Source organism: Hyphomonas sp. (genome assembly GCF_041689225.1).
GTDB lineage: Bacteria > Pseudomonadota > Alphaproteobacteria > Caulobacterales > Hyphomonadaceae > Hyphomonas.
The window spans coordinates 1-55681 of the sequence record NZ_JBDNGN010000107.1; the positions used below are offsets into that span (position 1 = coordinate 1).

The window sequence follows — 55681 nt, forward strand, 5'->3', positions numbered from 1 at the left end:
CCAACATGGGCCGCAACAGCCCGGCGAAAATCAAGCGAATACGAAACTGCCATCGACAAATCCTCCTGCCGAACAGGAGAATCAGAGTTCGAAGCAAAAGGGAATCCCTCACGATTCCTTTTGTCGCGGATGTGCTTTAGATCGCGCCGACTAGGCTGCGGCTTTTGCCTTTACGTCGGCGGGTGGGAAGCGGTCGTAGAAGCCTTCGCCCTTGGCGGCCATGTCGCGCAGCAGTTTACCCGGACGGAAGCGGTCACCGTATTTGTCGGCCAAGCGGTCGGCCTCTTCGACGAACGGTTTGATGCCCCAGATCAGGTCCACGTAGCTGGCGCAGCCGCCAGTATAGGGCGCAAAGCCCCAAGCGAGGATCGAGCCAATATCGGCGTCGCGCGCATCGGTGATGACGCCCTCCTCGAAACAGCGGGCCACTTCGATGGCCTGACGCACGAGGAAACGGCTGGTCAGCTCTTTCTTCAGGGCTGGCGGGCACTCGTCGACCTTGACGTCGATCTGGCTGCTCAGCTCAGGCCACAGGCGCTCTGGCTTGCCTTTCTCGTTATAGTCGTAGAAGCCCTTGCCAGCCTTGCGACCGACCCGGCCCTGGTCTTCGACCAGCCAGGCCATCATCTGGCCGCGCGGATCGTTGCCATATTCGATACCGGACGCCTGTGCCATCTGGCGACCTACCTTGAGCGCCGTGTCGAGACCAACGGAGTCGGACACTTCGAGCGGGCCCATCGGCATGCCGGACTGACGCCCGACATTCTCGATGATCGCCGGCTTGATGCCTTCGCCGAGCATTTCGAGGCCTTCCTGCGTATAGGTGCCGAAGCAGCGCGACGTGTAGAAGCCGCGGCTGTCATTCACGACGATCGGCGTCTTGCGGATCTTGAGGACATAATCGATCGTCTTGGCGAGGGTCTCTTCGCTGGTCTCCTTGCCGGAGATGATCTCGACCAGACCCATCCGCTCGACCGGCGAGAAGAAGTGGATGCCGATGAAGTTGGCAGGGCGAACCGAGGCCTCAGCCAGGCCGGTGATTGGCAGGGTCGATGTGTTGGATCCCATGACAGCCGTATCGGAGAGCTGGGCTTCAGCCATCTTGGTGATCTTGGCCTTGAGTTCCGGATTCTCGAACACGGCCTCGACGACGAGGTCTGCGCCCTTGAAGTCGTCATAGTTGGCGGTCGGCTTGATCAGGGCGAGGAGCGCTTCGCCCTTCTCCTTGGTCATGTTGCCGCGCGACACGTTCTTCTCGACGAGCTTTCGGGAATAGTCCTTCCCCTTCTCGGCATTCTCGACCGAGACATCGACGAGGATGGTCTCGATACCGGCGCGTGCCTGTTCATAGGCGATGCCGGCGCCCATCAGGCCAGCGCCGATGACGGCGACCTTGCCCAGCTCATACTTCGGGACGCCTGCCGGACGATTGGCACCCTTGGACAGGGCCTGCGTCGACAGGAACAGCGAGCGGATCATCGCCTTGGCTTCCGGGCGCTGCTGCGTGTTGATGAAGTAGCGCGTCTCGATGCGGAGGCCCGCATCAATCGGCACCATGATGCCCTCATAGATGCAGGACAGGATATTCAGCTGGGCTGGGTAATTGCCGTTGGTCTTGGCGTGCAGCATGGCGTTCGCCATGGTCATGACCTGGCCGGCGCCGGGGCTGCGGTGCGGTACGCCGCCCGGAACCTTGAAGCCTTTGACGTCCCACGGGGCCTTGGCGGTCGGGTTAGCCTTGACCCATGCCGTGGCCTTGGCCTCGGTTTCGGATGATGGCGCGAGTTCGTTGACGACGCCCATGGCGAGGGCTTTCTCGGCATTGAAGCTTTCACCCTGGAGGATCAGCGGCAGGGCTGCCTGCACGCCGATCAGGCGTGGCAGGCGCTGCGTGCCGCCAGCGCCGGGCAGGAGCCCGATCTTAGCTTCCGGCAGGCCGAACTGGAGCTTGGGATTGTCATTGGCCGCAACGCGGTAATGACCGGCAAGCGCCACTTCAAGGCCGCCGCCAAGGGCGAGGCCGTTGAGGGCTACAGCGACGGGCTTGCCGCAGGTTTCGAGCTGGCGAAGCGTCTTGTTCAGCGAGAAGCCCGCATCGAACTGCTCCTTCTTGAGCTCCGCTTCGGTCTTTTTCGCCTTGTCGCCTGCGCCGCCGGCGCGGCTGCCCATTTCGCCAAGGTCTGCCCCGGCGCAAAAGCCGCTGGCTTTGCCGGACGAGAGTACGAGGCCCTTGATCTTGTCGTTGGTGGCCACTTCCTTGGTGATCGCGATGATATCAGCGACGGCCTTGCCGGTCAGCGTGTTCATGCTGCGGCCGGGCACGTCGAACACGGCATGGGCAATGCCGTCCGCGTCGATGTCGAATGAGAATGTGTCGAGTTTCATAATCGATTTCCTTGCGGGGCTATTTGCCCTCGTCAGTATTGTTTTTGTCTGAGGTTTTAGAAGCCAGAGCACCGAGGGCCACGCCGATGGCAAGCCCGACGGGAATCCAGAGGCCAATATTTCGTGTCACCAGTCCAATGATAGATCCGGCTGCGAGACCAATAGCCATTCCAGTTGATTGGGCGACACGTCGGCTCATCGCTAGACCCTCTCGATGATCGTCGCGGTGCCCATGCCGGCGCCGACGCAGAGCGTGATCAGGGCGGTTTCCTTGCCGGTCCGCTCAAGCTCGTCGATCATTGTGCCCATCAGCATGCCGCCAGTGGCACCCAGCGGGTGGCCCATGGCGATGGCGCCGCCGTTCACGTTCATCTTTTCGTGCGGGATATTCAGGTTGTGCATCATCAGCAGAACGACCGAGGCGAAAGCTTCGTTCAGTTCGTAGAGGTCGATGTCTTCCGGGTTCATGCCGGCTTTTTTCAGCACCTTACGCGACACATCGGTCGGACCGGTCAGCATGATGCCCGGCTCGGATCCGATGGAGGCCATGGCACGGATGCGGGCGCGGGGCTTCATGCCGAAGCGTTCGCCCATTTCCTTCGATCCGAACAGGACGGCAGACGCGCCATCCACGATGCCCGATGAGTTGCCGGCGTGGTGGACATGGTTGATCTTTTCGAGTTCGGGATAACGCTGCTTGATGACGTCATCAAAGCCCATGGCGCCCATGCCGAGGAAGGATGGCTGGAGGGCTGCCAGCGACTGCATGTCGGCTTCGGGACGCATGTGTTCGTCATGGTCGAGGCGGATACCGCCCATCTGGTCTTTCACCGGAACGATGGACTTGGCGAAGCGGCCTTCTTTCCAGGCCTTGGCGGCGCGCTTCTGGCTTTCGACGGCAAAGGCATCAACGTCATCGCGCGAGAAGCCCCACTTGGTGGCGATCGTGTCAGCGCCGACGCCCTGCGGCGAGAAGTAGGACTTGATGGCGATCTGCGGGTCTGTCGACCAGGCACCGCCGGCAGCGCCCATGGGCACGCGGCTCATCGATTCGACGCCGCCGCCAATGGCCATGTCGGCCTCGCCAGTCATGACTTTCGACGCGGCCATGTTGCAGGCTTCGAGGCCCGAGGCGCAGAAACGGTCAACCTGCACACCGGCGGTGGTGTCGGCATAGTCAGCGTTGAGCACTGCGATGCGGGCAATGTCGCCGCCCTGCTCGCCAACCGGCGAGACGCAGCCGAAGACGACATCGTCAACGCAGGCCGTATCGATATTGTTCCGGTCACGGATGGCCTGCAGAACCTGCGTGCCAAGGCTCAGCGCGGTGATTTCGTGCAGGGAGCCGGACGACTTCCCCTTGCCGCGAGGCGTGCGGACGGCGTCATAGAGATATGCTTCATTCATGGGAGAGGCTCCTTTAAAACTGTTGATCAGGTCGCCGGTGAGTTCACCGGGTTCAGGGTGAGGCTCGCGGTGGAACGGGCAGCTTCCTTGCCGCGGGAATCGTAGAGTTCGGCCTCGGCGAAAACCATCGCGCGGCCGATATTGCGCAGGCGGGCCACCACTTCGATGGCGCCCTTGCGGACAGGGCGCAGGAAATGGGTGTGCAGGTCCACCGTGGAGGGCAGCTTCGTCTTGCCCGCCCTCATCCCGGCGAGCATGCCAATCGTATCATCCATCATGGCGACGAGATAGCCGCCCTGGATGACGCCTGCGGGATTGCAGAATTCCGGGCGGCCATCAAAGCGCACCCGCGCCTCCCATTTTTTTAGGTCGAGCGAGAGCAGCTCGAAGCCGAGCGACGTCGAGGACGGGCTCGGTTTGGCGAAAACTTCCGTGATGCGCTTGCTGTCCGGCATGAGTGACTAGAGCGTCCTCGCGATGAGCATTTTCATGACCTCGTTGGCGCCGCCATAGATGCGCTGGACGCGAGCGTCGGCATACATCTGGGCGATGGGATATTCGTCCATATAGCCGAAGCCGCCATGCAGCTGGAGGCATTCGTCAATGATCTTGCACTGGAGATCGGAGATCCAGTATTTCGACATGGAAGCTGTTGCGGCATCGAGTTCGCCCTTCAGCAGCAATTCCGTACAGTGATCTGCAAACACTTTTGCGACAGTCGCTTCGGTCTTCGCTTCGGCGAGCTTGAACTGGGTGTTCTGGAAATCGAAGATCGTCTTGCCGAAGGCGTTGCGGCCTTTGACATATTCAACCGTCTCGTGGATCGCGCGTTCGATCATGCCGACGCCCTGCAGGCCGATAACGTGGCGCTCCTGCGGCAGTTTCTGCATCAGCTGGATGAAGCCCTTGCCGGCTTCCCCGCCGAGCAGGGCCGAGGCCGGCACTTTCACGTCGTTGAAGAAAAGTTCTGACGTATCGGCGGCGTGCTGGCCGACCTTTTCAAGATTGCGGCCGCGCTCGAAGCCTTCGACTTCCTCGGTTTCGACGCAGAGGATCGAGATGCCCTTGGCGCCCTGAGTCGGATCGGTCTTGGCGCAGACGAGGACCAGGTTGGCCGTCTGGCCGTTGGAGATGAAGGTCTTCGAACCATTGATGACATAGCCATCGCCATCCTTGATGGCGGTCGTCTTGATGTTCTGAAGGTCGGAGCCGGCGCCCGGCTCGGTCATCGCGATGGCGGTGACGAGTTCGCCCGACGCCATGCGCGGCAGCCAGCGGCGCTTCTGCTCTTCAGTGCCGAACGCGGTGATATAGGGCGCGATGATGGCGTTGTGCAGAGTGATGCCGAACCCGTCGACGCCTTTCCACTGCTGTTGCTCGATGATGATGGCCTCGTGGCGGAAATCGCCCCCTGCCCCGCCATATTCTTCCGGCACGGACGCGCAGAGCAGGCCCATTTCGCCGGCCTTGGTCCAGATTTCGCGCGGTACCACGCCAGCCTTGCGCCATGCCGGAACATGCGGCGCACATTCCTTTTCGAAGAACTGGCCCACGGCGTCGGAGAAAATATCCATCTCCTCATCACTGCGCCAAGCGGATTTCGGCACGTTCAGTGGGCTCTCGAGCATGGGCATGTCTTCCTGTATTACCTTGCGGAAACTTCCGCTTACGTTCACGTCAACATGTAGGTTATGCAGGCCCGTTTGCACAGACGTCACGCCACGTCAGGCCGCAGGCACAGGGCTCGCCATGGATCAGAACTGGTCTGCCGACAGGGCCATCATGGATTTCGCGCCGGTTTTTACCTTTGCGAGATGGGCGGCTGCGTCGGGCAGCATGCGGTCGAGGAAGTATTGGCCGGTCAGCAGCTTTTCGCCATAGAACGGGTCGCCCTCGGCTTTTTTCTCGATCGCGACCTTGGCCATGCGCGCCCACATGAAACAGAGCGCCGTCAGGCCAAACAGGTGCAGGTAATCGTGGCTGGACGCGCCGGCATTGTTGAAGTCGGACATACCGTTCTGCATCAGCCAGTTGGTGCCTTCCTGGAGCTGACCCTTCACGATTGTCAGGCCTTCGACGAACGGCTGCAGTTCGGCGTCATCACCGGCCGTGCCGAGGAAGTCATCCAGTTCGGCAAAGAAGCTGAACACAGCCCGGCCGCCATTGCTGGCAAGCTTGCGGCCGACTAGGTCGAGGGCCTGGATGCCGTTGGTGCCTTCGTAGATCATGGTGATACGGCTATCGCGTACGAACTGTTCCATGCCCCATTCGCGGGTGAAACCCGATCCGCCATGCACCTGAAGGCCGAGATTGGCGCTCTCGCAGCCCTTGTGCGTCAGATAGGCTTTCACCACCGGGGTCAGCAGCGCCATATAGTCGCCGGCGCGCTCGCGCACCTTCTCATCGTTCGATTTGTGCTGCAGGTCGCCCTGGAAGGCGGTCCAGTAGGCAAAGGCACGGGCGCCCTCGATGAAGGCTTTCTGGTCGAGCAGCATGCGGCGCACGTCCGGATGGACGATGATCGGGTCGGCGACCTTTTCCGGCGCCTTGGCGCCGTTGAGCGAACGGCCCTGGACGCGGTCCTTGGCGTAGTCGACAGCATTCTGGTAGGCCACTTCGGCCTGGGCGAGGCCCTGCAGACCGACGCCGAGGCGGGCTTCGTTCATCATCACGAACATGGTGCGCATGCCCTTGTGTTCTTCGCCGACAAGCCAGCCGGTCGCGCCGTCATAGTTCATGACGCAGGTCGCGTTGCCGTGGATGCCCATCTTCTCTTCAAGACCGCCGCACGAGCAGGCATTGCGCTCGCCCAGCGAGCCGTCTTCCTTGACGATATATTTCGGCACGACGAAGAGCGAGATGCCCTTGATACCTTCGGGCGCGCCCTCGATCCGGGCAAGCACAAGGTGAATGATGTTTTCTGTGAGGTCCTGCTCGCCGCCCGAGATCCAGATTTTCTGGCCGGTAATCTTGTAGCTGCCATCGGCCTGGGGCGCGGCCTTGGTCTTGATCAGACCGAGGTCGGTGCCGCATTGCGGCTCGGTCAGGTTCATGGTGCCGGCCCATTCGGCGCTGGCCATTTTCGGGCCGTACATCTGGCGCTGCGCGTCAGAGCCGCCGGCCATCAGGGCCTCATAGGCGCCCGAAGTGAGGCCGGGATACATGCCGAAGGCCATGTTCGACGAGGAAATCATCTCGCCCCAGGCGAGGTTCACAACGTGCGGCAGGCCCTGCCCCCCCATGGCCGGATCCTTCGAGAGGAGCGGCCAGCCATTCTCGACCAGCGCCGTGTAGGCGGCCGGGAACCCGTCAGGCGTCTTGACGCTGGCATCATCATTGCGCTTGCAGCCCTGCACGTCGCCGACACGGTTGAGCGGGAACAGGACTTCCTTGGCGAACTTGCCGCCTTCTTCCAGGATCGCGTCGATCAGGTCAGGGGTCGCCTCCTCGAAACCGGGCAGGTTCGAATAGTTCTGCAATTGCAGAACTTCATGCAGGATGAATTGCATATCGCGGACCGGAGCGTCGTAACGGGGCATGGGGCGGAATCCTTGTAAAAAAATGGCAACTGACTCCGTTCTAGACGCATGTTCTAGAAAGGTCGTTCCAGTTGCCAGAAACCCTTGAAAAGAGGTGGATCAGACTTCGTCGAGCTGGCGCCGGGCAACTGCCTCATAGGCCGCAACCTGTCGCTTGCCTTCTTCGTTCGGACCGACCTTCTGGATCAGTTCCTCGAGCCAGAGGATGCCCTTGCGCAGTTCCGTCAGCGCCGTGTCGATGTCTTCGCGCTGGACTTCCAGCTCTTTGACCTGCTTGCGGAACTTGTCGAGCATCATGTATTTCTGGGCGCGTTCGCCGTCATCCAGAACATAGAGGTCGAGGATTTCACGAATATCGGCCAGCGGCAGGCCGAGACGCTTGAGGCGGACGATTATCGTCAGGCGTGCACGATCCCGGTTCGAATAGACACGGGTCATGCCATCGCGCGCAGGATGCAGCATGTCCTTGTCTTCATAGAAGCGAAGGGCACGGGGGGTCACACCGTATTCCCGGGCAAGCTCGGAAATCGTGAAGGTGCGGCTATCGGCGGCGGATATGTGTGATGTCTTGTGATGCATCAAGACAGCTTAGACCAAGGGTTCCGCGAACGTCAACGTCAACTTTCCGCGAACGTTCGCGGAAACATTCCCTATGGTAAATGCAATAACCATACCTGTTACCAAATGATGCGAAAATATTTACCTTTAACCTCGCTTTAAGACCCTGGCTGTCATCACCGTTAGAAAATGTGAACGAATCTGCCCGTAGCGTTAACTTCGCGGGCTGAGCGAGGAGAATCCGGGATGAACCAGACAGGGCCCTGGAGTGTCAAAGGCATTGACCAGCGCGCGCGCGATGCAGCGCGCGAAGCGGCGAGCGCCGAAGGTCTGACGCTCGGCGAATATCTCAACCGCCTGCTGATGACGGATGAGGAATCCCAGCTCAACGAAATCTCGTCGCTGTTCCGCAATCCGCGACCGCGGCCGGATGCGACCACCAACACGCTGGACCGCCTGACCCGCCGCATCGAGGCGGCGGAAGCCCGCTCCACGCTGGCGATTTCGGGCATGGACCACACGGTTCTCGGCCTCGTCGCCAAGCTCGAGCACGCCGAGCAGAGCAGCGATTCCGTTGTCGGCCATGTCGAAAGCCTGATGGACGAGATCCGCGACACCTATGAGGCGCTCCAGTCCAAAGTTCGCAGGCTTGAAGAAGATGACTCCAACAAGCAGAACCTCGAAGCGCTGAAGTCGCTCGAACAGGCGCTCGGTAAGCTGGCTGACCACGTCAATGATGAAGGCGAACTCGCCCAGCAGGAGGCGCACGCCATCAAGGGCCGGGTCGAGGCTGGCTTTGCCGACCTGACCGACCGCGTCGAAGGCGTCGAAACCCGGGTCGAATCAAAACTGTCAGACGCCGCTGCGCGGGTCGAACAGGCCGTCGACCAAGCCGAAAAGCGTTCAGAGATCGCCGCGCGCGATTTGACGACCCGCCTGTCCACCCTTCAAAGCGACGTCCAGGAACGCCTCGCCACCGCCGGTCAGACCGATGAGCGCCTGACTGCGGTCGAGTCCGACGTATCGGGCGCGCTGGATTCCATGGAAAGCACGCTGCTGCGTATCCAGGAACGCCTGAACCGCGCCGAAACCACGACCGACGCCGCGCTGCAAAGCCTGGAGGCGACGTTCAACCACCTCGACAACCGTGTCGAAGCGCTGGCGGGATCCGTTGATCCGGAACTTGCTGAAAAGCTGCGCTCGGAATTCGAGGCCCGTTTCGACGACCTGACAAAGTCCCTGCGTGAAACCGTTGACCAGACCCGGCTCGAACTCGCCGACGAGATCGCGCGCACCGCCAATGTCCAGGATAGTGAAGCCGTCTCCGGCCTCACGACCGGGCTTTCGGATGTGCAGAAACGCCTCGCGGCCACCGAGGAGCGCCAGTCGCGCTCCATCGAAACCGTATCCAACCAGGTCAGCCAGATGTCGACCAGCTTCGAGCAGCGCATCCGCGATGTCGAAGCCCGCGATGACGCCGCTGCAGGCGAGGCCGTGCGCGGCGAAATCGAACGCCTCGGCGAAACCGTCAGCGCCCGCATTGACTCGCTCGCCGACCAAATTGACCATCGCGTCAGCGACAGCGAAACGCGAAGCGCCCAAGCCATTGAACAGATCGGCGAACAGGTCGCATCGGCCGCTTCGCGACTTCAACAGCGCCAAGACAGTGCCATCAAGACTATGGCGACCCAGTTGGAAGAGGACCGCAAGCGCACGGATGTACGCCTGTCGGATGCCCTGTCCAATGTCTCCGAGCGGCTTGAGCATATGCAGACCCAGTCGTCGGCGTCCCTGTCGCCCGTGCAGCGCGCCATCGTGTCCCTGGCCACCCGGCTTGAAAGCCTCGAGGAATTCACCTCCCCGCCCTATGCCGACCCGGACGGTGCCGATGCGATGCCAGACGCACCTGATTTTTCCGACGATCCGCTGGTCGAACAGGCAATCCAGGCGCCCGCCCACGATGACAGCGCGCCCTTCGAACCCGGCCTGCCTGAAATCGAAGACGACAATGACGATGACATGTTCGTTGAAACGGCGGCATCTGATTTTCAGGATGACGACGCTGTCTTTGCGGACTCGTTGATTGATCCGGACGACGACGACGCCTTCTTTGAAGCCGGGATTGCAGGTTGGGACGCAGCTGTCGAGAGTCGCAGTACGCCTTACAAGTCCGATTTTGAGGACGCTCCCAGCGCGCCGAAGGAAGCTGGTATCGGTGAGCACACGGACGAGGATTTTTCTGCTGCTTCAGCCGAGCGCGGTCCGGAATCCTTCTTCGGTCCGCTCTCTGAACTGGAGGGCATCGATGGCGAGCATGACAGCCATACCGAAGCGCGCGCATCCGACATTTTCGATATGGATGATTCCGACGATGAGGATTTTCTCGCGCTGATTTCGCAGAAACCCGATCCGGACGACGAACCCTACCCGTTCGATGAAGACGATCCCGAGCCGATTGCGATTCGGGCGGATGACACGAATGATTATATCGCTCGCGCTCGCCGGGCCGCGATCGTCGCCGCCGGCCCGCCGGATGCGCAACCACAGCGCCGCAACCGGCGCAAAAATGACAAACCGAACTTCAATGGGGTCCGGGCGACGTCCGGCTCCGGCAAGCTGCCGCTCTATGCTGCTGCTTCGGCTGTCGTGATTACCGGGGCCGCCGTAGGTGGCTATCTCTATATTCGCGGCAAGCAGGAAGCCCCTGTCGTCGTCGCCTCGGTCGATACCTATGTCGATCCCGGCGCTGCGACGATCGCAAAATCGCCGCCTGTCGCCACCGAAGCAGGCATTGATGTTCTCCCTGCAACCACCAAGGCTGCCGGTGACGCATCTGCGGCGTCGCAGGCCGACACTGGACTGTTCGATGCCGCGCCGACGATGGAGACAGTGCCGGCGCCTGTCGCGCTCGCCAGCCAGCCAGCGGTGACTGCAGCAGCGGTTGCCTCGAATTTCCCGGCCATCTCGCCCTTCGTGACGGTGGAAAGCGCTGCCGCTGCCGGAAACCATATCGCCCAGTACCAGCTGGCCCAGGAGCGCATCGCCGCTGGCGACTTTGCTGTCGGCGCAGCGCTGATGCGCAAGTCTGCCGCCAAGGGCCTGCCGATCGCCCAGTACGGCCTCGCCAAGCTGCACGAGAAGGGGAATGGCGTTCCCAAGGATCTGGCGCTGGCCCGGGAGTGGACAGAAAAAGCCGCCAATGGCGGCAATGTCAGAGCCATGCATGACCTTGCCGTCTTCATGGCCGAGGGCGATGGCGGACCGCAGAGCTATGCCGGCGCCGTCGAACGGTTCCGCAAGGCCGCCGAGTTCGGCATTGTCGACAGCCAGTACAATCTCGGCGTGCTCTACGAGCAGGGCCTGGGCATCAGCCCGAACCTGACCGAAGCCATGTTCTGGTTCGAAATTGCCGGCAAGAATGGCGATGCGGGCGCGCCGGCCAAGATCGCCGACCTTTCAGGTCGCATATCAGCCGAAGCTGCCGAACAGGCCCGCGCGCGGTCGGTCTTCTGGGAAGCTTCTCGCGACAATGCCATCAGCAATGGACGCTTTGGGGCCCAGCCCTGGAACACCGGCAATCCGCTTCAGGTGCAAGGTGTTCAGGTTGCCCTCTCGGCGCTCGGCTACAATGTCGGCACACCGGACGGCGTGATCGGCGACGGCACGGCCAAGGCCATCCGCGACTATGAGAAAGCCAATGGTCTTCCGGTGACCGGAACGATCACGGCAGACCTGATCGAGAGCCTGAACGCACTGGCTGGCGCGCCGACCAACGGATAGTTTTCACGCGGCGTTTTCAGCGCGTGGACACATGACACCGTTCTAGATATGTTCCACGGGAATCGTGGCAGGATATCGAGATGACACCTATCGTTACCATCGGAACCGCCGGCTTCGACGCCGTGCATATCGTGCTGCTGCTGGGCGTGCTGGGGCTTGGCTTTGCCGCCTACGTTCTGTGGGGACGAGCAGACCTCGCCCGCCGGGAGCAGACGCGGACAGCCGAGGATCTCTCGGATACGAAACAGGCGCTGCGCACGAAAGAAGAGGTCGCCCGACAGGCAGAAATCGCGCTGGCTGAAATCCGGGCCCGCAGCGAAGAGGATGAGCGCAAATTCGCCGATCTCGCCCAAGGTGTGCTGCGGACGGCCAATGCCCAATTTCTGCAACTCGCGAACGAGACGTTCGAGAAGCACAAGGAAGGCGCCAAAGGCCAGCTGCAGGAACTGATGAAGCCGATTGGCGAGAATTTCGACGCCTTCAAAAAGCGTGTCGACGACCTCGAAAAAGTCCGGACCGAGGATAAATCCCTGCTGTCCGAACAGGTGAAGGCAATTGGCGAGAGCCTGCACCGCAACACCGCAGAGACCGGAAAACTGGTGAACGCGCTGACTGCGCCGAAAGGCGGCGGCCGCTGGGGCGAGATGACATTGCGCAATGTCATGGAACAAGCAGGCCTGTCGGCCCATTGCGACTTCAACGAGCAGGTCCATGACGCAACCGAGGAAGGCCGCCAGCGCCCGGATGCGATCATCCGCCTGCCCGGCGACCGGCAGATCGTCATCGATTCCAAAGTATCCCTCGCCTCCTACATGGCCGCAACGAATACCGAAGACCCGGTCGAGCGGCTGGCGCACCTGAAGGCGCACGCGCAAAGCGTGCAGCGCCATGTCACCACGCTGGCGTCGAAGGACTACCAGTCAAACCTCGGCAACCGGTTCGATTATATCGCCATGTTCATACCCGGGGAGAACTTTTTCGCGGCGGCACTGGAACAGGCACCGGACCTGATCGAAAAGGCCATGTCCCGGCAAGTGATCGTGACCACGCCCACGACGCTGATCGCACTGGCCCGGACGGTCGCTCATTTGTGGCGCCAGCACGAGCAGAACGCGAATGCGATGGAGGCGGCGGAATTGGGCGCCGAACTCTACACCCGCATGAGCAAATTGCTGGAACATATGGAAAAGCTGGGCAAGTCGCTGAATGGCTCGGTGGATCATTTCAATTCCATGATGGGATCAGTGGACAAGCGCGTCCTGCCGACGCTGCGCAAGTTCGAGGAATTGTCGATCGCACCGCCCAACAAGGCACCCGCTGAGCCCAAACTGATCGAAAACCGCGCCACGGCGACGGACCGGACGGGCGAACTGGATCTCGATGCCAAGAAGCCCCGGCTGGCTGCCAAATGAGCCGCACCAGTTGACCAAACGTCCTTCTGTTCATATCTCCCCCTTATGGCCATACGCGAAATCCTGACTGTACCCGATCCACGCCTCAAGGAGGTGTCGAAGCCTGTTGAAGGCGGCGTCACCGACGAGATTCGCGCGCTGATGGATGACATGCTGGAAACCATGTATGACGCGCCGGGCATTGGCTTGGCCGCAATCCAGGTCGGCGTACCGCTTCGCGTCATCGTCATGGACCTCGCCCCCGAGAATGAAGAGCGCCAGCCGCGCTATTTCGTGAACCCGGAAATCGTCGAAACGGTCGATCAGACACAGCCTTATGAAGAGGGTTGCCTGTCGGTGCCCGACATTTTCGACGAGGTTGAACGCCCGGTACGCTGCCTGATCCGTTACCTGGATTATGATGGTAACCCGGTCGAGGAATGGGCCGAAGAGCTCTACGCGGTCTGTATCCAGCACGAGATGGACCATCTCGAGGGTACGCTGTTCATCGACTATCTCTCGCGCCTTAAGCGGATGCGGGCCATCGACAAGGTCAAGAAAGCCAAGATTCGCAAGATCCGCGAAGACGTCGCCTGATCCTGCCGCGCCAATCTTCCCTTTATTGCCAGCGTCCCGCGCGCTAGACCCGCGATCCATGACCAAACCCCTTCGCCTTGCCTTCATGGGCAGCCCCCAGATTGCCGTTGATGTGCTCGCTGCGCTGGTCGCTGCGGGGCACGAGATCGCCTGCGTCTATTCCCAGCCGCCGCGCCCCTCGGGCCGGGGCAAGAAGCTAACACCAACGCCTGTGCAGGCTTGGGCAGAAGCGCACGGGCTTGACGTGCGCACGCCGAAAAGCCTGAAGAAAGCGCCGGAGCAGGAGGCCTTTGCGGCGCTCGGCCTCGATGCCGCCGTGGTGGTCGCCTATGGGCTGATCCTGCCGCAGGCCATTCTGGATGCGCCGCGCCTAGGCTGTCTCAACATGCATGCCTCGATCCTGCCGCGCTGGCGGGGCGCTGCGCCGATCCAGCGGGCGATCATGGCGGGCGACCACGAGACAGGCATTGACGCGATGCTGATGGACGCCGGGCTCGACACCGGGCCGGTGCTGATCTCGGCCTGGACGCCGATCACACCCGCCACGACCTTTGGCACCCTTCACGACCGGCTGGCGGAACTCGCCGCCGACCTTGCGCCCCGCGCGCTGGCCGGGCTGGCAGATGGTTCGCTGACGTCGAAGCCGCAGCCGGAAACCGGCGATACCTACGCCCACAAACTGACAGCCGCCGACCAGCCCATCGACTGGTCAAAACCCGCCGCCGAAATCGACTGCCAGATACGCGGCCTCTCCCCTGCTCCAGGCGCGACCTGCGTCTGGACACCGGATGATGGCGGCGAGCCCATACGCCTGAAACTGCTGATGAGTGAGGCGACCGGCGCGTCCGGCGGCGCAGCGCCCGGCACGGTGCTGGACGACCGGCTGCTGGTGGCGTGCGGCGATTGCGGCGCGGTACGCATCAGCCAGCTGCAGCGGCCCGGCAAGGGCCCGATGACGGCGACGGTCTTCCTCAATGGCACGCCCATTGCGCCCGGCACAATTCTGGCCTGACCGGGGTTTGATTGACAGCCCGACAGGGCGCCCTGATAGTTTCCCTTAGGGACAAGGGGGCACTTAAATGTCATCGACTGAAACCAGCGCGGCTGGACGCCCGCAATTTTTCTATCGCTCAGCCATCGTCATGGGGGTGATTGTCGTCCTCAGCTTTCCGCTGACCTATTACATGCCTGCGCTGACCGGCTCGCGGCATTTTCATTTGCTGCACCACCTCCACGGCCTGGCCTACTTTGCCTGGATCGGACTCTATGTCTGGCAGACCCGGCTGGCTGCAACCGGGCAGATTGCGCGGCACAGGGAGATCGGCCTTGCGGGATTTGCGCTGACCGGCGCGCTGGTCCCGCTCGGCTTCTGGATGGCGCAGCGCGCCGCCGAGATACGCGCCGCAAAGGATTTCCCGCACCCGTATGAAATCACATGGTTCAATGTGACTGACATCGGCCTGTTCACGGGCCTGATGATCGCGTCGATCCTGCTCGTCACGAATGGTACCGGCGCCTGACATTCACAGCGGCCCTCTGCCTTGTGGCACCGGCGGCGACGCGGTGGACGCTGAAGATGCCGGGGCTCGATCCTCTCTTGCTCGATATTGCCGTCTATCTTGTCATGGACCCGTTCCTCATCGCGCTCCTTTTGTTTGACCGCCGGACGCTCGGAAAATTCCATCCGGCGACGCTCACCTGCGTTGCCATTCTCATTCCGGTCCAGATCGCGAGTGCCTTCATTGCGCGGTCTGACTGGCGGAACACGCTAGCGCCTTCCCCGATCGGCCCTCCATGACCGAAACATGGACTCGCAATCTGAGGCTGGACGACATGGATGCCGTGGCGGCGCTCAACCGGGCGAGCTTTGGCCGGTCGGCGGAGGCCAAGATTACGCGGCGCCTGCACAAGGATGGCGACAGCCTGCTGTCGCTGGTCGCCCACCAGCATGAGGAGATCGTCGGCCATATAGAGTTTTTCCGCATCCTGATCGACGGGCAGCCGGAGGCCATGGGGCTTGGCCCGATGTGCGTGAAGCCGGATGTCCAGCGGCGCGGGATCGGAGCCGGACTGGTGCGCATGGGGCTAGTCATACTGGGCGGCCGGGAGGAGCGGATCGTCTTCGTGCTGGGCCATGAGCCCTATTATCCGAAGTTCGGCTTTTCGGCTGAAACGGCCGCGCCGTTCAAGGCGGCCTGGAGCGGGCCGGCCTTCATGGCGCAGGTGATCAATCCCGGCGCGCCTGAGGCAGGCGAATTGACGTATCCTCCTGCCTTCGGCTAGGGCGCTAGCCATGGCCCGTTACAAACTCCTCATCGAATATCATGGCGGGCCGTTCCAGGGCTGGATGCGGCTGCCGGGTAAGCCGACGGTCCAAGGCGCCATCGAGGCAGCCGCAGCCAAGCTGGATGGCGGTCCGGTGGAGGTGTATGGCGCCGGGCGCACAGATAGCGGCGTGCATGCGATGGGACAGGTCGCGCATCTCGACTTTGCCGTGGACCGGCCGGGCAAGGTGGCCGATGCGCTGAACTTCCACTTGCGCCCGCTGCCGATCGCGATCCTGAAGGCCGAGAAAGTGGACGAGGATTTCCACGCCCGCTTCAGCGCCAAGGCGCGCCACTATCGCTTTGTCATCATCAACCGCCGCGCCGACCTGACGGTGGAAAAGGGCCTCGCATGGCGCATTGCGCCAAAGCTCGATGCCCGCAAGATGCATGACGCCGCGCAGGTTTTGCTGGGCACGCATGATTTCACCACGTTCCGCGACATGGAATGCCAGGCGCGCAGCCCGGTCAAGACGCTGGATAGGTTCGATATCGCCCGCTATGGCGACCGGATCGAATGCACGCTGTCGGCCCAGAGCTTCCTGCACCGGCAGGTGCGCTCGATGGTCGGTTCACTGGTCGAAGTCGGGCGCGGCAAGCGCGATGCACGCTGGCTGGGCGAGATACTCGCGGCGACCGACCGCACGGCCTGCGGGCCAGTGTCGCCGCCGGACGGCCTGTTCCTCGAGAAAGTGGACTTTGACTGAGCCTGCACGTGCGGCGCCTGTGAGGGCGCTTGAGGGGTGAGGTATGGGTGTGCTGGGGGTGTGGTCCGGGTCAGGTATGTGGCGGGGGCAGCCCAGTGATGCATCCGTGCTCCCGGCGCATGCCGGGACCTTGGGAGGCCCATCCGGACAGGATGGCCTGAGGCCCCGGCTTTCGCCGGGGACACGGGTCGTCGGCCAGCGCCTTCGCCAACCTGTCTGAGACAGGCGCACGCACGAAGCGGTCCTCCGCCCCCGGCGCATCGGACATGCAGCGGATATAAACATTGCCCCAGCGGTCGACGGCGACAAGCAGGCCGCGCCCGGTCGCCTTCATCCAGCGATTCAGGTTCTGCAATTGCCACCAGAGCCATGGCCAGAGGAGGACATGGACGTGCGCATAGAGGTGGGCGCATGGGGGGCAGTATAGGGGGGAGGATAAGTCTACGGGGCGCGGGTGGAATGTGCTGCGCTCACTGGCAGACCGTCGCGCCGGACTGCCGGAAAGGCCGGCCCGCCTCGCAAAATTCCTTTGTTGGCAGAAACCGATAGTGTAAAACGGGCATGCCTTCCTGAAAGCAACAAATCTTGAAAAAATGGTTGTCGGAGCTCTGTCTTTATTGGCGACCTCATGCGCCTCTGTCGCGGTCGAGCCGACGACGGGCCATGCCTCATCCGATCGGGACCTTGGCGCCACGCCATCGCTTCCAATCTCGTCCTACATACCCGTTACCGCCTCCGAGAAACGTCTCGCCGAGAAGACGCGACAGTTCATAGCGGATTTTGAGGCCTGGAATGCTGCCGCCGTCGAGACGACAGGAACCAATCCATCAATGGACATCATCGACCGCGACTGGGCGGAGCTGTTGCGGCGTCACTGTGTCCCGGGTCGGACCGCCTACGGCGCAGTGATCAGCAGCGAACCCCTGCTCAGCAACGACCACGAAGTCATTCTGGACATTCAACTGGGCACCGATACCGGACAAGTCACGACAGCCCACACCAACACAATCGGCTATGTCCGTTCTTACAAATATACCTTTCGGGCGACTGGGGACGCCTGGTTACTCGATGACGTGGCTTTTCGCGACGACGATGGACCCCACCTCTCGCTACTCTGGATGCCGGAAAAATGACGTATCGAAAGCACGCCTTCAATCGCATCATCGGGTTTGGAGCACTGTTCGGCCTGACCCTTGGACTGTTGGTCGGTTGTGCTTTGATTGAGGGCGAACGCTAAGAGGTTCGGGAAGATGGCGTGTACTGGATTTCCTATTCCGGCTCGTCGGCACATCCGAGCTTTGAAAAACTGGAACGCAAGACAGCAGCGGACCAGCCCACTTTCGAAGCGCTGGCTTTTACGCGCTGGGGCAAAGACAATCAACGCGGGTATTTCGAAGGTGCCGCGGTATTGGGGTCCGACCCCGCGTCCTTTTCTGCCATCAGCGGTATTCTGGCGACTGATGATATACGCGCATGGTACGGAACTGAGCCGATTGACGGCGCAGATGGTGCCACCTTCAGGCTGATCGGCCCTCAACTCGCAGTCGACAAATCGGCGGCCTATTCCAGCGGATCGCGGTTTGTCCCATGTGATGTTGCGACCTTCCAGCCCGTTGACAGCGAAGACGGTAATTTCAGCGCGGATAGAAAATGCGTCTACTTCGCGGTGTTCAGGCTGCCCTTGCAGGACAGGGAAAGTTTCGAGCTCATCGGCGCCGGGTATTCCAAAGATCGTTTCGCCGTTTATTGGCACCAGGACCAGGTCATCGGTGCTGATATGGCAACCTTTCAACTAGCGCCCGGAACGCGACTGGGGCGCGATAAATCCGGGTACTGGTTAGGGACCGAGATGAAAGCCTGCTTGAAGTGATGACCGCGCGCCGTTCAGGCGGGCTTGAGGGCGAGGTAGATGGTTTGGGTATAGGTGTTGTCCTGAAGCGGGTTGTGGAAAGTCACCGGCTCGGCCCAGGCTTCGCCGAACACATCTGACAGGCGCTGCACGAAGTCGCTGTCGGGCAGGACATCGGACCAGAGCCCCATGATGCCGCCCGGTTTCAGGTGCTTGCCGAGCCTGCGCAGGCCAGCTTCGCTGTAGAAATGCCCGCTGCGGGCATCCAGCAGCCAGTCGGGCGTGTGATCGATATCGATCAGGATGGCGTGGAACTGGCGCCCCGGATGGGCCGCGTCGAAGCCGGTTTCGGACTGGGCCAGCGCAAAGAAATCATCGCGCACGACCTGGCAGCGGTTATCGGCGCTCAGCGGCGGATCGAGGGGCACCAGCCCGGCTGCGTGCCAGTCGGCGACGGCGTCCAGCATCTCGACGACGCGCAGCGAGGCAACGCGGTCATATTCGAGCACCGCACCGGCCGTGTAGCCGAGACCGAGGCCGCCGACGACGACATCCCATTTCTCGGCTGAGCCGGGGTTGAGACTGGCGAGCTTGTCGAGGCCGAGGCGGGCCAGCGCGATTTCGGACACGGTGAAAATGTTCGACATCAGGTGCTCGTCGCCGAGGATGATCTCGAAGACGTCGACCTTCAGTGCCGGATGGAAGCGCCGCCGCAGGCTGATCGGGCCAATCGGCGTCTCGCGATAGTCGAGTTCTTCAAACAGGCGGCTCATCGGGGACGTCCTTACAACGGAACCCACCCCTACAAGAGACCGGCCGCCGGGCATAGGCGGGTGTTGATGCGGGTGGTGCTATGCCTGCTTGGGATCCGGAAGAGGCGTTGGACGGAATAGGAAACGGGACTTAGTGTTACAATCACCCTATAGGCATGTTGAGATAGCCCATGAGGAAGCAGTACCACTTTAGACCAAGCCCAAATGGTTTCTATGCTTGGGATGTTGATCGTTTGGTCAAATTGTCTTCATTGCTTTTGCCGACGTCCATAAATTTTGAGCAGATTTCCGAATTGGACGAACCTTATTGGTTTTCAAGCGACGAAACGCCTTCGTGCCGAAGGATCGCTGAGCATTTCAAGCTGATGTTGGATGCTGATCTTCAGTATCCCATCATCTTCTGCGCGCTGGGCAGACTGATGGATGGAATGCTCAGGATTGCCAAAGCACTCGCTTTGGGAAAGAAGACAATCTTAAGCGTCCGTTTTCAAGAAACCACGGAAGCGGATTTTGTGGATGTTCAACCTGATGACCTGCCTTATTAAGCTCTTGCGTATTTCCTGACGCCGAGAGCGGACGCAGGACGAGAGCGCGACACGGACGCCAAGAATTGACATGCATCCACCGTCTGCGGACTAAGCGTTATCGGCGCTGACCATCCAGCAGGCCGACTTCATGGCGATGCGGCCGTCGGGTTTTTTGTGATCCTGCATCAGGGTGATCAGGGCGGCTTCGACTTGTGCCTCATCTATGCCCTGAGCAGCGAGGAGGCGCGAGAGCGGGCCGAGCTGCATCATGAATTTGGCGGTGGTCTCGACATCGTCGCCCGGCAGAATGATCGCGGTTTCCACCGGATCAATTGACACATTGGCCCAGCCAGCGTCTGACAGGATGCGGGCGACCCGGTCCTTGTCATGGAAAGCGAACGGGCCGGGGGCGGTGGGATCAGCGGGGGCTGGCGCTTCCTTAAGGAAAGCCATGGCCGCCTGAAGGGGCGCGAGGGCCCAATCATTGAGGCTGAGGGCCTGCCAGCAGATGAAAGCCAGCCTGCCATCCGGTTTGACCGACTGGCGGATATTGGCGAAAGCGGGGGCCGGGTCTTCGAAGAACATGACGCCGAAGCGCGAGATGACGATGCCGACGGGATCCGGCGCGGTGAACACGCTGGCATCGGCCAGTTCGAACCGGGCGGGCGCATTGGCCTCTGCCGCACGGGCGCGGGCGAGTGCGATGAGCGGGGCGGAGACATCGACGCCGAGCGCGCCGTGCGCCGCGCCAACCTTGGCAGCCGCGCGCAGGTTGAGCGCCCCTGCCCCGCAACCGATATCCATCACGGCTTCGCCCGACTTCAGGTCGGCCGCCGCGATGACCTTGTCGGCGAAAGGCGCCAGCATCGCGTCGAGCCGGTTTGACTGGTCGACCCATTTCTGGCCAGCGGGGCCGTTCCAGTATTCGATCTGGTCTGCATTGTTCATGGGCGGCGTTCCTTTCCGAGTGCCAGGCGCAGCCTAGACCAGCGCCTCGTGCAGCAGGCTGAGCGCTTCGACGGCAAAATGGCACATATTGGCTTCGCGGTCAGCGAGGCCCGTTTCCAGCGTGCGGGAGATTTCCTGCGGGCCATCGGCGCCCTGCCCTGCCAGCGCGACGCATGTATGCCCGGCAGCGTCGCCATAGCCATTGCCGCCGGGGCCCGAAGCGCCGGTTTCGCACAGACCCCAGTCGGCATCGAGCTTGCCCCGGATCGTGCGGGCCAGAAGGCAGGCATAGGGCTCGGTCGAGGAACGCATGCCATCGGGCATGTCGGCGCGGCCCAGGTCCATCAGGCCGCGAAAGGCCTGGGGCGTGTAGATGACGCCGCCGCCGCGATAATAGACCGAGGCACCGGGCACGGCGAGAAGCGCCGCAGAGATGAGCCCCCCGGAAGAGGATTCGCTAATCGCGACGGTTTCACGGCGCGCCTTGAGCAAGGCGCCAATCTCGGAGGCCAGGGGAAGGAGTGTTTGCATGGCGCACATCAAGCAGGTGGCGTGGCTGTATGCAACAAGATTGGTCTATTCGGGCGGGATGATGCCCTGCCGAAGGTGGAAACCCCGTCGGCGGCGGGTTAACCGGACAGTGACGGCTGGTGGGGCATTCAGGCGGCAGGGACATTCGAAGCGGCATGTTGCCCGGGAACAGGACTGAACACGTGAATAAAACCTTGGTAATAGCTGCGGCCTGCGTCGCGCTGATGAGTTGCAGCGACGCCAGCAGGGACGGTGTCACGTTCAATTGCGAGGCAAACGAACAGGCGCGTCCCGAGTTCAGCCGGACCGTCGGCTTCCACTTTGCCCAGGGCTACCTCTTCGTCCAGAATGATGTCGGCGGCGCCGACAATGTCTGCGCGCAGGCCGGAACGACCGCATGCGACGTCAAGATGACCGATGCCGCGCTGACCCTTCGGCAGGACATCGCGGCCCCCTATTGCGGCTGGAGGTCTTCGGTCAAAAGCACGCTCGATATTGATCGCCGCTCGGGCCATTTCCTGTTCATGCAGGAAGGATGCGAGCCCGGCGAAAACCGGGTCATGACAGGCCAGTGCACGTTCGACTCAGGTGAGTGACCGCGCCTGTGCCGCTGGCACGGCACGCGAGGGCCCACCGCTCGTTCAATGCAACCGTGTTGACTCGTTTCCATATTTCCATATTGCTGGAATTATGGAAACCAAAGCCGCGCTTTCACAACTCTCCGCCCTGGCCCAGGAAAACCGCCTGGCCGTGTTCCGCCTTCTGGTGAAAGCGGGCCATGATGGCCTGCCGGCCGGCGATATTGCGTCCGCCCTGGATGTGCCGCCGAATACGCTATCGGCGCAGCTGAACATCCTGTCCCAGTCCGGTCTGGTGACAGGGCAGCGTCAGGGCCGGTCGATCATCTATTCTGCCAATTTCGATGCGGTCAGTGGCCTGATCGTCTTCCTGATGGAGGATTGCTGCGAGGGCCGGACAGATGTGTGTGCGCCCGTACTGGCGCTGGCCCGCTCGGGTGGCTGCTAGCGGCATGGGTGCGTTTGAGCGCTACCTGTCGGTCTGGGTCGCCGCCGCCATCGTAGCTGGCATCGGGCTGAGCTTTCTCGTTCCCGGCCTGTTCGAGACACTGGCGGGACTGGAATATGCCAATGTGAACTTCCCGGTCGCTATCCTGATCTGGGCGATGGTCTGGCCGATGATGATTGGCGTGGACTTTACCAGCCTGGCCCGCGTCGGCGAGAAGCCGAAGGGGCTGATCATCACACTGGTGGTCAACTGGCTGATCAAGCCGTTCACGATGGCTGCGCTGGGCGTTCTTTTTTTCAAGCACGTGTTCGCCGGCTTCATTCCGGCGGCGGATGCCGAGGGCTATATTGCCGGGCTGATCCTGCTGGGCGCTGCGCCGTGTACGGCGATGGTGTTTGTCTGGTCGCAGCTGACCAAGGGCGACCCGAATTATACGCTGGCGCAGGTCAGCGTGAATGACGCGATCATGGTGTTCGCCTTTGCGCCGCTGGTCGCTTTCCTGCTGGGCGTGACCGACATTACCGTGCCGTGGGAGACGCTGATCCTGTCGGTTGCGCTTTATGTCGTGATCCCGCTGATCGCGGGCATGGCGACGCGCCGGATGCTGATGGCGCGCGGAGGCGACGCGACGGTGGCCGGGTTCATGGAGCGGATCAAACCGGCCTCCGTGGTCGGGTTGCTGGCGACGGTGGTCTTGCTGTTCGGGTTCCAGGGGACGGTGATCATTGACCGGCCCCTGATCATTGCGCTGATTGCCGTGCCGATCCTGATCCAGTCCTATGCCATTTTCGCGATTGCCTATGGCGCGGCCTGGGCCTGGAAAGTGCCGCACAATGTGGCAGCGCCCTGCGCCATGATCGGGACGTCGAACTTTTTCGAACTGGCGGTTGCCGTGGCGATCAGCCTGTTCGGCCTGAACTCCGGCGCGGCGCTGGCGACGGTTGTCGGCGTACTGGTGGAAGTGCCGGTGATGCTGTCGCTCGTGGCCTTTGCCAACCGCACGCGAAACGCCTTCCCGGAGACCTGAGCCATGATGGTCATCCATCACAATCCTGACTGCAGCACCTCGCGCAACGTGCTGGCGATGATCGAAGCCAGCGGCGGCGCACATGTCGTGATCGAATACCTGGAGACGGGCTGGACGCGGGCCCAACTGCTCGGCCTGTTTGCCGCTGCGAGCCTGACGCCGCGCACGGCCCTGCGAGAGACAAAGTCACCGGCGGCGGAACTCGGCCTGCTGGAGCCTGGCGTGGGTGACGAGACGATCCTCAGCGCGATGCTGGAGACGCCTGTGCTCGTGAACCGCCCCATCGTCTGTTCGCCCAAGGGCGTGCGCCTGTGCCGCCCCAGCGAGGCCGTTCTCGACCTGCTGGAGACGCTGCCACCGGGGCCGCTCCACAAGGAAGACGGCGAACTGCTGATTGACGCCGAAGGTCGGCGCATCGGCTGACCTAGTCCAGTACGGCCTTGACCAGCGGGCCATAGGGCGAGCTGCCGAGCATGGCCAGTTGCTGCTGGGCGGAGATGGCGTTGATGGCTTCCTGCGGACGGGCCACCGGGTGCACCGCGCGCCGCAAGGGGCGCTTGCCGGCCGGCATGGCGATGATTTCGGCGATGTTGCGCGGTATGTCCATCGGATCGGTTTCGCCACCACCGCCGCCATTATCGACGCCCATGGAAGCCGTCATCTGCGGATAGGCGGCGAGCAATTCTTCCGGCAGCCGGGCCTTCAGCGCCGCCGACAGGGCGACCTGATTTTCCCAGATCTCGGTCGGATAGCCACCGGGTTCGATGATCGTCACTTCGATGCCCTGCGTCACGGTCTCATAGGCCAGCTGCTCGCTGAGCGCTTCGAGGGCGAACTTGGTCGGCGAATAGTGCGCGTAGCCCGGGACGATGACGCGGCCAAGCTGGGACGCGATGTTGAAGACCTGACCGCTGCCAGCCGCGCGCATGGCCGGCAGGACCGCGCGGATCATGCGCTGGGGCCCGAAGACATTGGTGTTGAAGATAAGCTGCGTGGCTTCCATGTCCTGGACTTCGATCGGCCCGGCAAAGGCGATGCCCGCATTGTTGATCAGGACATCGACCGCGCCACCCGCAGCGCTGAGCGCCTCGGCGACGCCGGCCTCGACCTGCTCATCGGACGTGACGTCGATTTCTATCACGGTGATATCGAGATTGTCGCTGGCCGCGAGGGCCGTCAATTCATCCGCCTCCGGACGCGGAAGGTTGCGCATCGTCGCGAATACTTTGGCGCCAAGGCGGGCATAATGTTCTGCGCCGAGACGGCCGAAGCCTGACGAGCACCCTGTAATCAGGATCGACTTGCCGGCAAGGTCCGGCGCGGTGGCATCGGCTTCGGCCTGAGCCTGCGTTGCGCCTGCCGCGAACGCGGTCGCGGCCAGGCCGGCGCCCATCATCAGGTGACGTCGGTTGAGTTCCAGTGTGTTCGGCATAAGAGGCTCCAATGTTTGTCGCAGGGTAGCATCACGCGACGCTCTGGTCACGTTTGGCCCTGTCCGGAAAGTGAGTGATCAGTCGTCAAAGCCGACAAATGTCGCAGCTTCATCGACGGATTTGCGGGTCGAGACGACGGCATTGGCGGGGAAGCTTTCATCCGGCCAGCCCATGGCGACGCAGGTCTGTATGACCTGATCATCCGCGATGCCGGCATGCTCGCGCACGACCGGCGATTGCATGATGCCCTGCGAGTTGACGACGCAGCCGAGGCCCTTGGACCAGGCCGCATTGACGAGGCAATTGACCACGCCGCCGCAATCGAACGGCGCGACATCGCTGCCCTGGATCGACTTGTCATAGGTGATGACGATGGAGACCGGCGCGTCGAACTGGCGGAAGCCGCGCATCACCCAGTCCATCCGCGCTTCCTTGTCGTGGCGCTCGATGCCCATGGCCTCGAACAACTGGATGGCAATGCCGATCTGGCGTTCACGATGGGCGCCGGCATAGTCGGGGCCGAGGCGGAATTCGCGCGAGTGCGGAATGCCCGCGAGGTTGCGTTCGACATTGCCTTCGCGGATCTTGTCGAGCACGTCGCCGGCGACAACGTAGAAGTTCCAGGGCTGGGTGTTCAGCGACGTCGGCGCGCGCATGGCCATTTCCAGCACTTCGCGGATCAGCGCCTTGGGCACCGGTTTTTTCTGGTAGCCGCGAATGCTGCGCCGGCCCATGACCACGTCCTTGAATTCCACCGGTAAACCTCCTCAAAATGTTTCGTTGCGCGCCTTTAAACATGTTCACGCGATATACTGAACTGGTTGTGTGCGGGCCCGGCTTGCCTGCCAACCCTGTCGTAGCGGCAGGCGGATGGATTCCGGTCGACAGGGCGCAGGAGCGCCAATAGGCTCAGGCCATGATCAAGCTTAGCTTCTGCCTTCGCCGCCTGCCCCACCTCAGCCGGGAGGACTTCCAGACTTACTGGCGTGAACAGCATGCGCCGCTGGTGGCGAAACACGCCAAGACGCTGGGCATATTGCGTTACGTGCAGGTGCATACCGGGCACGATGCGCTCAATGCCGGCATTGCCGCATCACGCGGGGCGCCGGAGGCCTATGACGGCGTGGCCGAGCTGTGGTTCGAAAGCGAAGAGCCGATGGCGGCGAATACGAGCGAGGTGGCGGTCAAGGCCGGTGCAGAACTGCTCGCGGACGAGAAGAAATTCATCGACCTCGCGAAATCGCCACTCTGGTTTGGCGACGAGCATGTGGTAGTGGGCTAGCGCGCGGTCGCTCCGAGCGCCTGCGCGAGATCGTCCAGCAGGTCACCCACGTCTTCCAATCCCACCGAGAGGCGCACCAACCCGTCGCTGATGCCGTGGGCGTGACGTTCTTCGGGCGTGTAGGTCGAGTGGGTCATGCTGGCGGGGTGCTGGATCAGGGTTTCGGCGTCACCGAGGCTGACGGCGCGGCGGATGAGCTTCAGGCGATTCATCATCGCCATGCCCGCGTCGTATCCGCCTTCAAGCTCGAACGCGATCATGCCGCCGAAGCCAGGCATCTGGCGTTTGGCGAGATCGTGCTGGGGGTGGCTGGCGAGGCCCGGATAGTACACGGCGGCAACACCGGCCTGCGCTTCAAGCCATTCGGCGACCTTGAGGCCGCTCTCGCAATGGCGGGCCATACGCAGCTGCAGCGTCTTCAGGCCGCGCATCACCAGCATGGCGTTGAACGGCGCCATGACCGAACCGGTCATGTCTTTCACGCCGACCATGCGGATCTCGTGGATGGCCTCGGCTGGTCCGCAGACGGCGCCGGCGACAAGGTCACCATGGCCGCCAAGGTATTTGGTGGCCGAGTGGAGTACGAAGTCGGCCCCGAGGCTGATAGGCCGCGTGAGCATGGGCGAGGCATAGGTATTGTCGACGAGGACGAGGGCGCCGGCGGCGTGGGCAATGTCTGACACCGCGCGGATGTCGACGAGACGCATGTTCGGGTTTGCGGGGGTTTCAAAATAGACGATCCGAGTCTTGTCCGAGATCGCGGCGCGGAGGTTTTCCGGGTCGCGCAGGTCGACATGGGTGATCGTGATGCCGAAGCGCGAGAGGCCGTCACGCATGAAGGAGAAGGTGCAGCCATAGAGCGTCTTGTCGGTGATAATTTCGTCGCCGGGTTTGAGCAGCGTCCACATCGTGGCGGAGATCGCACCCATGCCGGAGGCCGTGCAGAGACCCGCTTCTGCGCCATCGAGGCTTGCGATGCGGGATTCGAGCAGCGCGACCGTCGGGTTGGAAATGCGCGAATAAATGTGACCCTCGGCTTCGCCTGCAAACAGGGCGCCGCCCTGCTCGGCCGTCTGGAAGGCAAAGGTGGAGGTGAGATGCAGCGGCGGGGTCAGCGCGTTGGCATTGTCCGCCGGATTGTAACCGTGATGGATGGCGCGGGTGGCAAAGCCAAGCGGGCGCGAGGAATCATAGGCCATGAGCGTATCTCCTGTGTTTGCGCCAGTATAGCACAGGCGGGCCAGCAGTTTTTGCCTATTCCTGTCTCAAAAACATTGCAAGTTGGCAGATTCTGCCAATAGAGTGCGGAATGGATGCAACTGATGCCAAGATATTGAAGGCGCTGCAGCGCGACGGGCGGCTAACCAACCAGGAATTGTCGGTACAGGTCGGCCTGTCGCCCTCACCCTGCCTGCGGCGCGTGCGCAACCTGGAGGCTGCCGGGGTGATCACGGGCTATACGGCGCTGGTGGATGAGAAGGCCTGCGGCTTTCCCATCACCGGTTTCGTGCGCATCCGCCTGACCAATCATTCGGACGAGACCGTCGGGCGCTTCGAGGCGCGGATCGCGGAAACTGACGCCGTGATCGATTGTTACCTGATGACCGGCAGCGAGGACTACCAGTTGCGGGTCGTCGCCAGTAGCCTGGACGATTACGAGCAGCTGGTGCGCCAGACGATCCAGAAAATACCCGGCATTGCCTCAATCGAGACCAGTTTCGCCTATGGCGTGGTAAAACAGTCGCGCAGCTTGCCAACCGCACCTGAAAAGCGGTGATAGTCCGCAGCCCCTGACCTGCTATAGGAATTGCATGACCGATACGTCGACCTCTGCCCCCAAAGCGCCCAGCCTTGTCGAGACACGCAGCCCGTCGAAACGGCGGCCCGGGCGCTGGCGGATTTCGAATATTATCGACGGGCGCGCGCTGCGGGTGAAACTGACGGCAGCCGCCCAGAACAATCTCGGTGACCCGCAAGCGGCCCGCAAGATTGCGATCGACCATTTGCACGCGGCGCTGTTCCGCGGCCGCATGATCGCGCAGGAACGCCTGCAGCAGGGCGCTGACGGGCTGGATACGGCGCGCCTTCTGTGCGCGGTGCAGGATGAAGTCATCCATGCGCTGTATGATTACACGACCACGCACGTCATTCGCGCCCGTAACCCCACCGAGGCCGAGCGGATCGCGATTGTCGCCAGTGGCGGCTATGGACGCGGCGTGATGGCGCCCTCGTCGGACACCGACCTGTTGTTCCTGCGCGCCTACAAGGCCAGCCCGCATACCGAGAGCGTGATCGAGTACATGCTGTATGCGATGTGGGACATGGGCCTGAAGGTCGGCCATGCGTTCCGCACGCCGGACGAGTGCGTGAAACTGGCCGCCGAGGATGTCACGATCAAGACGTCACTTCTCGACGCTCGTTTCATCTGCGGCGACGAGGTGTTGGCAACCGACATGTTCGAACTGTTCCAGAAGGACGCCGTGAAGGGCAAGGACGCCCTGTTCATTGCCGACAAGCTGGCCGAGCGCGACGCGCGCCATGCCCGGCACGGCGATGCACGCTACGTGGTCGAGCCGAACCTGAAGGAGGGCAAGGGCGGGCTGCGCGACCTGCAGACGCTCTACTGGATCACCAAGCACATGTATGGCGGCGTCACGCTGGAAGACGTGATGCGCAACGGTCCGTTCACCGAGCATGAATATGCGGTTTTCATCCGGGCTGCGAAATTCCTCTGGACGGTGCGCTGCCAGCTGCACTTCGTGACCGGCCGGCCCGAAGAACGTCTCGGCTTCGACCTGCAGCCCGAGATTGCCTCACGAATGGGTTATCGTGACCGCGGCGAGCAACAAGGCGTCGAGCGTTTCATGAAGCGCTATTTCCTGATCGCCAAGGACGTAGGCGGCCTGACGCGCATTCTGGCCGCGAAACTGGAAGCCGACCACAAGAAGAAGCCCGAAGGCCTGCGCCGCTTCCTGCCCGTCCGTGCGCCCCAGCCGCTGCCGGACGAGGGCTTCACCGTCGACAATGGCCGCATCAACGTGACCAGTGAAGACGTGATGGAAACCGACCCACTGAACATGCTGCGCCTGTTCACGATTGCCCGTCGCGAGAGCAAGGATATTCATCCCGCCGCGCTGACGGCCCTGACGCGCAACCTGCGCGGCATCAACGAAGCCGTTCGCGAACTGCCGGAAGCCCGCCGGCTTGTGCTCGAATCGATCATGGGCGGAGACCGGCCCGGCCAGGTACTGCGCTGGATGAACGAGTCCGGCCTGCTCGGCCGGATCATGCCGGAATTCGGCGGCATCGTGGCGCAGACTCAGTTCAACATGTATCATCACTATACGGTGGATGAGCACACGATCCGCGCGGTCGAATACATATCCGAAATGGAACATGGCCGCGGCGAAAAGGTCGCGCTTGCGGCTGAGCTTTTCCCATTGCTGGAAAACCGGCGCGCGCTGTATCTCGCAATGCTGTTGCACGATACCGGCAAGGGTAAGGGCGACCAGCAGATCGAAGGCAGCAAGACATCCTACCGGGCATGCCAGCGCCTCGGCATTCCGGAAGCTGAGTCTGAACTCGTGGCCTGGCTGGTCGGACATCATCTCGAGATGAGCGAGACAGCCCAGAAGCGGGACATATCCGATCCGCGCACGGTGGCACAGTTCGCCGAACTCGTCGGGTCTCTGGAACGGCTGCGCCTCCTCTACATTCTCACGGTTGCCGACATCAAGGCCGTCGGGCCGGCCGTATGGAACGCCTGGAAGGGTCAGTTGCTGGGCGATCTCTACAATAATACATCGGCAGCGCTGCGCGGCGGACGCACTGACGAAGCCGGCGTGTACGCCGAACTTGAAGCGCGCGCCGAACGCCGCCGCAAGGCACTGGTCGACCAGATCGCCAGCGTGCCGACGATCATGCTGGAAATGGAAACCGCCTACTGGACCGGGTTCGACCCCGACGACCTCGCCTGGCAGGCAAGCGTGTTGACCGATCATGATGACACGGTGGCCCACCGGTATCTCGCCGATGGCGGCGCGGTGGCCATCATCGTGTCCGGCGCAGACCGGACCGGCCTGTTTGCAGACCTTGCCGGCACCCTCGCGCGGCTCGGCGCAAACGTGGTCTCGGCGCAGGTCTTCACCAGCAATAGCGGCCGGATCGTCGACATTTTCATGCTGCAGGACAACAACAAGGCGGCCTTCGCGGCGGGCGATGCGCCGCGCATGGAGCGGCTGGAAGCGGCGATGCGGGACGCGCTGGCCGGACACCCGATCACGGGCGACGTCAAGACACGCGCCGGGCGCCGTGAGGCGGCCTTCCTGGTACAGCCATCGGTGCAGATTCGCGACGACCTCTCGGCGGAGTATACGGTCATCGACGTTGGCGGACGCGACAGGCCGGGCCTGCTGCACGAAGTTGCCGACGTGCTGGCCGACATGAAGCTGTCGATCCACTCGGCGCATGTCGGATCCTATGGCGAACGCGTGTTCGATGCGTTCTACGTCCAGAATGCAAAAGGCCAGAAATTGGGCACAAAGGCGCGCAAGGATTCACTGAAAGACCGTCTTCTCGCCGTACTTGGGCGCGAAGAACTGGATGCGCCGCATACGCCGGCCCGGAAACTGAAACGATCCCGCGCCGTGGACAGTTTCTGAGAATTCATCGAAGGAAACTCGCATGAGCGTCGCGCGCAACACACTCGTGCAATCTTCCCTCACGCTGGCGAGCCGTGTTCTGGGCATGGTGCGCGACATCCTGCTGGTCGCGCGCATCGGGGCCGGGCCGATCGGCGACGCCTGGGCGACAGCGCAGCAATTCCCGAATCTGTTCCGCCGCGTCTTTGCCGAGGGCGCCTTTGCCTCGGCCTTCGTGCCGACCTATGCCCGCACGCTGGAAGCCGAGGGCGCGGAAGCCGCCCGCGTGGTGGCGCAGGAAGCAATGCGGGTGCTGTTCGCGGCCACGGCGGCCCTCACCATTCTCGCGCAGGTTTTCATGCCCTGGGTGCTGTTGCTGATCCATGGCGGCCAGGCTGACGATATCGTGCACTATAATCTTGCAGTCTTCCTGACACGCATCACCATGCCCTATCTCACGTTCATGGCGCTCGGCGCCCTCCTGTCGGGCGTGCTGAATTCGTCGGAACGGTTTATCCTGTCGGCGGGCGTCCCGACAATCCTTAACCTTTGCCTCATACCCGCTGCCTTTGTCAGCACAGACCCTGTCATCACGGCCAAGGCCGCCTCGATCGCCTATTTCGTGGCCGGCGTGCTGCAGGCCGGTGCCCTCTGGTGGGGAGTCAGCCGCCAGAAGGTCCATCTCAGCCTGATCGGCTGGCCGCGCCTGACGCCCGCCGTGCGCAAGGTCATGCTGCTGGCCCTGCCCGGCACGATTGCCGCCAGCGGGACACAGATCAACATCATCGTCAGCCAGTCGCTGGCCAGTTTCGAAGTCGGTGCCAAGAGCTGGCTCTACGCCGCCGACCGGCTCTACCAGTTGCCGCTCGGTCTGGTCGGCGTGGCCGTGGGCATCGCCATCCTGCCGCGCCTGTCACGGGCCGCGCGCGCACTGGACGATGACTCCAGCCGCGCGACCATGGACGAAGGCATCGGCCTCGCCATGGCGCTGACCCTGCCGGCGGCGACCGCGCTGATGCTGGCGCCAGTCTTCCTGATCGACGCGTTTTTCGTGCGCGGGGCCTTCCTGGCCGACGATGCGTTCCAGTCCGGCAGCGCACTGTTCCACTTTGCGTGGGGCGTGCCGGCCTTCGTGCTGATCAAAGTGCTGGCACCCGCCTATTTCGCGCGCGAGGATACGAAGACCCCGATGCGCTACGCTTTGGTGTCGGTCTTCATCAACACGGCGCTGGGCGCAGGCCTTTTCTTCTGGATGAAGTCTCATGGCCAGCAGGGCTTTATCGGTCTTGCGATTGCCACCAGCATCGCCGCGTGGGTCAATGTCGCCCTGCTTTGGACGACACTGATCCGGCGCGACTGGTACCGGCCGGGACCACGGCTGGCCTCCGGACTCGTACGGGCCGTACTCGCAACGGCGATCATGTCGGTCGTGGTCTGGCTGATGATGCAAAACCTCGAGCCAATCAAGGCGCACCTTTATGACAGCAAGGCCCTGACTGCCGTAGCGCTCGTCCTTGCCGGCGGCGCGACCTATGCGCTGGCCGCGATTATCACCGGCGCCGTGCGGATCAGCGACATTCGCCGCACTATGCGGCGCTGATCAAACGCGCTATTGGCCCATCGCATGACTGACAAGACCCCTGCCTATACTGGCCCCGAGCGCATCTTCTCCGGCATCCAGCCGACAGGGAACCTGCACCTTGGCAACTATCTTGGCGCGCTGAAGAAGTTCGTCGACCTCCAGGAATCGGGATGCGAGGGCATCTACTGCGTGGTGAACATGCACGCGTTGACCATGCCGGTCGCGCCGCGCGACCTGCTGGACCAGACGCGCCAGATCGCTGCCGCTTTCCTGGCCTGCGGCATTGATCCGGACAAGTCTGTGGTGTTTCCGCAATCAGCGGTGCCGGAACATGCCGAACTGGCCTGGGTGTTCAACTGCGTGGCCCGCATGGGCTGGGTCGAGCGAATGACCCAGTTCAAGGACAAGGCTGGCAAGGACGCCGAGCGCGCATCGGTGGGGCTGTTTACCTATCCTGTCCTGATGGCGGCAGACATTCTTCTATACAAGGCCACGCATGTTCCTGTCGGCGATGACCAGAAGCAGCACCTTGAGCTGGCCCGTGACATAGCCGAGCGATTCAACCGGGACTATGACGTACCGGACTTCTTCCCGGTGCCCGAACCGCTGATCCAGGGGCCTGGTGCGCGCATCATGAGCCTGAAGGACGGCACGAAGAAGATGTCGAAATCCGATCCATCGGAGCTGTCGCGCATCAATCTGGTGGATTCGGCAGAAGACATTTCCAAGAAGATCAAGAAGGCCAAGACCGACCTGCTGGGCGACATGCCGAGCGACGCCGAAGGGCTCAAGGGCCGTCCGGAAGTCGCGAACCTTGTCGGCATCTACAGCGCGCTATCAGGCGAGACGGTCGATTCCGTTCTAAGCCAGTTTGGCGGGCAAGGTTTTGGCGTGTTCAAGCCCGCGCTGATTGATGTCACCGTGGCCCACCTGTCGCCGATCACAGCGCGCTATCGCGACATCCTGGCCGACCCGGCCGAAATTGACCGGGCGCTTACGTCCGGTGCTGACCGGGCCCGCGCGATCGCCGCGCCGGTCATGGACGAAGTGCGCCGCATTATCGGATTCTGGCAGGTCTGAAAGCAGCCAGCGGCAGCTGTGCCACCTTTCACTCATCCGGCAATGCCCCTAGGTTCCCGCGTGAGGTGATTCACCCAAAAGGACGCAAGATGAAACTTTCTACTCTGGCAGCCGCGCTGCTGGGACTCGGCCTGGTCGCCGCCTGTTCCAAGCCTCTTCCCGACGGCGTGAGCGTTCTTGAAGTTTCCGACGCCTATATCGTGAAGCCCGCCGAGGGACGTGACGTCTCAAGCGGTGGCATGGTCATCACGGTATCGGGCGCCGACGAAGCGTTGACCTCTGTCTCTGCCGACATTGCCGACAGTGTCGAAATCCACACAATGACAATGGAAGGCGGCATGATGCGCATGCGGCAGGTGGAGTCGCTGCCGGTGACAGCGAAAACGCCGCTCGTGCTCGAACGCGGCGCAAACCACCTCATGTTCTTCGGTGTGAACCCGAATGTCGCCATCGGCGACGAAGTCTACCTCGTGCTGACATTCAGCAATGGTCAGGGCAGGGAACAATTGCTGGTCACGAAAGCGGAAATCATCGGCCAGGACGGCTGACTGCTATTTTTTCAGGCACGCGCGCGCGAAAAAAAGCAAAGCCTGACAAGGGCTTTGGCAGGACAATTGCACGTGAAAATCGGGGTTGCAGAGATTTAACGGTTAAGGGACTGTTAATGACGTGGAAATCCCCGCATAGTGTCACAATAGCAACAGTTCCAGCGTTCGAAAGTAGAGTGGATGGCATTTGATAGTCGCTTGCCTGCGGCCTACCAAGAGGAAGGGCCCGTCGTGACCCGGATCGGTACCGATCATCTTGTGACCTTCGACTATGCCGAGCCCAGCCCGATCATGCTGTTTTTCCAGCGTTGGTGGCGCCGTTCCATCCTGATGTTGAAAGTCGGCGTCGTCGTTGGCGCGGTGCTAGCCTATCCGGTGATGACCGTGATGTCACACCGGATCGATGACAGCGATGTACTCCTCGCCGCGAGCCAGAACTGGGCGTCGCCCGAAGCGGGCGTCGCCATCAACAAGATTGCCCGCGAACTCGAAGGCACCGGCTGGGCCGGCGACCGTGCCAGTTGGCACCCGCAAGCACGCCTGACCGCCATGCCGGCCTGGCAGAAGGCGACGGCTGACGCGCTGGCCGAACACACCCGTCTTCTCGCCGTGATGAGCCCCGTCAATGGCGAACCTGACGCTGACCTAACTGCGGCGGCCCGCCTGCTGCACGGCATGCCCGGCGACGATATGCGCCCGCGCCTGACCTCGGCGGCCGAGGCACTCAACCGTTTCGACACCCGCGCCGCACGCGGACTGGCTATCCAACCTGACCGGCTGGAACTACTCAAGTCAGAAGCCCGTCAATTTGCCGGCTGGGCTGAAACCGACCTTACGGACCTCTCGACCCAGATCAATCGCGACGTCGTCGAATGGCCTGCCAGCCGCACCGATATCATCGCCTTCTATGGCGCCAAGGCCCGGGCCCACGTCGCCCGCGAGATGCTGATGGCCACCGAACGGTCCGAGCCACGCCTCGGCCGGACGCCGGATGTACAGGCCGCCATGACCCGGGCGAAGGACGCCTGGGGCCGCGCCGCGCGCATGAAACCGTTGATCGTATCGAACCAGCCCGGCGACGGCATGCTGATGGCCAATCACCTGGCCAGCATGGGATTCTTCCTCGCTGAGGCCAAAATCGCGTCCCTGGCACTTGCCGACGCCCTCGACGCGGTACCCGAGGAAGACCTTGAATCGGTCGCCTCGCTTGACCCTGATCTGGTTGCCACCGCGCCCTGAACGCCGCTTTGCCCTTGAACACGTGGCGTCTTCGGGCCATGTCAGCATGGAAACAACCATGTGAGAGGGGCCCATACGCCCATGTTCATCCAGACCGAACCGACCCCGAACCCGGATACCGTGAAATTCCTGCCCGGCCAGCCCGTGGCGGGAGATCTCGGCCCGTTTGATTTCCCGGATATTGGCAGCGCAAGGATGAGCCTGCTCGCACGCACCCTGTTCCAGGTCGATGGTGTCGAGCGCGTCTTCCTCGGCAGCGATTTTGTCTCGATTAACAAGGGTACCGCCCGCGACTGGAAACACGTGAAGCCGATGGTCCTGGCCGCGATCATGGACCATTTCATGGCCGGACTGCCGGTGGTCGAAGATGGCGCTGTCGCCTCAGGCGGCGCGGACGATGACGGCACGGTCTATGACGGCGAAACCGCCGAGATCGTGGCGGAAATCAAGGAACTCATCGAGACCCGTGTCCGCCCGGCTGTGGCCCAGGATGGCGGCGATATCATCTTCCATCGTTTCGAGCCGGACACCGGCATTGTCCACCTGTCGATGCGCGGCGCCTGCGCCGGCTGCCCGTCCTCGGCAATGACGCTCAAGCAGGGCATCGAGAACATGCTGAAGACCTACGTTCCTGAAGTGACGGCAGTCGAAGCGGTCCTCTAGGGACCTACCGGAATACAAATCACAAAAGGAAACGATGCCCATGGCCCATCCGGTCAACGACCACGCCCTTGATGTCATCTTCCGCGACGCGCGTAGCCACAATGAATTTACCGACAAGTCGGTGCCCGAAGTGCTCGTGCGCGCTGTCTACGACCTCGCCAAGATGGGCCCGACCAGCGCCAATTGCTCGCCGGCCCGGTTTGTGTGGGTGACCACGGACGAAGGCAAGAAGCGTCTTGCGCCGCATATGTCTGCCGGCAATCACGACAAGACACTGACCGCGCCATGGACCTGTATCATCGCTTACGACCAGCACTTCCAGGAGAAGATCCCGGCACTGTTTCCCCATGCGCCGGGGGCAAAGGACTGGTTCAACAGCAATCGCGACGAGACGGCCTTTCGCAACGGGTCGCTGCAGGGCGCCTACCTGATGATCGCCGCGCGCTCGCTGGGGCTTGATTGCGGCCCGATGTCCGGCTTCGACGCGGATGGCGTCAATGCCGAATTCTTCCAGAGCCAGGATGGCGAGATGAATCACTGGCGCGCCAATTTCATCTGCAATATCGGCCATGGCGACAAGTCGAAACTGTTCGACCGCAGCCCGCGGCTGGACTTCGACGAAGCCTGCCGGATTCTCTGAAGTCACGCCCGAGATGCTGGTCCTCGCCCTCAACACAGCCTCAGCTGCCCTGGAAGCGGCAGTGGCTCGCAATGGTGAAATACTCGCCGACGCGCGGGAGACAATGGCGCGCGGACAGGACAGGCAACTGCCCGGTTTTGTCGAAGGCGTTCTAGCAGACGCCGGCATCACACTCGCAGACATTGACCGGATCGCGGTCGTCACCGGTCCCGGCAGTTTCACCGGCATCCGGATTGGGGTCGCCTATGCGCGCGGCCTCAGCCTGGTGACCGGCGCGACCTGTATCGGCGTGACGAGCCTGGAAGCCGCCATACCCGCTGGCATGGAAGGCAACAGTCTCGGCGCGCTACTCGCGCAGAAGCGCCCGCCCGACCAGACCTGGTGGGTGCAGGGGCTGGAGGGCGACGCCGGCATTGCCCCGCCGGTCGAAGTCAACCTGACCGACCTGAAAGCCATGCTGGCCGGATTTACCGTGCCGATCTTCATCGATGGCGAAGACGCATTGGGCGAGACTGCCGAACGGATAGATGTGCGCCCGATGCGGCCCTCGGCGATCACGGCGGCGCTCAAGGCCCCCGGCTTCGACCCGGCTAGCCACCCGCCCTCCCCCGTCTATGCCCGCGAACCGGACGCCACCTTGCCCGGACCAAAACCATGACCCTGCCCCTGGTCGTCCTCAGGCCGGACGATGCCGGACGGGTCGCGATGCTGCACGCAACAGGCTTTCCCGACCCCTGGAGCCCAGCGGCCTTCCGCGACCTCCTGTCGGAAAGCACGACGCTGGGCCTCGGGATCGAGCAGCATGGTGGCCTGGCCGGGTTTGTTTTGGTGCAGACCGTCGCCGGCGAGGCCGACATCCTCACGATTGCCACGGATCCGGCCCTCAAGCGGACCGGTATGGCCAGGCAATTGCTGGGAGGCCTCATGTCCCGTCTTGGCGAGCGTGGCATCGGCAGGATCACGCTGGATGTTGCCGAGGATAATACGGCCGCAAGGCATCTCTATGAGGGCCTCGGATTCTCCGAGGATGGCCGCCGCCCGGGCTATTACACAACCGGGCGGGACATTCCCGCCGCCGCGATCCTGATGTCCCGGGACCTGTCGGTTTGACGCGTCAACGTCTGGACTTCCCCCAGCGTTAAAGGCAGAACAGAAAAATGGATCGACTTGAAAAACTTTGTGCTGAAAAAGGCCTCCGCATGACGGAGCCGCGCCGTGTGATCGCGCGCATCCTTTCGTCATCGGACGATCACCCTGACGCCGAAGAATTGCACCGGCGGGCCAATTCCATGGATTCCTCGATTTCGCTGGCAACTGTCTATCGCACGGTGAAGCTGTTCGATGATGCCGGCATCATCGAACGCCACGATTTCCGCGATGGCCGGGCGCGCTATGAAGAAGTGCCGGACGAACATCACGACCACCTGATCGACATCAAGACAGGCGGCGTCGTCGAATTTCATTCCGAAGAGATCGAGGAATTGCAGATCGAGATCGCCCGCAAGCTGGGCTACAAGCTGGTGGATCACCGGCTCGAACTCTACGGCATACCGATCAAGGACGCCGAATAGACACGCCGCCTCCCCCGTTGGGGAGAGGCAACGCTGTTACCTGTTTCAGGCGTTTAAAAAGCCGCCGAGGCGCTTGGTGATGATTTCCTCGGCCTCGGCCATGATCCGGTCGATCAGTTCCTTACAGGTCGGGATATCGTGGATCAGGCCGGCGACCATGCCGCAGCTCCATGCGCCGGCATCCATTTCGCCATCGATCATGATGCGCGGATAAACGCCTGCAACTTCCTCAATGATGTCCTTGAATTGCAGCTTGTCGCCGAGCGCCTTTTCCTTCTCGATCAGGCGTTCCACGGCGGCATTGTTGAGCACGCGTTCGGTGTTGCGAAGCGAGCGCATGACGAGGCGCGTGTCGAGTTCGGACGCGGCAACGATTGCGTCTTTCACGTTCTGGTGCACGGGTGCTTCTTTCGTGGCGATGAAGCGGGTGCCCATATTCATGCCGTCAGCGCCCATTGCGAGCGAGGCAACGAGGCTGCGTCCGTCCGCCTGGCCGCCGGATGACACGAACGGGATGTCCAGTTCGTCAGCGGCGCGTGGCAGCAGGATCATGTTGGGGATATCGTCTTCACCGGGGTGACCGCCGCATTCGAACCCGTCAACGCTGACCGCGTCACAGCCGATCGACTGGGCTTTCAGCGCGTGGCGCACGGCAGTACATTTGTGGATGACTTTGATGCCATGCTCCTTGAGCACGGGCAGGACCTGGACCGGGTTGTTGCCGGCGGTCTCGACGGCCTTTACGCCGCCTTCGATGATGGCTTTCACATAACCCGGATAGTCAGGTGCATTGACCACGGGCAGGAAGGTGAGGTTCACGCCGATCGGCTTGTCGGTCATGTCGCGGCAACGGGCGATCTCGTTGGCGAGGTCAGCCGGTGTTTTCTGCGTCAGCGCGGTGATGATGCCGAGGCCGCCGGCATTGGACACCGCAGCCGCCATCTCGGCAAAGCCGACAAAGTGCATGCCGCCCTGGATGATGGGATGCTGGATACCGAACATCTCGGTGATACGGGTTTTCATGGGGCGTCTCCTCAAAACGAATACGCGCCATCCTTGAACAAGGACGGCGCGTATCGCAAGGTTGACGATGGGGAAAGACCGGTTGCCCGGCCCGGCCTCACTTAGCTGGAAGCAGGTGACCAGGAGCCCCGGCTGCGCGTGGGTGCTACACTACCGCCGGAATTGCCGCCACCTGACCGGGCGGGCCGTTGGCCGCCAGGCTTGCCGCCGAATTTCTTGCCGCCATTCGAGCTACCCGCCGAGTTCGGCTTGCCGCCCTGGCTGCGGGGAGAACCGCCGCCATTGCGTGAATGGCCGCCACGGCTTCCGCCGCCGCCAGGACGGCTGCGTCCGCCATTGCGCTGTTGCTTGTGCGGGCCCTCTTCTTCCGGCTGCGAAAGGTCGAGCGCGGTGCCGGCTGGCGGGTCGAGCCGCGGAATGGACTTTCCGGTCAGCTTCTCGATATCGCGCAGGTAGGCGCGCTCGTCATTGCCGACGAGCGAGATGGCGATACCGGTCTTGCCGGCCCGAGCCGTACGCCCGATGCGGTGGACATAGGATTCCGAAATATTCGGCATGTCGAAATTGATCACGTGGCTGACACCATCGACGTCAATGCCGCGAGCGGCAATGTCGGTAGCGACCAGAATCGGGGCCTTGCCGCTCTTAAAGGCGTCGAGGGCCCGGATGCGCTGGTTCTGGCTCTTGTTGCCATGAATGGCTTCGGCATAGAGGCCGTTATTGCCGAGGTGTTTGACGACCTTGTCGGCGCCATGCTTGGTACGTGTGAAGACAATGGCGCGGTCCATGTCGTCGGCCGCGAGCAGCTCGGCGAGGAAATCAGGCTTCGCATTACCCTTGATCATGTAGACGCCCTGTTCGATGCGCTCGACAGGTTTCGATTCCGGCGTGACGGCAATCTCGATCGGATCGCGTAGGAAATCGTCTGCGAGGGCGCGGATCGGCTTCGGCATCGTCGCCGAGAACAGCAGGGTCTGGCGTTTGCTCGGCACCGCGGCCATGACCTTGCGGATGGCCGGCATGAAGCCGAGGTCCATCATCTGGTCGGCTTCGTCGAGCACGACGGCGGTTGTGTCAGCCAGGCTGATGGCCCGCGTGTCCATATGGTCGAGCAGGCGGCCGGGCGTGGCGATGAGGAAGTCGACGCCGCGCGACATCTGCTTGATCTGGGCACCGGGCTTCACGCCGCCAACGACGACGGCGACGCTCGGACGCATATGACTGCCATAGGTGCGCACGCTGTCGGCGATCTGCGCCGCAAGCTCACGCGTTGGTGCAAGGATCAGCACGCGCGCCGTGCGCGGTGCCGGACGGGATGGCTTGGTGGCCAGCAGGCTCAGCAGCGGCAGAACAAAGGCCGCCGTCTTGCCGGTGCCGGTCTGGGCGATGCCGACCACGTCGCGGCCTTTCAGCAGCGCGGGAATGGCTTGCGCCTGGATTGGCGTCGGCGTGGTATAGCCCTCAGCTATAATGGCTTTGAGGACGGGCTCGGCGAGGCCGAGTTCGGTAAATTGGGTCAAAATGGCTCTTTCATGTTCAGGCGCAGCGTGAGGCTCGTGCCCGCGCGCGCTTTTGGCTCTGTTTGTTTAGGAAGCCTGTTGTGATCGGCATCCCGGTTCTGATGCGCACTCGACGCGAAACCGGATAGGCTTACGATCAATGCGAGAGCAGCGGCACGCTTTTTTGGAGCGCTGTCCCTGCTGAGCCGGCCTATGACACGCTTTGCTGCGCCGCACAAACGGTTTTGGCTGTGGGAGGGTTGACGCCCCGGCCCTGCGACAGATTGTGCGCTACGGGAAGTTCCGGAGTGTACGGGCAACTCCGGATGCGCTTCTATAGCTGCAGAAAGCACTGGCTCTCGAAAGGCAGGCACAACAGGGACGGAAATAACGACGATGGCAGACACCCAGACGCTTGAGCGCAAATCCACCGGCGCCGAAACCGAGCATTTCGATGTGCTGGTCGCAGGAGCCGGGATTTCCGGTATCGGAGCGGCCTATCACCTCAAGACCCAGACACCGGACAAGAGCTTCGTCATCCTCGAGTCCCAGGAGAGCTTTGGCGGCACATGGCTGACACATAAGTATCCGGGTATCCGTTCCGACAGCGACCTGTATACGTTCGGCTATCGCTTCAAGCCCTGGACCGGCCAGCCAATCGCGGCCGCCGACAAGATCCTGACCTATATGAATGAGGTAATCGACGACAACGATATCGCCCGGCACATCCGCTACAATCACAAGATCCTGTCGGCGAGTTGGTCATCGACGGACAAGCGCTGGACCGTTGAAGCGAAACGTTCAGACACCGGCGAAACCGTCCGCATCACCGCAAACTTCCTCTGGATGTGCCAGGGTTATTACGACCATGCCAAGGGCTATACGCCGGAGTGGGAGGGCATGGACGATTTCAAAGGCCAGATCGTGCACCCCCAGACCTGGCCGGAAGACCTCGACTATAAAGGCAAGCGGGTCACCGTGATCGGGTCTGGCGCGACCGCCGCGACGGTCGTTCCGGCAATCGCCGGCGACTGCAAGCATGTCACATTGCTGCAGCGCTCACCGACCTATTTCATTCCCGGGCGCAACGAGAACGAACTCGCCGACGAATTGCGCAAGCTGGAAATCGACGACGCATGGATTCACGAGATTGTCAGACGGAAGGTCCTGTTCGACCAGAATGAGTTCACCCGCCGGGCGGAGGAGGAGTCCGACGCCGTGAAGGAGGAACTGCTGGCAGGCGTGCGCGAATTCCTCGGGCCCGATTTCGATATCGACAAGCATTTCACACCGAAATACCGCCCGTGGCAGCAGCGCATCGCCTTCGTGCCGGACGGTGATCTCTTCCAGGGCATCGCCAGTGGCAAGGCCAGCGTGGTCACCGACCATATCGACCGCTTCACCGAAAAGGGCATCCTGCTGAAGTCCGGTGAGGAACTGGAGGCCGACATCGTCATCACGGCAACCGGCTTCAACCTGTCCGTCCTCGGCGGCATTCCGTTCACGGTGGATAGCAAGCCGGTCAATTTCGCCGACACGATCACCTATCGCGGCATGATGTTCACTGGCGTGCCGAACATGGTCTGGATGTTCGGCTATTTCCGCGCCAGCTGGACCTTGCGCGTCGACCTGCTCGGCGATTTTGTCTGCCACCTGCTCAAGCACATGGATGAAAAGGGCGTCCGTCAGGTCGAGGCCGCCCTCAGGCCGCAGGACAAGGATATGGACATCCTGCCCTGGATCGATACCGGCAACTTCAATCCGAACTACCTCATGCGTTCAATCGACCTGATGCCGAAACGCGGATCGAATCCGGAATGGCAGCACAATCAGGACTATTGGGCCGAAAAGGACGTCATCCCGGCGATCGATCTCGACGCCCCGGAATTCAAATACTCGTGAAGCCCCGCTCCTGCGCCGCTACAATTCGTGCGGCGTCTGGATGCTCTCGATATAGGCGATCAGCGAGTCGATATGGTCCGGCTCGAACGCGAAGACCGGCATGTCGGGATGGCCGACCATTATGCCTTCGGCCAGCGGCTCCGCGAGGTCTTCGATCGGGTAATGTTTCGACAGGTCGCGGAAGGGGATCGCGTCCGAATGCGGGCTCGGGCCTTCCAGGCCGATGGCGTGGCAGGTCGAACAGATATTCTCGGCGATTGCCCGCCCCTGCCCCAGTTTCTCGGATGCGGTGTTCTCGAACTCACCGTCCGGACGCTCGACCAGCACGTCGATGCCGAGCGAGGGTTCTACGGGGAGTGCTTCTTCGGGCACAGGCGCAGGTTTCGCGCAGGCGGTCATCAACAAGGCGGCAGCGACAAGGCCCGCCATCCGGTAGGCAGCAGTGTGGTTCATTCGGATCATGGCGTGTTCTCCTGCGCAATGCGTCCAGCATAGACCGGGCGGCGCGCAAGAAACAGTGTCAGGCCACTGCGGCGCCTTCGGGGTCGTCGTGACGTACTGCGCGCTTCAGCACGTCAAGATAACCGCGCGAGATACAGTCATGGTCGCGGTAATAGCCACGCGACGAGAGCAGGCGGTGCAGCCTGGGCAGGTTGTAGCCCGGCACGGCGGCGAAGTGATGGTGCTCAAGGTGATAGTTCACCTGGTTTGGCGCGATGAACAGACGTTCCCACCAGGACGCGAGCGTCGTGCTAGTATTGTCGCGCGGGTCGAGACTGTCGCGGTCAATGGCGACGCCATGCTCGCCGATCTGGCGCACACGGGTCAGCACGGGATAGACGAAGATCTCGGCGGCCCACCACATCAGGTAGGCCCAAGGCGCGCCAACCGCTGTCAGCACGGCCAGCAGGCCGACATGGAAGACGAGCCACGGATAATGCTTCTTCAGCTTGAAGCCTATCAGCTTCATCATCGTGTCACGGAAACCCGTGCGACCGGTGACGTCGCGCACCAGCTTGCGCTTCAGGCTGTCGCGCGAGACTGGATAATTCTTCACGAAAATCTTGTCCGGGTCCTGCGGCGTACCGGCATATTTGTGGTGCTTCAGGTGATAGGCGCGGTAGGCATAGACAGAGATGTTCAATGGCGCGCCGCACAACCAGTGGCCGATCAAGTCATTGCCCGCCTTGCTCTTCACGAAGGCATGGTGGGCGCAGTCATGATTGAGGATGCCGAGACCAAGCTGGCGCCCGCCAAGGAACACGATCGCCGCAAGGATGGTCAGTGGGTTCGTCCAGATGATCGGCACGGCAAAGGCCGCCATGATCAGCGCCCAATTGAACAGGAGCGAGGCGATGGCCTTCACGTCTGATGGCGTTGACAGCTCTCGCAATTCTTCTTTCGAAACGGCCTCGGACAAGCGTACGGCTTCGGTCATAGTCGGGCGTCTCCCAATCGGTTTGTTCTGATTATTTGTATTTGTAACACGATTGTGCACAATAGGTCAAATGTCGTTACGTTTTGAACCCCTCGCCGCCGAAGACGTATCCGCGCGCACCCTTGTCCTGTCGCTGATGAGCGTACGCGGACGGCGGACGCAGGCGCTGACCTACCTGACTCGTGCCGGCGCCCTGTTCGGCATCGAGCCGACCGCCATCCGTATGGCGGTCACGCGGCTCGTTCGGGACGGCCTTCTGGAGAGCGTCGACCGCGGCACCTATGCGACCGGCGCCAAGGCCGCTGCCTTGACTGCAGAGATCAGCGACTGGCGTACGGCACCGGATCGGACGCAGTCGTGGGAGGGCGGCTGGATCGGGGTCATGACCAACCATCTAGGCCGGACCGACCGCAAGGACCTGCGTGCTCGCATGCGCGCCCTCCGGCTCTACGGCTTTGCGCAAGCCGAATCCGGGCTGTGGGTCAGGCCGGATAATTTGCGCCTGTCACTGGCCGACTTGCGCGCGGCGCTGGTGCGCATCGGCCTGCAGGCGGACGCGCTGCTCGTCACGATAACCGAGACTGCCCTCCCCGCAGGCACGAACTGGTGTGACCTTTGGTCTACGGATGCGTTGAAAGCCCGCTACGAGTCCGCCATCGCCGCCATGCAGCAGAGCCGCAAGGCCGCTCCGGGACTGTCGCGCGATACCGCAGCGAAAGAAACGCTACTGATCGGCCAGTCGGTGATTCGCACAATCAACCTCGATCCGCTCCTCCCGGAAGAGATCGGCGACGCCACCCTGTTTCGGCAAATGGTGTCCGAAATGGAAGACTATGACCGGTTTGGCCGCATCTGTTGGGTCAGGATTAACTGACCGCTTCCCCTTGGATGCGAATTCCTTGCTCCGGGACCTAGCTTGTGTCTCAATACCACTCAGGAATCGTCACCTGGGCTCGGGGGAGCAAGACAATGATCCTGTTTGTGCACGGCGTGCCGGATACGCCTTTCTTGTGGGGCCCATTAGTCAAGGCACTCGGCCTGAAGCCGGACCAATGGATGGCGCCGGCGCTGCCGGGCTTCGGCTGCCCTGTCCCGCCCGGATTCACTCGCACAAAGGACGCCTATGCCGACTGGCTGATCGCGCAGATGGAGGCCGTCGGCCAGCCAGTGAACATTGTCGGCCATGACTGGGGCGCGCTCCTGACGCTGCGGGCCTGTTCCCTGCGACCCGACCTGGTGGAAAGCTGGTGCGTCACCAATGCCGTAATCGACAGCAAGTATTCAGGTCACCGCATGGCACGGATGTGGGCAACGCCGCTGCTTGGCGAGCTTGTCATGACGGGCATGCGCGATGAGACGAAACTGCAGGCCGCGCTGGTCGAAAGCGGCATGCCGCCTGCCATGGCCGCGCATGAGGCGCCGCTGGTCGACAAGACAATGCGCCAGTCGATCCTGAAACTCTACCGGTCGGCCCGGGGCCTGCGCATTTCCGGGGACTGGGAAGACGATCTCGCGGACCTGCCGGCCAAGGGCCAGCTCTACTGGGGCGAGAACGATCCCTTTGTCGGCCTGTCGGTCGCGCAGCGCTTTGCAAAGCGCTGGGACGCCCCCCTCCATGTCGAGCATGGTGCGGGCCACTGGGCCTGCGCCGAACATCCGGGCAGCTTCGCCCTCGTCCTCAAGGAGTTCTGGGCGACCAAGCGAATGATGTGAGGCCGGTCAGGCCGCTTCAGCCTTCGGGTTGCCCAGTTCCATCTTCACCCGCTCGGCCAGCTGGCGTGAGGTGAACGGCTTGGCTAGGAACGAGACCGCACGGTCATCGTCAAGCTGCTTGGCAAGGTCGCGCTCGGCATAGCCAGAGATAAAGATGACGCGCGCATGGCCGAGCAAAGCCTTGGCTTCGCGGATCAGGGTCGGGCCGTCCATGCCGGGCATGACGACGTCAGAGATGACGAGATCAAAGCTGCCAGGCGCGTCTTCGAGTACTTCCATGGCCTGTTCGCCGTCACAGGCCTCCGAGACGTCATAGCCGCGCTTGCGCAATTGCGTCGCCGTGATGGCACGCACGCCGTCTTCGTCCTCGATCAACAGGATGCGGCCACGCCCGGAAATATCCATCGGACGATTTGCCAGTTTTTCGGCCTGTGTGATCTCGACCGGCGCCGGGATGTCTTCGGCCCGAAGCGCCGGAAGATAGATCTGGAACGTCGTGCCTTTGCCGACCGTCGAAATCGGGCAGATATAGCCGCCCGACTGCTTGATGATGCCATAGACCGTCGCCAGGCCGAGGCCCGTGCCGACACCGGCTTCCTTGGTTGTGAAGAAGGGCTGGAAGATCTTGTCCATCACTTCGCGCGGCATGCCATGGCCAGTATCTTCCATTTCGATCAGCATATAATCGCCGTCTTCAACAAAGCCGAAACCCTTGGCCTGCGCGTCCCGGCCGGTTGCACGGGCCGTCCGTATCGTGAGCTTGCCGCCATTATTGTGGCTGATCATGGCGTCACGCGCATTGGTGGCGAGATTGATGATTGCGGTTTCGAGCTGGTTCTTGTCGGCCTTGATATGCGGCACGTCGCGGCCATGCGTGACCACGATCTCGACGCGCTCGTCGAGGATCTGGCGCAGAAGGATCGAGAACTCGGACAGGAAGTCCGTCACGTTGAAGATTTCGCGCTTGAACGTCTGCTGGCGGGCATAGGCCAGCAACATGCGGACCAGGTCTTTCGCACGGATCGAGAATTCGTGGATCGACTTCAGATTATTGTAGGACGGGTCGCCCACGGGGTGGCTGGTCATCAGGTCTTCATTGTTGAGGATGATGCCCTGCAGCACATTATTGAAGTCGTGCGCGACGCCGCCAGCGAGCTGGCCGATGGCCTGCATCTTCTCGCCATGGGCAAGGCGCAGTTCCAGTTCACGTTGTTCGGTAATGTCGATGACATAGGCGACCGACGGCCGGCCATTGCTGTCGAGCGTGACGAACACGTTGACATGGCGCGGTTCAGGACCGGCCAGCTTGAGGCCAACCGGCTTGTCGATAGCATCAATCAGCGAGGCATTGAGCGCTTCCTGGCCCTCGTCAGCCACGAACAGGTTCGAGAAATGACCGCCCGGCGTGGCTTCGCCGCCGGTCATCTCCATCAGCGCGCGGTTGGCATCGAGAATGATCGCACCATCGACGCCGTCACCTTGCAGGCGGACCGCGCCGAACGGCGCGTCGTCAAACATCGGGTCGCCTTCGAGACGCGGCGGACGCGAGGATGAGGCAAAGTTCAAACGCTCTTCCTGGCCGTTCATCACCTGCTGGTTGGCGAGGATGATCGTGCGGCCGGCGGCCTCTGCGCCACGTCCGGCCCAGGTCGTGATCGCCTGCACAGGCACTTCAACACCGTCACGCGCGCGCAGCTGGATATCGGCCCGGCCCGGCGCGCCGGTCTTTCGGTCGCGCGCCAGCATTTTCACGAATTCCGGGCGCATGATGTCGTCGATACGGATATTCTTCGCCGTTTCCGGCAGGCCAAGCATCTCGCGCAGCCAGGAATTGGCATAGGTGATCGTGCCATCAGGGCGCGCGGCAAAGAAGCCCATCGGGGCGTCTTCGACATAGAGGGATTTCAGGTCCGATGCGCCGGTTGCTTCCTGCTGGCCGGCAATACGGCGGATGCGCCAAAGCACGCGCTGGCGCGGCAGCGGCGACACGCCAATTTCGAACTGGGCCGGCACCTGGTCCGATCCGATCGTAATCGGCGGCAGGACTTCGCGGCGCGCAAGGCCGGCCTTCGCGGACTTGGAAAGGCGGTATACAGGGGCAGCAAGGCCCGGATTGGCGCCGAACAGGCGGTCGACCGTGACCGCGCCGCCATCAGCCTGTCCGATCATCAGCGCAATCCGGCTGAGTTCATTGTAGGATTCATTGGCCGCAACCGGCGCACCGCCCTGATCGGTGATCAGAACGGATTCGTCGAGCGCCTCGATCCAGCCGAAACGCGGCATATTGGTTTGCACGGCGCGGGCAGCCGAACCCCGTTCGGGGAAGAGGCCTAGGAACCGCCCTGCCCCGCGCACACTCCAGAGCAGGAATACGAGGCCACCGGACGCCATCGAAATCAGCAGGATCGGGCCGGGCGCGCCGGACGCTTTCGGCCAGGCGAGTGCAACGCTGGCGGCAGCGATCGAAATCAGCAGGCAGCCCCAGAACAGGAGCTGCATGACATCGAAACGTCCACCCAGCTCGGCGAAGCCTTCACCGCCGGTGATTTCGCGATCATCGCCAGTATTGGCCGCCTGTGTGAGTTCCAGGGAATCCATGCGCGTTACGTCTCCTGCACCGACAGCATCACAGCGTGCCGGATCACTATACATTGATTCCGCCGGCACGCGGCCGACTCAGCCGTAGCGGAATCCTAGTCGACTTATATTGGCACGGCAAAGGTTAACGAAACCAAAAAAAGCGTTAAGACTCACTGTGGAAATCGCGCAAACCTCATCTGATTCGGAGTTTCTCATGACACGTACCGCCACCGCCCTTGCGGCCATCCTGATACTCGCCGCCTGCGCTACGCCCACGGCGCCCGAGGCCCCGATCGCTGAAGCATTGGCGCCTGCTGAAGTGACGCAGGACGAAAGCGCACGCCTCAACGACTGGTTCGAAATCAAATTCCAGGAAACCGTGGCCCGCAGCCCGATGACCCAGACCTATCTGGGCATCAAGGATGATTACGACAAATGGGACGACGAATCCGACGCGCACGCACTGGAAGACCTTGAATTGCAGCGCACCATAGTCGCGGAAATGAAAGCAACGTTCGATTTCGACGCGCTTGACCCACAGGCGAAACTGTCCTGGCGGCTGACCGAATACGAACTGTCCCAGGCCAAGGCGGCCTTCCCCTTTCGCGACCACGCATACGTGTTCAACCAGATGTTCGGCGTTCAGTCCGGCATTCCCGCCTTCCTAGTGAACCAGCACAAGGTGAGCAGCCCGTCAGACGCCGAGGCCTATATCGCGCGGCTGGAGGGCATTCCGGCCTATCTCGGTCAGAATGTCGCCAATTCGCAGGCCGCTGCAGCAAAGGGCATCCTGCCGCCACGCTTTGTCTATGACTATGTCCTGTCGGATTCGCGCGGCGTCATTACCGGCTATCCATTCACATCCGACGTCGCCGATGGCAGCGAAGACAGCCCGCTGATGGACGACTTCCGCGGGAAAGTGACGGAATTGGAAAGCTCGGACGGGGTCACCCCGGATGAGGCCGCATCGCTTCTGGTCCGGGCCGCTGATGCGCTCAAAGCATCCGTCGGGCCGGCCTATGACGCCGCCATTGCAGAACTGGAAGCGCAAGCGGCTGTCGCGACGACAGATGATGGCGCGTGGAAACTGCCTGATTCCGACGCCTATTACGCTATGCGCCTGAAGCAGATCACAACGACCGACATGAGCGCCGACGACATCCACGATCTGGGTCTCGCCGAAATGGCCCGTATCCAGGACGAGATGCGCGGCATCATAGTCAAGGTCGGCTTCGAGGGCAGCCTAAAGGACTTCTTCGACTTCACACGGACCGACCCGCAATTCTTCAAGCCGAATACAGACGCGGGCCGCGCGGCATACCTCAGCGAAGCGACAGCGGCGATTGACGCCATGCGCGAAGACTTGCCGATGGTGTTCAGGACTTTCCCGAAAGCCGACTTGATTGTGAAGGCAGTCGAGCCCTTCCGGGAGCAGTCGGCCGGCAAGGCTTTCTACTCGCGTCCCGCGCCGGATGGCAGCCGTCCCGGCACCTACTACGCCAACCTCTACCGCATGCAGGACATGCCCACCTACCAGATGCAGGCGCTCGCCTTCCATGAAGGCATTCCGGGCCACCACATGCAGATCGCCATGGCGCAGGAACTGGAGGGCATTCCCAGTTTCCGCAAGTTTGGCGGCTATACGGCCTATACTGAAGGCTGGGGCCTCTATTCCGAATTGCTTCCGAAGGAAATGGGATACTACTCTGATCCGTATGATGATTTTGGCCGGCTCGCGATGGAAATCTGGCGTGCGGCCCGGCTCGTTGTCGATACCGGCATTCATGACAAGCACTGGACTCGCGAACAGGCCGTCCAGTACCTGATGGACAATACACCCAACCCTGAAGGCGACTGCCAGAAGGCCATCCACCGCTATATCGTGATGCCGGGTCAGGCCACGGCCTACAAGATCGGCATGCTCAAAATTGTCGAACTGCGTGAAATGGCGAAATCAGAGCTGGGCGACAGGTTCGACATTCGGGACTTTCACGATGTCGTGCTGAGAGACGGCGCCGTGCCGCTGGCCATCCTTGAGCAGAATGTGAGAGCCTGGGTGGACGAAACCAGGGAGAGCTAAGGCCATGAACAAGCGCCTGTTGAAACCGGCAGCGGCGGGGCTCAGCCTCGCCCTTCTGGCGGCCTGCACGGCCGTCGTGGCGCCGCTGCTGAAACCGGACGTGAGCACGGCAATCACCCGCGTGAAGGCTGGCGACTATGCGCTTGATCCCGCGCACGCGTCGGTCCTGTTCCGCATCAACCATCTCGGCTTCTCGACTTATGTCGGCCGGTTCGAGACGTTCGATGCCAGCCTCACGGGTGATGCCGCCGATCCGGCCAGTTCAAGCGTCGAGGCGGTGATCGACATGACCACGCTCGATGTCGCGAACACACCGTTCGCCGCCGAGCTCATGGGGCCTGACTGGTTCGACACTGCCACATTCCCGCAGGCTGTCTTCAAGTCCACATCCGTCGCGATGACAGCTGACACCACGGCGAAAGTGACAGGGGACCTGACCCTGCGCGGGGTGACAGCGCCCGTGACGCTGGACGTGACGTTCAATGGCGCCGCCTTTGACCGGCTGCGCGACGCGGACGTGGCAGGCTTTTCGGCAGTGACGACAATCGACCGGACGGTCTTCGGCGTGTCGAGATTTTCGGGCCTTGTGACCGACACGGTCGACATCGAGATCGAGGCTGAATTCATCCGGCAAACCGCAGCGCGATAGACGGAACGTTATCAATTCCAAGGCGCTAACCCTCGTGACACCACCACGAAGCAAAATGCGAGGGCGCGGCCATGCTGGCAGGTTTTATCCAGGAAGTTCTTTCAGTATCGGGCCTGTTCACGCTCTTGATGCTGCTGATGCTGCAGGCCGTCCTCGGCTTCGACAATCTGCTCTACATCTCGATTGAGTCCAAGCGCGTGGGCGAGGATAAGGCACCCATGGTGCGGCGCTGGGGCATCGGCCTTGCCGCCCTGTTCCGCGTCGTGTTGCTGTTCATCATTGTCGCGCTATTCGATGCGCTCGCTGAACCCTTGTTCGGCGTGCACCTGCCAGGCTTCTTCGTCGGAGAGTTCACGTTCCAGAGTCTGATTGCCCTCGCAGGCGGCGCCTTCATCATCTATACGGCGGTCAAGGAAATCACACACCTTCTGACCGTCGAGTTCATCGAACACAGTGAAGGCGGACGGCCCAAAACGGTCCTGCAGGCCATTCTCCTGATCGTGGCAATGAACCTGGTTTTTTCGTTCGACTCGATCCTGTCCGCCATGGCCATCGCCAATGACAAATCCGTCGATTCGGCAGGAAATATCGTGATCGCCTACCAGGTCTGGCTGATGGCGATTGCCATTATCGTATCAGGTATCGGGATGGCGCTGATGGCCGACGCCGTTGCCAATTTCCTGAAGAAAAACCGGATGTATGAAGTGCTCGGCCTCTTCATCCTGTTCCTTGTCGGCGTGCTTCTGGTCACCGAGGGCGCGCACGTCGCGCATATGCACATCTTCGGAGTCGCTATCGACGCGATGAGCAAGTCCAGTTTCTACCTGGTCATCTTCGTTCTGGTCGTGACGGATATTATCTCCTCGAATTACCAGAAACGCCTGTGGGCGCAGAAGGAAGCAGAGATTCTGGGCGACGGCTCCCCGGAAGCGTCATGCGCAGGGGCTGACGAATACATGGCGGGCAAACGTTCGGCGCGCTCAGCGTGAATTAGCGCAGGGCCGGGCCGCGTTTCGTAATGCGCAGGGCCATTTGTGCTCCCTTGCGACCAATCTGAGCCTCAGCAGCAACAGGACCATTGCGCCCGCCGGACAGGAGTTCGACCGGCTGGTCTGCCGGCACGCCGAGCAGCAGGGTCGAGCCCGCTTTCAGGTCGGTCAGGCGCGACAGCGGCACGCTCAGGCTGGCGATTCTGGCCGTTAGCACGGCGGTGACAGCGGCGCCGGACGGGGTCGGTGCGGGTGTGGCAGGGATGGGGGTTGGGCCGAGGGACGTCCGTGTAGCCGCCGCAGGCGGAACGAAGTCGAACAGGTCATCGTTGGCCAGGATCATCCGTGCCGGCATCCGCAATTGATCGAACCGGATATCGAGATCGATCACGTCAGCCGCGCCGGGCCGCGCGAGGGCGGCGGCGAAGTCGGCATCGGTTTCGATCCGGGCAAAACTGAGCGACGATGAAATACCTGCACCAAGCGGGCGGACCAGGCCTTCGAGCAGAGCCGTATCGAGCGGCGTCAGGTCGCGCGGCACGAAGGGGCCGGGCTTGCCGCCACAGGCGCTTTCGATCAGGGCCGCTGCCAGCGGGGCGCTGAGGCTGAGCATTGCGATGATTTCGCCGTTCGGCGCCGCGAAACAGGCGATCGCCCGTCCCGTTTCGCCTGAATAGAACTCCAGCGCCGACGTAAAGGTGCCGCCGGACGCCGCCGTGACGGTTGCTGCGGCGCGCAGGCCGCAGCCCTGGCGGAAGGCAAGCGACAGGCGTGCAGCAAGGCGCAGGGCATCTTCGGGAAGGTCCGGGCGGGCCGTCGTGCCCACCGGTGCCGCAGGCGTGTCCAGGTCGGGAATATCGCGGGGCGTGACCGATACGGGTTCGGGCGCTGGTTCGGGGTCCATGTCGGACAGGTCGGGCCGCAGCAGCGCCTCGATTTCGGCGGAGCTGAGCTTGCCGCGCATCACAGGCTTCTGCGTCTCGGACTCGAAGGATTCAAACCGCGTGGGCATGTCGAGCATGACGGCGGTTTCACGTCTTGGAGACATGTCCCAACCGTCGTCAGCTGTGGATGGCAATGAACGGCTCATGGGCGCAATTAGGGATCCGGTCCAGCAAACGACCAGTGTGCGCCAAGAGAGTTAACGACTGGTTAGTACTTTTCGCGCCCTACCCGCTTTGCAGGATGAAAAAACAGTTGGTCGCGGAGGCCGGGATTAACGAATCATCGCGCGATCTTAAACTAGCGAGGCTTGTCTTAAGACCCTGATTACCATCAGGTAAGGGAACGTTCGGACCTTGATGCGATGATCCTTTTAACGCACGAGGTACGACACAGAATCGCCGCGGCGTTGGGTTGATGGTAAAAAGGCGGCGGCACTTCCGAAAACCGGGAGGCCGCCGTTCTTGATTTCTGGTTCCGGAAAACCGAGATCAGTCGTCGCGCAGGGTCCGTTCCTTGCGCTCGTGACGCTCTTGCGCCTCGAGGCTGAGCGTCGCCGTCGGACGAGCTTCCAGACGGCGCAGGCCGATGGGCTCACCCGTCGCTTCACAGAAGCCATAAGTCCCGTCGCCAATCCGGCGCAGCGCACTGTCGATCTTGGAGATCAGCTTGCGCTGACGATCGCGCGTACGCAGTTCGAGCGCCTTGTCGCTTTCGGCCGACGCCCTGTCGACAACATCGGGCAACGAACCGGACTCATCCTGCAAATTGTGGATCGTCTGTTTCGCGCCGTCGAGAATGTCCGCCTTCCAGTTCTCAAGCAGCCGCCGGAAAAAAGCCAGCTGACGCTCGTTCATGAACTCCTCGTCATCGGAGGGGCGGTAATCGTCTGATAGTTCAATACTCATAGCAGACACCTTTAACCAGGATGGGCCCCGATATAGAGCGGCTAGCGATTCACTGCAATCGCTAAGCAGAAGATTAATAATCCAATGATTTCAGGTCAGTGTGGCCATTTGGTGTATATTTGATAGTAGTATGACATAAAGAATAGGTCCCAAAACCGGCAATTGCGCTGCATTTAGCAGGCTAAGGCTTGATCTTTGGATCGACGCCGCGCTCTATGAAACCTCGTCCAAAGTGCAGCTTTCGCAACGGTTTTAGTGCCCATGGCCCGCCGAAGGAAAAGATCGATCCGCTCCTCCGGCTGGATGCAGGCAGTGATGTTCAATTCGTTGCTGATCCTCATTCCTGTGATCGGTGCACAGGTCGTTGGCGGTGCGTTTTCCGGTGCCACCTTCTCCGAAGCGCCGTCGGTCGAGGCGATTGACCAGACCCGCCACAACATGGATGACGCGTTCAGCGCGATGGCGCCGCGCAACTCAGCTGACAAGTACAAGTTCTGGCATGATATCATCTCGCGCGAGCTGACCGCACGCGACGTGACGGCGGCGCGCGGTTTCCTGATGGCTGCGCCGCAAATGCTGGACCGCGAAGACGTCAAGGAGCTGATGGCCGCAGCAAATTCGGAAATCACCGGCACCGAAGACGAACGCATCGCACTTGCCGCCCTCAGAAAGTTGCCGGTCGCCGTCAGTGAGCGTTTTGCCGACGCCACGGGGTCGGCCCGCAACTTGAACACGCAAGTCGATCCGGACGAGGACAATGCGGATGTCACCGTGCCGGATCCCGAAGCCGGGGAACTGGCTGACGAGGCGGTTTCGCCAATCGTCGCAGCCCGGTTTGCCCTTCTCGGCACGCACGCCGATCTCGCCAATCATTCTGAACGCTGGATGAAGGGCGACCGGGTCGATGAACTCGTGCTCAAGATCACCGGTATCGGCCTGGACCAGGCGGACCAGGCGGACCAGCCGGATGCGCTTGCGGAATCCAACATCCGTGCCCTGTCTATCCTGAAATCGGCGCGCCGGTCGCGTCGCATTACACCTGAATTCAACGACTACCTGACAGACCGGCTAAATGCTGCCCTGCCAGATTCAGTCCTGAAGCCGGCACTGGAGGAGGCTTTCGCCGACCTTGCGATCACCAAGGTAAGGGTCCAGCGCGCACGTGCGGCCTATGAGAGCGCCATCAACCCGAAAGGCCTCGCCCGCCTGGAAACCGACCTGGCACAAATTGATCGGATCGGGACGCTGACCGATCCGTCGGCCGCCGTAACCCTGATTGAGGAGGTCAAGGACAGCGCGGACCTGCGCCGCGTACGCCTGATCGCCGAGGCCGGCGGCGACCGGTCAGTAGCCCTGTTCAAGCAGATGGGTCCCGGCGCGATGCGCGTTGCCGACACAGGCGTGCGCTGGACGCGCGAACTCGTGCTTCAGTTCATGGGTCTCACGGCTGCCGGGCTCGTCATGTTCTGGGTGACGTGGTCGACGCTGCGCCGCAGCCTGCGCCGGCGCCCGCGCATCGAAGCACCGCAATAGGCAAGGTCTCAGGCGAGGCCGAACGCGCCCTTGATGCCATCTATCAGTAACTGAACCGACAGGGCCGCGAGGATCACGCCCAGGATTCGCGTCAGGGCACCGGCGACACTGGCCCCCATGAGGCGCACCAGCGGCGCCGCCGCCAGGAAAATCAAGAGGGTCAACAGCAGGTTGAGGCCGATGGCTGAAAGGACCACCGCCTTCTCGGGCCACATCGTGGCCTCGGACATGTAGAACATCGCTGTGGCGATCGAGCCGGGCCCGGCAATCATCGGGATCCCGATCGGGAACACGGAAATATCATCCAGTTCCGTATTGGGCTTGTGCCCCCCGAGCACTTCCTCAGCCCGGTGCTCGCGCCGTTCTGTCCGCTTCTCG

The 55681-nt window shown here is 62.0% G+C and carries 55 protein-coding genes (1 of these 55 cut by a window edge); 34 read left to right on the top strand and 21 right to left on the bottom strand.

Annotated elements, in window-relative coordinates; translation table 11 throughout:
* Window positions 1-150: 150 nt before the first annotated feature.
* The 7 genes from ACESNB_RS09870 to ACESNB_RS09900 all read right to left on the bottom strand — a co-directional run bounded on the left by ACESNB_RS09870 (window position 151) and on the right by ACESNB_RS09900 (window position 7910).
* Window positions 151-2385, bottom strand: a complete 2235-nt coding sequence (locus ACESNB_RS09870) for a 3-hydroxyacyl-CoA dehydrogenase NAD-binding domain-containing protein (protein WP_373006772.1) — start codon at window positions 2383-2385, stop codon at window positions 151-153.
* A gap of 19 nt (window positions 2386-2404) precedes the next feature.
* On the bottom strand, window positions 2405-2584 hold the full coding sequence (locus tag ACESNB_RS09875) for a hypothetical protein (RefSeq protein WP_373006774.1): 180 nt from the start codon (window positions 2582-2584) through the stop codon (window positions 2405-2407).
* 2 nt (window positions 2585-2586) lie between these two features.
* Window positions 2587-3792: an acetyl-CoA C-acetyltransferase gene (locus ACESNB_RS09880; RefSeq protein WP_373006776.1), complete on the bottom strand. Its 1206-nt coding sequence runs from the start codon at window positions 3790-3792 to the stop codon at window positions 2587-2589.
* Window positions 3793-3818: 26 nt separating this feature from the next.
* Window positions 3819-4247, bottom strand: coding sequence for a PaaI family thioesterase (locus ACESNB_RS09885; protein ID WP_373006778.1), 429 nt, complete (start codon window positions 4245-4247; stop codon window positions 3819-3821).
* Between the two features lie 6 nt (window positions 4248-4253).
* Window positions 4254-5420: an acyl-CoA dehydrogenase family protein gene (locus ACESNB_RS09890; protein WP_373006780.1), complete on the bottom strand. Its 1167-nt coding sequence runs from the start codon at window positions 5418-5420 to the stop codon at window positions 4254-4256.
* Window positions 5421-5546: 126 nt separating this feature from the next.
* A complete protein-coding gene (locus ACESNB_RS09895; protein ID WP_373006782.1) occupies window positions 5547-7331 on the bottom strand; it encodes an acyl-CoA dehydrogenase C-terminal domain-containing protein in 1785 nt (594 codons plus the stop codon).
* 99 nt (window positions 7332-7430) lie between these two features.
* A complete protein-coding gene (locus tag ACESNB_RS09900) occupies window positions 7431-7910 on the bottom strand; it encodes a MerR family DNA-binding transcriptional regulator (protein ID WP_340693328.1) in 480 nt (159 codons plus the stop codon).
* Window positions 7911-8135: 225 nt separating this feature from the next.
* Here ACESNB_RS09900 and ACESNB_RS09905 point away from each other — a divergent pair, with 225 nt between their 5' ends.
* The 10 genes from ACESNB_RS09905 (at window position 8136) to ACESNB_RS09950 (ending at window position 18558) form a co-directional block, all read left to right on the top strand.
* On the top strand, window positions 8136-11669 hold the full coding sequence (locus tag ACESNB_RS09905) for a peptidoglycan-binding protein (RefSeq protein WP_373006784.1): 3534 nt from the start codon (window positions 8136-8138) through the stop codon (window positions 11667-11669).
* A gap of 80 nt (window positions 11670-11749) precedes the next feature.
* Entirely contained in the window at window positions 11750-13081 is a 1332-nt protein-coding gene (locus ACESNB_RS09910; RefSeq protein WP_373006786.1) for a DNA recombination protein RmuC, read from the top strand.
* 45 nt (window positions 13082-13126) lie between these two features.
* Window positions 13127-13657, top strand: coding sequence for a peptide deformylase (gene def, locus ACESNB_RS09915; protein ID WP_373006788.1), 531 nt, complete (start codon window positions 13127-13129; stop codon window positions 13655-13657).
* 58 nt (window positions 13658-13715) lie between these two features.
* Window positions 13716-14669: a methionyl-tRNA formyltransferase gene (gene fmt, locus ACESNB_RS09920; RefSeq protein WP_373006790.1), complete on the top strand. Its 954-nt coding sequence runs from the start codon at window positions 13716-13718 to the stop codon at window positions 14667-14669.
* Between the two features lie 67 nt (window positions 14670-14736).
* Complete coding sequence (locus ACESNB_RS09925; RefSeq protein ID WP_373006793.1) at window positions 14737-15177, top strand: hypothetical protein; 441 nt, start codon at window positions 14737-14739, stop codon at window positions 15175-15177.
* 56 nt (window positions 15178-15233) lie between these two features.
* On the top strand, window positions 15234-15455 hold the full coding sequence (locus ACESNB_RS09930; RefSeq protein WP_373006795.1) for a hypothetical protein: 222 nt from the start codon (window positions 15234-15236) through the stop codon (window positions 15453-15455).
* Window positions 15452-15940 (top strand): GNAT family N-acetyltransferase, encoded by a 489-nt coding sequence (locus ACESNB_RS09935; RefSeq protein WP_373006797.1) that lies wholly within the window; start codon window positions 15452-15454, stop codon window positions 15938-15940. Before ACESNB_RS09930 ends, ACESNB_RS09935 begins: the two co-directional genes overlap by 4 nt.
* 10 nt (window positions 15941-15950) lie before the next feature.
* Window positions 15951-16688 carry a tRNA pseudouridine(38-40) synthase TruA gene (truA, locus tag ACESNB_RS09940; protein ID WP_373006799.1) on the top strand — a complete coding sequence of 246 codons (738 nt, stop codon included), beginning with the start codon at window positions 15951-15953 and terminating at the stop codon, window positions 16686-16688.
* A 617-nt stretch (window positions 16689-17305) separates the two neighbouring features.
* Window positions 17306-17821, top strand: a complete 516-nt coding sequence (locus tag ACESNB_RS09945; RefSeq protein ID WP_373006801.1) for a hypothetical protein — start codon at window positions 17306-17308, stop codon at window positions 17819-17821.
* Between the two features lie 122 nt (window positions 17822-17943).
* The gene (locus tag ACESNB_RS09950) at window positions 17944-18558 is read left to right on the top strand and encodes a DKNYY domain-containing protein (protein ID WP_373006803.1); all 615 of its coding nucleotides are present in this window, start codon (window positions 17944-17946) and stop codon (window positions 18556-18558) included.
* A gap of 14 nt (window positions 18559-18572) precedes the next feature.
* Here the strand turns inward: ACESNB_RS09950 and ACESNB_RS09955 are convergent, their stop codons facing one another.
* A complete protein-coding gene (locus ACESNB_RS09955) occupies window positions 18573-19310 on the bottom strand; it encodes a spermidine synthase (RefSeq protein WP_373006805.1) in 738 nt (245 codons plus the stop codon).
* 170 nt (window positions 19311-19480) lie between these two features.
* On the opposite strand from ACESNB_RS09955, the gene ACESNB_RS09960 reads away from it, so the two are divergent.
* On the top strand, window positions 19481-19855 hold the full coding sequence (locus ACESNB_RS09960; protein ID WP_373006807.1) for a hypothetical protein: 375 nt from the start codon (window positions 19481-19483) through the stop codon (window positions 19853-19855).
* A 90-nt stretch (window positions 19856-19945) separates the two neighbouring features.
* Here the strand turns inward: ACESNB_RS09960 and ACESNB_RS09965 are convergent, their stop codons facing one another.
* Both ACESNB_RS09965 and ACESNB_RS09970 read right to left on the bottom strand, forming a co-directional pair.
* Window positions 19946-20785: a class I SAM-dependent methyltransferase gene (locus ACESNB_RS09965; RefSeq protein WP_373006809.1), complete on the bottom strand. Its 840-nt coding sequence runs from the start codon at window positions 20783-20785 to the stop codon at window positions 19946-19948.
* Window positions 20786-20818: 33 nt separating this feature from the next.
* On the bottom strand, window positions 20819-21316 hold the full coding sequence (locus ACESNB_RS09970) for a CinA family protein (protein WP_373006811.1): 498 nt from the start codon (window positions 21314-21316) through the stop codon (window positions 20819-20821).
* A gap of 182 nt (window positions 21317-21498) precedes the next feature.
* Between ACESNB_RS09970 and ACESNB_RS09975 the strand changes: the two genes are divergently transcribed.
* From ACESNB_RS09975 to ACESNB_RS09990, 4 genes are all read left to right on the top strand, one after another.
* Window positions 21499-21912 carry a hypothetical protein gene (locus tag ACESNB_RS09975; RefSeq protein WP_373006813.1) on the top strand — a complete coding sequence of 138 codons (414 nt, stop codon included), beginning with the start codon at window positions 21499-21501 and terminating at the stop codon, window positions 21910-21912.
* 94 nt (window positions 21913-22006) lie between these two features.
* Complete coding sequence (locus tag ACESNB_RS09980) at window positions 22007-22342, top strand: ArsR/SmtB family transcription factor (protein WP_373006815.1); 336 nt, start codon at window positions 22007-22009, stop codon at window positions 22340-22342.
* A 4-nt stretch (window positions 22343-22346) separates the two neighbouring features.
* Window positions 22347-23369 (top strand): ACR3 family arsenite efflux transporter, encoded by a 1023-nt coding sequence (gene arsB, locus ACESNB_RS09985; RefSeq protein WP_373006817.1) that lies wholly within the window; start codon window positions 22347-22349, stop codon window positions 23367-23369.
* Window positions 23370-23372: 3 nt separating this feature from the next.
* Window positions 23373-23792, top strand: a complete 420-nt coding sequence (locus ACESNB_RS09990) for an arsenate reductase family protein (protein ID WP_373006819.1) — start codon at window positions 23373-23375, stop codon at window positions 23790-23792.
* Window position 23793: 1 nt separating this feature from the next.
* Here ACESNB_RS09990 and ACESNB_RS09995 read toward each other — a convergent pair whose 3' ends face one another.
* Together ACESNB_RS09995 and ACESNB_RS10000 are read right to left on the bottom strand one after the other, a co-directional pair.
* Window positions 23794-24801 (bottom strand): SDR family oxidoreductase, encoded by a 1008-nt coding sequence (locus ACESNB_RS09995; protein ID WP_373006821.1) that lies wholly within the window; start codon window positions 24799-24801, stop codon window positions 23794-23796.
* Between the two features lie 78 nt (window positions 24802-24879).
* Entirely contained in the window at window positions 24880-25557 is a 678-nt protein-coding gene (locus tag ACESNB_RS10000) for a nitroreductase (protein WP_373006823.1), read from the bottom strand.
* Window positions 25558-25718: 161 nt separating this feature from the next.
* Here ACESNB_RS10000 and ACESNB_RS10005 point away from each other — a divergent pair, with 161 nt between their 5' ends.
* Window positions 25719-26084, top strand: coding sequence for an EthD domain-containing protein (locus ACESNB_RS10005; RefSeq protein ID WP_373006825.1), 366 nt, complete (start codon window positions 25719-25721; stop codon window positions 26082-26084).
* On the opposite strand, the gene ACESNB_RS10010 is transcribed toward ACESNB_RS10005, so the two are convergent.
* The gene (locus tag ACESNB_RS10010) at window positions 26081-27283 is read right to left on the bottom strand and encodes a methionine gamma-lyase (RefSeq protein ID WP_373006827.1); all 1203 of its coding nucleotides are present in this window, start codon (window positions 27281-27283) and stop codon (window positions 26081-26083) included. The genes ACESNB_RS10005 and ACESNB_RS10010 overlap by 4 nt on opposite strands.
* Window positions 27284-27393: 110 nt before the next feature.
* Between ACESNB_RS10010 and ACESNB_RS10015 the strand changes: the two genes are divergently transcribed.
* From ACESNB_RS10015 to ACESNB_RS10065, 11 genes are all read left to right on the top strand, one after another.
* The gene (locus ACESNB_RS10015; protein WP_373006829.1) at window positions 27394-27861 is read left to right on the top strand and encodes an Lrp/AsnC family transcriptional regulator; all 468 of its coding nucleotides are present in this window, start codon (window positions 27394-27396) and stop codon (window positions 27859-27861) included.
* Between the two features lie 34 nt (window positions 27862-27895).
* Entirely contained in the window at window positions 27896-30745 is a 2850-nt protein-coding gene (locus tag ACESNB_RS10020) for a [protein-PII] uridylyltransferase (RefSeq protein WP_373006831.1), read from the top strand.
* 22 nt (window positions 30746-30767) lie between these two features.
* Complete coding sequence (murJ, locus tag ACESNB_RS10025; protein WP_373006833.1) at window positions 30768-32324, top strand: murein biosynthesis integral membrane protein MurJ; 1557 nt, start codon at window positions 30768-30770, stop codon at window positions 32322-32324.
* Between the two features lie 24 nt (window positions 32325-32348).
* On the top strand, window positions 32349-33386 hold the full coding sequence (trpS, locus tag ACESNB_RS10030) for a tryptophan--tRNA ligase (protein ID WP_373006835.1): 1038 nt from the start codon (window positions 32349-32351) through the stop codon (window positions 33384-33386).
* A gap of 89 nt (window positions 33387-33475) precedes the next feature.
* A complete protein-coding gene (locus ACESNB_RS10035; protein WP_373006837.1) occupies window positions 33476-33934 on the top strand; it encodes a copper chaperone PCu(A)C in 459 nt (152 codons plus the stop codon).
* 180 nt (window positions 33935-34114) lie between these two features.
* Window positions 34115-35173 carry a hypothetical protein gene (locus ACESNB_RS10040; protein WP_373006839.1) on the top strand — a complete coding sequence of 353 codons (1059 nt, stop codon included), beginning with the start codon at window positions 34115-34117 and terminating at the stop codon, window positions 35171-35173.
* An 81-nt stretch (window positions 35174-35254) separates the two neighbouring features.
* The gene (locus ACESNB_RS10045) at window positions 35255-35836 is read left to right on the top strand and encodes a NifU family protein (RefSeq protein ID WP_373006841.1); all 582 of its coding nucleotides are present in this window, start codon (window positions 35255-35257) and stop codon (window positions 35834-35836) included.
* A gap of 40 nt (window positions 35837-35876) precedes the next feature.
* Complete coding sequence (locus tag ACESNB_RS10050) at window positions 35877-36476, top strand: malonic semialdehyde reductase (protein ID WP_373006843.1); 600 nt, start codon at window positions 35877-35879, stop codon at window positions 36474-36476.
* Window positions 36406-37134, top strand: a complete 729-nt coding sequence (gene tsaB, locus ACESNB_RS10055) for a tRNA (adenosine(37)-N6)-threonylcarbamoyltransferase complex dimerization subunit type 1 TsaB (protein WP_373006845.1) — start codon at window positions 36406-36408, stop codon at window positions 37132-37134. The genes ACESNB_RS10050 and tsaB overlap by 71 nt, the downstream gene beginning before the upstream one ends.
* On the top strand, window positions 37131-37586 hold the full coding sequence (gene rimI / locus ACESNB_RS10060) for a ribosomal protein S18-alanine N-acetyltransferase (protein ID WP_373006847.1): 456 nt from the start codon (window positions 37131-37133) through the stop codon (window positions 37584-37586). Before tsaB ends, rimI begins: the two co-directional genes overlap by 4 nt.
* Before the next feature lie 47 nt (window positions 37587-37633).
* Window positions 37634-38047, top strand: coding sequence for a Fur family transcriptional regulator (locus ACESNB_RS10065; protein ID WP_373006849.1), 414 nt, complete (start codon window positions 37634-37636; stop codon window positions 38045-38047).
* A 45-nt stretch (window positions 38048-38092) separates the two neighbouring features.
* Here the strand turns inward: ACESNB_RS10065 and ACESNB_RS10070 are convergent, their stop codons facing one another.
* Window positions 38093-39070, bottom strand: coding sequence for an NAD(P)H-dependent flavin oxidoreductase (locus tag ACESNB_RS10070; RefSeq protein ID WP_373006851.1), 978 nt, complete (start codon window positions 39068-39070; stop codon window positions 38093-38095).
* A 101-nt stretch (window positions 39071-39171) separates the two neighbouring features.
* Window positions 39172-40590 (bottom strand): DEAD/DEAH box helicase, encoded by a 1419-nt coding sequence (locus tag ACESNB_RS10075; RefSeq protein WP_373006853.1) that lies wholly within the window; start codon window positions 40588-40590, stop codon window positions 39172-39174.
* Between the two features lie 375 nt (window positions 40591-40965).
* On the opposite strand from ACESNB_RS10075, the gene ACESNB_RS10080 reads away from it, so the two are divergent.
* Window positions 40966-42471, top strand: a complete 1506-nt coding sequence (locus ACESNB_RS10080; RefSeq protein WP_373006855.1) for a flavin-containing monooxygenase — start codon at window positions 40966-40968, stop codon at window positions 42469-42471.
* A gap of 18 nt (window positions 42472-42489) precedes the next feature.
* Here ACESNB_RS10080 and ACESNB_RS10085 read toward each other — a convergent pair whose 3' ends face one another.
* Window positions 42490-42933: a cytochrome c gene (locus tag ACESNB_RS10085; protein WP_373006857.1), complete on the bottom strand. Its 444-nt coding sequence runs from the start codon at window positions 42931-42933 to the stop codon at window positions 42490-42492.
* 58 nt (window positions 42934-42991) lie between these two features.
* Complete coding sequence (locus ACESNB_RS10090; RefSeq protein ID WP_373006859.1) at window positions 42992-43909, bottom strand: fatty acid desaturase family protein; 918 nt, start codon at window positions 43907-43909, stop codon at window positions 42992-42994.
* A gap of 70 nt (window positions 43910-43979) precedes the next feature.
* Here ACESNB_RS10090 and ACESNB_RS10095 point away from each other — a divergent pair, with 70 nt between their 5' ends.
* Window positions 43980-44783 carry a hypothetical protein gene (locus ACESNB_RS10095; protein ID WP_373006861.1) on the top strand — a complete coding sequence of 268 codons (804 nt, stop codon included), beginning with the start codon at window positions 43980-43982 and terminating at the stop codon, window positions 44781-44783.
* Window positions 44784-44878: 95 nt separating this feature from the next.
* Entirely contained in the window at window positions 44879-45622 is a 744-nt protein-coding gene (locus ACESNB_RS10100; protein WP_373006863.1) for an alpha/beta fold hydrolase, read from the top strand.
* 6 nt (window positions 45623-45628) lie between these two features.
* Here the strand turns inward: ACESNB_RS10100 and ACESNB_RS10105 are convergent, their stop codons facing one another.
* Window positions 45629-48220, bottom strand: a complete 2592-nt coding sequence (locus ACESNB_RS10105) for a response regulator (protein ID WP_373006865.1) — start codon at window positions 48218-48220, stop codon at window positions 45629-45631.
* 196 nt (window positions 48221-48416) lie between these two features.
* Between ACESNB_RS10105 and ACESNB_RS10110 the strand changes: the two genes are divergently transcribed.
* From ACESNB_RS10110 to ACESNB_RS10120, 3 genes are all read left to right on the top strand, one after another.
* Window positions 48417-50282, top strand: a complete 1866-nt coding sequence (locus tag ACESNB_RS10110) for a DUF885 family protein (RefSeq protein ID WP_373006867.1) — start codon at window positions 48417-48419, stop codon at window positions 50280-50282.
* Between the two features lie 4 nt (window positions 50283-50286).
* Window positions 50287-50931, top strand: coding sequence for a YceI family protein (locus ACESNB_RS10115; protein ID WP_373006869.1), 645 nt, complete (start codon window positions 50287-50289; stop codon window positions 50929-50931).
* A 71-nt stretch (window positions 50932-51002) separates the two neighbouring features.
* Complete coding sequence (locus ACESNB_RS10120) at window positions 51003-51920, top strand: TerC family protein (protein ID WP_373006871.1); 918 nt, start codon at window positions 51003-51005, stop codon at window positions 51918-51920.
* Between the two features lies 1 nt (window position 51921).
* Here ACESNB_RS10120 and ACESNB_RS10125 read toward each other — a convergent pair whose 3' ends face one another.
* Together ACESNB_RS10125 and dksA are read right to left on the bottom strand one after the other, a co-directional pair.
* On the bottom strand, window positions 51922-53010 hold the full coding sequence (locus tag ACESNB_RS10125) for a FliM/FliN family flagellar motor switch protein (RefSeq protein ID WP_373006873.1): 1089 nt from the start codon (window positions 53008-53010) through the stop codon (window positions 51922-51924).
* A 343-nt stretch (window positions 53011-53353) separates the two neighbouring features.
* Window positions 53354-53770, bottom strand: coding sequence for an RNA polymerase-binding protein DksA (gene dksA / locus ACESNB_RS10130; protein ID WP_340692291.1), 417 nt, complete (start codon window positions 53768-53770; stop codon window positions 53354-53356).
* Between the two features lie 315 nt (window positions 53771-54085).
* Between dksA and ACESNB_RS10135 the strand changes: the two genes are divergently transcribed.
* Window positions 54086-55303: a hypothetical protein gene (locus ACESNB_RS10135; RefSeq protein ID WP_373006875.1), complete on the top strand. Its 1218-nt coding sequence runs from the start codon at window positions 54086-54088 to the stop codon at window positions 55301-55303.
* A gap of 8 nt (window positions 55304-55311) precedes the next feature.
* Here the strand turns inward: ACESNB_RS10135 and ACESNB_RS10140 are convergent, their stop codons facing one another.
* A protein-coding gene (locus tag ACESNB_RS10140; RefSeq protein WP_373006877.1) for a MarC family protein crosses the window boundary here: on the bottom strand, window positions 55312-55681 show its 3' portion. The gene runs 281 nt beyond the window's last position; 370 of the gene's 651 nt are visible here — the last part of the coding sequence; its start codon lies beyond the right edge, outside the window; its stop codon occupies window positions 55312-55314.

What these genes read in the sequence shown, in the direction of transcription:
- ACESNB_RS09870 (WP_373006772.1), bottom strand. Translation starts at nt 2,385, where the DNA reads ATGAAACTCGACACATTCTCATTCGACATCGACGCGGACGGCATTGCC.
- ACESNB_RS09875 (WP_373006774.1), bottom strand. Translation starts at nt 2,584, where the DNA reads ATGAGCCGACGTGTCGCCCAATCAACTGGAATGGCTATTGGTCTCGCA.
- ACESNB_RS09880 (WP_373006776.1), bottom strand. Translation starts at nt 3,792, where the DNA reads ATGAATGAAGCATATCTCTATGACGCCGTCCGCACGCCTCGCGGCAAG.
- ACESNB_RS09885 (WP_373006778.1), bottom strand. Translation starts at nt 4,247, where the DNA reads ATGCCGGACAGCAAGCGCATCACGGAAGTTTTCGCCAAACCGAGCCCG.
- ACESNB_RS09890 (WP_373006780.1), bottom strand. Translation starts at nt 5,420, where the DNA reads ATGCTCGAGAGCCCACTGAACGTGCCGAAATCCGCTTGGCGCAGTGAT.
- ACESNB_RS09895 (WP_373006782.1), bottom strand. Translation starts at nt 7,331, where the DNA reads ATGCCCCGTTACGACGCTCCGGTCCGCGATATGCAATTCATCCTGCAT.
- ACESNB_RS09900 (WP_340693328.1), bottom strand. Translation starts at nt 7,910, where the DNA reads ATGCATCACAAGACATCACACATATCCGCCGCCGATAGCCGCACCTTC.
- ACESNB_RS09905 (WP_373006784.1), top strand. Translation starts at nt 8,136, where the DNA reads ATGAACCAGACAGGGCCCTGGAGTGTCAAAGGCATTGACCAGCGCGCG.
- ACESNB_RS09910 (WP_373006786.1), top strand. Translation starts at nt 11,750, where the DNA reads ATGACACCTATCGTTACCATCGGAACCGCCGGCTTCGACGCCGTGCAT.
- def (WP_373006788.1), top strand. Translation starts at nt 13,127, where the DNA reads ATGGCCATACGCGAAATCCTGACTGTACCCGATCCACGCCTCAAGGAG.
- fmt (WP_373006790.1), top strand. Translation starts at nt 13,716, where the DNA reads ATGACCAAACCCCTTCGCCTTGCCTTCATGGGCAGCCCCCAGATTGCC.
- ACESNB_RS09925 (WP_373006793.1), top strand. Translation starts at nt 14,737, where the DNA reads ATGTCATCGACTGAAACCAGCGCGGCTGGACGCCCGCAATTTTTCTAT.
- ACESNB_RS09930 (WP_373006795.1), top strand. Translation starts at nt 15,234, where the DNA reads ATGCCGGGGCTCGATCCTCTCTTGCTCGATATTGCCGTCTATCTTGTC.
- ACESNB_RS09935 (WP_373006797.1), top strand. Translation starts at nt 15,452, where the DNA reads ATGACCGAAACATGGACTCGCAATCTGAGGCTGGACGACATGGATGCC.
- truA (WP_373006799.1), top strand. Translation starts at nt 15,951, where the DNA reads ATGGCCCGTTACAAACTCCTCATCGAATATCATGGCGGGCCGTTCCAG.
- ACESNB_RS09955 (WP_373006805.1), bottom strand. Translation starts at nt 19,310, where the DNA reads ATGAGCCGCCTGTTTGAAGAACTCGACTATCGCGAGACGCCGATTGGC.
- ACESNB_RS09960 (WP_373006807.1), top strand. Translation starts at nt 19,481, where the DNA reads ATGAGGAAGCAGTACCACTTTAGACCAAGCCCAAATGGTTTCTATGCT.
- ACESNB_RS09965 (WP_373006809.1), bottom strand. Translation starts at nt 20,785, where the DNA reads ATGAACAATGCAGACCAGATCGAATACTGGAACGGCCCCGCTGGCCAG.
- ACESNB_RS09970 (WP_373006811.1), bottom strand. Translation starts at nt 21,316, where the DNA reads ATGCAAACACTCCTTCCCCTGGCCTCCGAGATTGGCGCCTTGCTCAAG.
- ACESNB_RS09980 (WP_373006815.1), top strand. Translation starts at nt 22,007, where the DNA reads ATGGAAACCAAAGCCGCGCTTTCACAACTCTCCGCCCTGGCCCAGGAA.
- arsB (WP_373006817.1), top strand. Translation starts at nt 22,347, where the DNA reads ATGGGTGCGTTTGAGCGCTACCTGTCGGTCTGGGTCGCCGCCGCCATC.
- ACESNB_RS09990 (WP_373006819.1), top strand. Translation starts at nt 23,373, where the DNA reads ATGATGGTCATCCATCACAATCCTGACTGCAGCACCTCGCGCAACGTG.
- ACESNB_RS09995 (WP_373006821.1), bottom strand. Translation starts at nt 24,801, where the DNA reads ATGCCGAACACACTGGAACTCAACCGACGTCACCTGATGATGGGCGCC.
- ACESNB_RS10005 (WP_373006825.1), top strand. Translation starts at nt 25,719, where the DNA reads ATGATCAAGCTTAGCTTCTGCCTTCGCCGCCTGCCCCACCTCAGCCGG.
- ACESNB_RS10010 (WP_373006827.1), bottom strand. Translation starts at nt 27,283, where the DNA reads ATGGCCTATGATTCCTCGCGCCCGCTTGGCTTTGCCACCCGCGCCATC.
- ACESNB_RS10015 (WP_373006829.1), top strand. Translation starts at nt 27,394, where the DNA reads ATGGATGCAACTGATGCCAAGATATTGAAGGCGCTGCAGCGCGACGGG.
- ACESNB_RS10020 (WP_373006831.1), top strand. Translation starts at nt 27,896, where the DNA reads ATGACCGATACGTCGACCTCTGCCCCCAAAGCGCCCAGCCTTGTCGAG.
- murJ (WP_373006833.1), top strand. Translation starts at nt 30,768, where the DNA reads ATGAGCGTCGCGCGCAACACACTCGTGCAATCTTCCCTCACGCTGGCG.
- trpS (WP_373006835.1), top strand. Translation starts at nt 32,349, where the DNA reads ATGACTGACAAGACCCCTGCCTATACTGGCCCCGAGCGCATCTTCTCC.
- ACESNB_RS10035 (WP_373006837.1), top strand. Translation starts at nt 33,476, where the DNA reads ATGAAACTTTCTACTCTGGCAGCCGCGCTGCTGGGACTCGGCCTGGTC.
- ACESNB_RS10040 (WP_373006839.1), top strand. Translation starts at nt 34,115, where the DNA reads ATGGCATTTGATAGTCGCTTGCCTGCGGCCTACCAAGAGGAAGGGCCC.
- ACESNB_RS10045 (WP_373006841.1), top strand. Translation starts at nt 35,255, where the DNA reads ATGTTCATCCAGACCGAACCGACCCCGAACCCGGATACCGTGAAATTC.
- ACESNB_RS10050 (WP_373006843.1), top strand. Translation starts at nt 35,877, where the DNA reads ATGGCCCATCCGGTCAACGACCACGCCCTTGATGTCATCTTCCGCGAC.
- tsaB (WP_373006845.1), top strand. Translation starts at nt 36,406, where the DNA reads ATGGCGACAAGTCGAAACTGTTCGACCGCAGCCCGCGGCTGGACTTCG.
- rimI (WP_373006847.1), top strand. Translation starts at nt 37,131, where the DNA reads ATGACCCTGCCCCTGGTCGTCCTCAGGCCGGACGATGCCGGACGGGTC.
- ACESNB_RS10065 (WP_373006849.1), top strand. Translation starts at nt 37,634, where the DNA reads ATGGATCGACTTGAAAAACTTTGTGCTGAAAAAGGCCTCCGCATGACG.
- ACESNB_RS10070 (WP_373006851.1), bottom strand. Translation starts at nt 39,070, where the DNA reads ATGAAAACCCGTATCACCGAGATGTTCGGTATCCAGCATCCCATCATC.
- ACESNB_RS10080 (WP_373006855.1), top strand. Translation starts at nt 40,966, where the DNA reads ATGGCAGACACCCAGACGCTTGAGCGCAAATCCACCGGCGCCGAAACC.
- ACESNB_RS10085 (WP_373006857.1), bottom strand. Translation starts at nt 42,933, where the DNA reads ATGATCCGAATGAACCACACTGCTGCCTACCGGATGGCGGGCCTTGTC.
- ACESNB_RS10090 (WP_373006859.1), bottom strand. Translation starts at nt 43,909, where the DNA reads ATGACCGAAGCCGTACGCTTGTCCGAGGCCGTTTCGAAAGAAGAATTG.
- ACESNB_RS10095 (WP_373006861.1), top strand. Translation starts at nt 43,980, where the DNA reads ATGTCGTTACGTTTTGAACCCCTCGCCGCCGAAGACGTATCCGCGCGC.
- ACESNB_RS10100 (WP_373006863.1), top strand. Translation starts at nt 44,879, where the DNA reads ATGATCCTGTTTGTGCACGGCGTGCCGGATACGCCTTTCTTGTGGGGC.
- ACESNB_RS10105 (WP_373006865.1), bottom strand. Translation starts at nt 48,220, where the DNA reads ATGGATTCCCTGGAACTCACACAGGCGGCCAATACTGGCGATGATCGC.
- ACESNB_RS10110 (WP_373006867.1), top strand. Translation starts at nt 48,417, where the DNA reads ATGACACGTACCGCCACCGCCCTTGCGGCCATCCTGATACTCGCCGCC.
- ACESNB_RS10115 (WP_373006869.1), top strand. Translation starts at nt 50,287, where the DNA reads ATGAACAAGCGCCTGTTGAAACCGGCAGCGGCGGGGCTCAGCCTCGCC.
- ACESNB_RS10120 (WP_373006871.1), top strand. Translation starts at nt 51,003, where the DNA reads ATGCTGGCAGGTTTTATCCAGGAAGTTCTTTCAGTATCGGGCCTGTTC.
- ACESNB_RS10125 (WP_373006873.1), bottom strand. Translation starts at nt 53,010, where the DNA reads ATGAGCCGTTCATTGCCATCCACAGCTGACGACGGTTGGGACATGTCT.
- dksA (WP_340692291.1), bottom strand. Translation starts at nt 53,770, where the DNA reads ATGAGTATTGAACTATCAGACGATTACCGCCCCTCCGATGACGAGGAG.
- ACESNB_RS10135 (WP_373006875.1), top strand. Translation starts at nt 54,086, where the DNA reads ATGTTCAATTCGTTGCTGATCCTCATTCCTGTGATCGGTGCACAGGTC.